We start from the raw sequence: 57,671 nt of genomic DNA on the forward strand, positions 1-57,671 counted from the left end.
GGGGAAGAATCCGACGAACTTGAAGGTCTCGGCGGTCTCGAGGATGACTCCGATGACGAGTTAGGGGCTTTTGGGGAAGAATCCGACGAACTCGAAGGTCTCGGCGGTCTCGAGGATGACTCCGATGACGAGTTAGGGGCTTTTGGGGAAGAATCCGACGAACTCGAAGGTCTCGGCGGTCTCGAGGATGATGATGAAGATATCGCCGAACTGGAAGATTCTGGCTTTGGTGTGTTTGAAGAGGAATCCGATGGCTTAGAAGGTTTGGCTGATTTGGATGTCGAAAGTGACGATGATGATGGTGGTTTGGGAGATCTAGGCGCTTTAGATAGTGACGATGATGATGACGATTTAGGGGGATTAGACGGCTTAGAGGGTTTAGTCACGGATGATGACGATGACCTCGGAGGACTCGAAGGTTTAGACGGCGACGCCGATGACTTCGAAACCAATGCATTCGACTTCTCCCTCGATGACGACGACGATGACGACGATCCCGAAATTTCTGGCTTATTAGAAGAGCTTCAATAACCCTTCAAGGTAGGGTTGGGTCGGCGTCAGAGATAAAACCTGAGAATTTATTACATATTTAGGAGAAAAATCGATGACTGTTGCTCAACCTGAAGCATTAAACTTTGAGTGTGAAACCGGTAACTATCACACCTTTTGCCCGATTAGCTGCGTTGCGTGGTTGTACCAAAAGATTGAAGATAGCTTCTTTTTGGTGATCGGCACGAAAACCTGCGGCTACTTCTTACAAAATGCCATGGGGGTGATGATTTTTGCCGAACCGCGTTACGCGATGGCGGAGTTGGAAGAGGGGGATATTTCCGCCAAACTCAACGATTACGAAGAGTTGAAGCGGTTGTGCTTGCAAATCAAGCGAGATCGCAACCCCAGCGTCATCGTGTGGATCGGGACTTGCACCACTGAAATTATCAAGATGGATTTGGAAGGTCTCGCGCCGAAACTCGAAGGGGAAATTGGCATTCCGATCGTCGTGGCCCGCGCTAATGGATTAGACTATGCCTTTACCCAAGGGGAGGATACCGTGATGGCAGCCATGGCGGCCCGGTGTCCGAAAAAGGCGATCGATGAAGAGAAGGAAGAGCGCAATGCCATCCGGAAACTGCTCAACTTCGGTCGTCAAAAAGAAGAGGTCGCAGCGGTAGATTCGGAGTACGTCGAACATCCGCCGCTGGTACTATTCGGATCGCTCCCCGATCCGGTGGTCACCCAACTCACCCTGGAATTGAAGAAGCAGGGAATTAAGGTGTCCGGTTGGCTTCCATCCAAGCGATACACCGAACTACCGGTACTCGAAGAGGGATACTACGTTTGCGGCGTGAATCCCTTCCTCAGTCGCACGGCCACCACCCTCATGCGTCGTCGCAAGTGCAAGCTGATTGGCGCGCCGTTTCCCATTGGACCCGATGGTACTCGCGCCTGGATCGAGAAAATTTGCTCTGTCTTCGGCATCGAACCCAAAGGCTTGGCAGAACGGGAACGGCAAATCTGGGAAAGCGTGGAAGATTACGTGAAGCTGATTCGCGGCAAAACGGTATTCTTCATGGGGGATAACTTGCTTGAAATTTCCCAGGCGCGCTTTTTAATTCGCTGCGGCGCGATCGTCCCGGAAATCGGCATTCCCTATATGGACAAGCGCTACCAGGGTGCGGAACTAAAGTTACTTGAAAAAACCTGTCAGGAAATGGGTGCGCCGATGCCGACGATTATCGAGAAACCCGACAACTACAACCAACTTCAGCGCATTCACGAAATGCAGCCGGATTTGGTGATTACCGGCATGGCCCACGCCAATCCCCTGGAAGCGCGGGGAATTAATACCAAGTGGTCGGTGGAGTTCACCTTCGCTCAGATTCACGGTTTTACCAATACCCGCGATTTGCTAGAGTTAGCCACTCGTCCTCTGCGCCGCAATAGCAACTTGAAGGATTTGGGTTGGGATAAGTTGGTCAAGGAAGCCGCGCAGGTGTAATGGAGGTGGGGTGATGGGGTGACATGGAGATTGGGAGAATCGATCGAGATCGACTGACGATTCTACACCCGATCGCCCTACACCCGGTTACCCTTGACTCTTTTACAACGAACTCGAATCGAGACTCTGCGCTTCTTCTGGGGTTTGAGGCAAATGCAAGCCGCACTCTTGCTTCAAACCCCCAAATCGCGTATCGCGATCGCTCATATCTTCTAACGTCATCGGTCGACTGGAGTGCCAATCTCCAACGGTCATGTACCCGAGATCGTAGAGGGGATGGTAGGGCAAGTCGTGGGCTTGCAGGTATTGATAGATATCCTTTGCCGTCCAGGGTAGAATCGGGAAAATCTTATACCGATCGCCCTGCTGGCTGACGGTTTCGAGGGTGCTGCGGTATTGGGTTTGGTCGCTGCGCAAACCAGCCAACCATGCGGTTGCACCCAACTCTTGCAGGGCCCGTTCCATGGGTTCGACTTTGCGCAGGCGATCGTAACGATCGAGGGCTTCGACGTTACCCTGTTCCCAGAGTTTACCGTAGAGGGCTTCCATCCGGGCGGGACTGATGGGTGATTGGTAAACCTGTAAGTTGAGTCCGAGTCGATCGCGCATCGCTTCGGCAAATTGATAGGTTTCTGGAGGTAGATAGCCAGTATCGACCCAAATAACGGGGATATCGGGTACGATGCGAGTCACCAAGTGCAGCATCACGGCCGACTGAATTCCGAAGCTGCTACTCATCACCAGACCGTTGCCAAAGGTTTGGGCCGCCCACTTAACGATATCTGTGGCGTTGGCTTGGGCGAGGTTTGAGTTGACGGTATCGAGATCGAGGGTGGGTGCGGCGAGATCGCCTTTCCTCGGAGAAATATCGGACCGGACGTTGGTTGGGGGGTTCGCAAACGGCATAATTCCTTTGATGGAGTGGGAGTCGATCGAATTGAATGTCGTCATGGTGATTTCTCCTGAATTTCCCAGCGCCAAGCAGCAGTTCACTTGCTTATCGATGGGGGTAGATCGCCTGGGGAACGGAAAAAAACGTCCAACTGAGTAATAAGATCGAAATCAAAATTTGAGCGATCGAGGGTGCGATCGAAAAGCCCCAGATCGAGCTAATAATACTGGCAATTTGCGTGGCAAGGGAATAGATTTCATCTAAAGATTTCAGACGCTCGCTCATTTTCCACAAGCTCAGGGCTAAGAGGATTAACACCAGCCAAAGCATATTACAGAACCTCCAAACATCGGAGTTGAGTGCGATCGAAATTGTTAAGCGCGAACGAGACTCCCTTAGCGAGACTCATCCATCCGATTAAAACTGAGCCGGAGTTGTTCGAGATAGGCTGCAAATACGTCCTGACGAAACTGGTAGTAGCAGTGCTGACCTTCTCGGCGAGATACGACCAGACCCGCATTGGTTAGTTCTTTGAGGTGGTGGGAAATCGTCGGTTGCGCCACGGGAACTTGTTCGCCGATCTGGCTGCAACAGGATTCGGTGTGGGCGGCGACGATTTGAAGAATCTCGAATCGCCGTCGATCGGAGAGGGCTTTGGCAATGCGCTCGAATTGGGTCGAATCTATGTTGAGAGCATCCATTTGTTTTTTTCGGAGGGGAATACACATTGGTATATTTGTATATTTACAATAGTCAATATGCATGTCAAGGTTATTCAGTTTCGGGTATCCGAACGAGGGTCGCTCCCCCAGATCAAATACGCCTGTAGCTTAAAATAGTTAGGTTTAGAGCGGTTATTGATTTGGGGAGACAGGAGTGAGTATGCGATCGCGAACGCTCAGGGAAGGGTCTTTAGGGCTATTTATTCTCACGGGAATGGGCCTGTTCACTTTGCTGTTTCTTTGGTTGCAAGGAGTGAACTTAGGTCGTCGCAGCTATGAGTTTATCGTTCGGTTTAGCGACGTTCTAGGGGTTCAAACGGGTTCCGTCGTCCGGTATCGGGGCGTGGTTGTCGGTAAAGTGACGCAGATTTCCCCCACTCCGGAAGGGGTAGACGTGACCGTTGAAATTACCTCCCCTGATTTTGCCATTCCTCGAGATGTGACGATCGAAGCCAATCAAGCCGGTTTAATTAGCGAAGCCACAGTTGATATTACACCCGCGTCTGCGTTGGCTGACCAGAGTGCATTGAACCTGGCTACTGGGGCGAATCCCATGTCATCCGATTGCAACTCCAACGAGATGATCTGCCAGAACGATCGCCTGCCTGGAGAAATGGGGGTGAGCTTCGCCCAACTGGCTCGATCTTCGATCGCATTTACCAAAGCCTTCAGCAATCCCGAATTCGTCGCCCAACTCGCTACCCTGACGGAAAATTCAGCCACGGCGGCTGCTGGAGTTGCCGACCTCACCGAAGACCTATCTGTTTTGAGCAGCGCCCTCGAACAAGAACTGGGAATTTTATCCGATTACGCAATTGCCACCACCGATACCTTTGGCGCGACCGCCAACCAGTTGAGCGTCACTGCCAATGAAATCTCCCGTTTGGCGGTTTCCGTGAATAGTTTGGTCGATGATAATCGCACCCGCCTGATTGGTACTTTGGATAATCTCGGTCAACTCAGCCAGGAACTGCGGCTGGTGGCGGGTAACCTCACACCTTTATTCGATCGCGCCGGTCAAACGTTCGATCTCGCTGGCGAAACCCTCAATATCGCCGGAGAAACGTTCGATCGCGCTGGTGAAACCTTAACGCGAGTTGAGGGAGAACTGAGTAATTTTGATAGTGCCACCATCGCCGGCAATCTTGAAGAAATTACCAATAATGCGATCGTTCTCTCGGAAAATGCCGCCCAAGCCTCGGCAAATTTGCGCGAAGCGAGCGAAATGGTCAACGATCCGACCAATATGGTGTTGATCGAAGAAACCCTCGATTCCGCACGCACAACCTTTCAAAACGTGCAAAAAATTACCTCCGATCTCGACGATCTCACTGGAGATCCGGCTTTTCGGGAAAATATCCGGCGATTGGTCAACGGTTTGAGCGGGTTGGTGTCTTCCACAGAGCAACTTCAGCAGCAGGTTCGTACGGCTGAGACCCTGGCACCTTTAGAGACATCCATGGCCCAACTCGAATCCGTAACGCCTCCCGCGAATTCTAACGCGACCCCCAAGGGGACTCCAACAACTCAGCCGGATGCCAACCTGAAGAAAAAACCACTCGTCGAGGGAGAGTTTGATATGGTCGGCGAAAAATCATCGAGAGTCAAAAAGCATCACCCATCGGAAACCGTTCCAGAAGATTGATCCCTTGTCAGTCTCGATGGCTCGCGGAAATCTTCGAGGGATGTTCAGCCATTTAACGGATTGACATTTTTGGCTTGTTGTGAGTCGAAGAAAACGAGGGAAAATTCTATTTCTCGATCGCGATAATCTCACTCATTTCCATCAAACGAGAAGATCGGCAAAATGGCTGATGACACTCAAGGCATTCAATATAACAATAGGGAGTGTCAAGGGATCTGTTAACGCGGAGCAACTTACTCTTAAAGTGAAGGTACGGTTCTAGCACGTAACAGCTAGGATCGGGGTCGCAGACTTTCCTAATTTTTTCGCTTTGAGGTGAGGTGCTCCTTTTTATTGCGCATTTATCGCCAGCAAGAATATTGCGTCCAATTGAACGATTGGCCCTCTCCAATCTAACCCGAGAGTGCGGATATGGCACGACAAAGACCCCTCAGAACATCTGTCGTCCAATCCCGTGCAGAATGTTGCGTGCAAATTGAGAAAGTGTCACCACTCCACTTCGGTCAACCTTTGATGCTTCTAATTTGGAAGTACATCGAGTTCGAGCGAAACATTTGGAGGTATTTAAGATGCTGTTGTGGTCTTTCCTGTGCTTGATTATCGGTTCTACAGCAGTTTGTGCCAGTTTCGAGCTAGCAGAAGAAATTGAATCGATCGGTGCGGCGATCGTGGCTGTCATCTGTCTGTGTTTAAGCTTACTCTTTGCTCCCCTGCCCGTACAACTCCTCGTGGCGATCGCACTGCTCGTAAGACTTTAGCAACAATCAAGCCTAGATATAGCCCAAACTCTCCTAATACCTTTTGAGACTTAGCCATACCCTATTTGCACCATCGTTCTTTTTGTCTCTATTTCTGGCTAAATTACGATCGATTTATTTTTTTGTATCGAAATATACTAAACAAATACTAATCCGATAAAAAGGGTATAACGCTTGATAAGTAAAGCTTTTCGCTACTCAAAATTCATCATTTTTTGGGCTTTACTTAATCTTTATTGAAATTCAGTTATTCATTTCCATCCCTTTACCCAGAATCGACTCAAACTCTCTATTCTAAGTAATAGGAACGCTAAAAACAGTTCACCCCAGGCGAACTTTATTAAGTGTTAAAGTTATGAGTAAATTACTGTCAAATCTGCTACAACCCGTACGTCAGTGGCTCGATACCCGAGAAGTCCACGATCGCAAGATCGCATTATTCTTATTTAAAGCCATTCCCGCGCAATGCCCGTTCGAGCGCGACATTACCCTGTTTGGCCGTCATTTGCTACACGTTCCGCCCATGTGCAAGCTAAACCCGTTTTACGACCAACTCGTCGGACTCCGTTTTCGCGCCCTGTGCTACCTCGTCGATGACTGCGGCATGGTCGAACTTTGCTAGCGCCAAAATACTAAAATGGCTCTGGGTTGCCAGAGGATCTCGAACAGATAAACGGAGATCGGTTCTCGCTCCCCGATCGAGATTGACAACGGTCCGGCCACGAACCTTCTCAAGCAACCTTCAAGCTATCCTGCGGTCTTTTCCCTAACCTTAAGATGTGGGAACTCCCTTCATCGCCCAAACCTTCGAACAGTTTCAACACCTCAGAGCCACCTCGCCTCTCCTACCCTTTTCCCACAACCGATCTCCATCACCAACCCACGGTCACCCGAACGTGGTGCGAATTCTCCTCTCAGAGTTAAGATAAAGATATTCAAAACGTAAACTTTACTCTGCAAACATCAGTGGGCAACACCTTCGGAAATATATTTCGCATTACCACCTTCGGAGAATCTCATGGAGGTGGCGTTGGTGCGATCGTCGATGGCTGTCCTCCCCAACTAGAAATTTCCACGGAAGAAATTCAGTTTGAGTTGGATCGCCGTCGTCCGGGTCAGAGCAAAATTACGACCCCGCGAAAAGAAACCGACACCTGCGAAATCATCTCTGGGGTGTTTGAAGGTAAAACCTTGGGAACTCCGATCGCCATCCTCGTGCGCAACAAGGATACGCGACCCCAAGACTACAACGAAATGGCCCAGACCTATCGTCCCTCTCACGCCGATGCCACCTACGACGCAAAATACGGCATCCGCAACTGGCAGGGAGGGGGTCGCTCTTCGGCCCGAGAAACCATCGGACGGGTGGCAGCTGGAGCGATCGCTAAGAAAATTCTGCGGCAAGTTGCCGGGGTCGAAATTGTCGGTTACGTTAAGCGCATCCAAGACTTAGAAGGTGTCGTCGACCCCAATACCGTCACCCTCGAACAAGTTGAAAGCAATATCGTTCGCTGTCCCGATGCCGAATTTGCCCAAAAAGCCATCGAACGCATCGAGCAAATTCGCCGCCAGGGAGATTCTGTGGGTGGCGTGGTGGAATGCGTGGCGAGGAACGTTCCCAAAGGGTTGGGCGATCCGGTCTTTGATAAACTAGAAGCCGATCTGGCCAAAGGAGTCATGTCCCTGCCTGCAAGCAAGGGATTTGAAATCGGTTCTGGGTTTGCTGGAACCCTATTAACCGGTAGCGAGCACAACGACGAGTTTTATCTCGACGAATCCAAAGAAATCCGTACCCGGACCAATCGATCGGGCGGAATTCAGGGCGGCATCAGTAATGGCGAAAATATTATCATCCGAGTCGCATTCAAGCCGACGGCTACCATCCGAAAAGAACAGAACACCGTAACCCGCGATCGCCAAGAAACAGTTTTAGCAGCCAAGGGACGGCACGATCCCTGCGTGTTGCCCCGTGCAGTTCCCATGGTGGAGGCGATGATGGCTTTAGTGCTGTGCGATCGCTTATTGCACCATCGGGCACAGTGCCACCTCCTTACACCTGTTGAACCCAGAAATTAGTTGCTACGATCCAAGTATGGGAGTCTGGGTCGATCGGCACTCAATCTATCCGGATGTCACACCTCCTCCTTAGATAATTGATGTTGTAAGGCTGTCCCCGATACTTTTTATGGAAACAAGCACATCCTCTGATTTTGTTATCCAGTTCTGGGGTGTCAGAGGTAGTATTCCCACCCCCGGAAAGGATACCGTTCGTTATGGCGGTAACACCTCCTGTATTGAAATGCATATCGGAGGAAAACGTCTCATCTTTGATGGCGGGACTGGCTTGCAAGAATTGAGTAAAGACCTCATGCAGGATCTCCCACCGGAAACCCATATGTTTTTTACTCACTATCATTGGGATCACATTCAAGGGTTTCCCTTCTTTACGCCTGCTTTTGTCAAAGGTCATCGCTTGCATATCTACGGGACGCTGCCTCAAAATGGCGATTCCCTAGAGAAACATTTTATCGAGCGCGTTCTCCATCCCAATTCTCCCATTCCGTTGGCCGGGATGCAGGCCGATCTCAAATTTACCCACATCGTTTGCGGCGATACCTTTGAGATGGATGACATTACCTTCGAGACCGGTCATCTCAACCATCCTAATAATGCCATGGGGTATCGAGTCAACTGGAACGGGCATTCCGTATTTTATTGTACCGATACCGAGCACTACCCCGATCGCCTAGATGATAACGTTATCAAACTGGCTCAGGGCGCAGATATGCTCATTTACGATGCCATGTACACCGACAAAGAGTACCACAATCCCAAAGCCCCGAAAATCGGTTGGGGTCACTCAACGTGGGAAGAAGGGGTGAAAATTGCCGAAGCCGCTGGCGTGAAAACTCTGGTGATTTTCCACCACGAACCTAGTCACTCCGACGATTTTCTCGACGAACTCGATGACGAAATCAAAGCAGTATTTCCAAATTCGGTTTTGGCTCGTGAAGGCATGATATTACCGGTCTATTGACGGTAATATTAACAATGGCGATCGAGTCTCGAGAATTATAGCAAGTTCGGTTCAACAGTTACAATTCCAGTTTGAGTGAGCTTCAGGTGTGTCGCTTGCTCTCGGGGAAAACGATCGTGGGTTTATAGCAGTAAGCCCACGCGCTATCAGCATTCAGCCATCAGTCCAAACCTTGCTATTTATAGCTTGTAGATTTTGTAGATGTCCTAACACATTTGCGTAGCGCTATATTACACAATTGTCCGGCGTTATCCTAACCGCAAGGCGCGGTTGCTATAAATTTCTTATCCCTTCTTTTCTAGCAGATATCGATTAAGCCTCCGAAATCCCCTCTTGGAGTCGTTCGAGGGAAAGTCTCGCCGCAGCAGCCACTTGAGCGTCGGAGTCTTTCATTAAGTACTGAAGTGCGGAAATAGTTTTCGGACCGGGAAGATATCCCAAAGCTTCAGCCAGACGCTGCCGCACTAGCCAATCGTCGGATTGGACAAAGTTGAGTAATCGATCGAGGGCTGCGGTGGCTTTTATTTCTCCGAGTGCGGAAATTGCAGCTTGCTGCAACACGACTTCCTCACTTTCGAGGGCTTCGATCAAGACGTCGTAGGCTTGGGGATTTTTTAAGTTGCCTAAAGAGACCGCAGCACTGAAACGCACCAACCATTGAGTATCTTCGTAAAATGCCCGCACCAGGGGTTCAAAAGCGCGTCCGTCTTGTAAATAGCCCAGGGCCCCGGCTGCATCGGCGCGAATGCCGTAATCGGGGTCGGTTTCGAGCAGGCGCACCAAAATCGGATAGCACTCTTCCGTGGGTTTGATGCCCAATGCAAAGATGGCCATCGAGCGAATCGGAAGGTTCTCGTCGTCGAGGACTTTTTTGATCAGCGGTACCGCATCGGCGGGGGGAACTTGTCTTAAAGAAGCCAACGCCAACATTCGATCGCGCACGTTCGGACTTTCTAACTGAGTGGAAATTTGGTTTAAGTTTTCGGAATTCATAAAACAGAGGTTTATGGCAAAGTTAATTTACAAAACTTTATGAGTTGTTCTCTTGATTATACTCAGTGGTGGATCGATCGCTCCCATCCAACTCCGTGCAGGCTCTTCGCTCGAGTTGTTACCCTAGAAGCTAGAACCATTAACGCCACGTGCAACTTAACGATCCAAAACCTGACAAAGCGGGGAAAAGGGGGAATTTTTCGGCTCGGTCAATACGTGAGGAGACATAACGTTGCATGTTGCGTCATTCGCTATATTCAACCACCACATTTACAGATGTCATGAATAAAGAAAATACGAGCGATCTCGCCCGCAACTTGAAAACGCAGGTGACAATTTTGGCAAGTTTTGTTGCCATTATGTGGATTGTTGAAATTGCCGATTTTATTGTTTTTCGTGGCGGATTAGACCAATTTGGTATTTTACCGCGTCACCCGAGCAGCTTGTGGGGTATCTTTTTTATGCCCTTTCTTCACGGTAATTTCCCTCACTTAATGGCCAATACCGTTCCTTTCATCACCCTCGGATGGTTAGTGATGGTGCGCAGTATCCGGGATTTTTGGCTCGCCACGGCGATCGTTATTGTTGTGGGGGGGGCGGGGGTTTGGCTGTTCGGTTCCCCAGGCTATCACGTCGGTGCCAGCGGTTTGATTTTCGGCTACCTCGGTTTTCTCCTCCTGAGAGGGTTATTCGAGCGCAGCTTCACGGGCATTATGCTCTCGCTTGTGGTGGGTTCTGCTTACGGTAGTTTGATTTGGGGCGTTTTACCCGGTCGCCCCGGTGTTTCCTGGGAAGGACATCTCTTTGGCTTTTTGAGTGGCGTTCTGGCGGCTTATTGGTTGAGTCGAAAAACCAAGATTGGTGTGTAACTAAGGTCAGTTCGGGATAAGACTGTTACCGGTGAGGGGGTGTGGGGTGTGGGGTGTGGGGAAAAGCGCTATCCCCGATTCTGGTGAGTCAGAATTTGAGTGTTCCCTCGAGCGCCTCAATCTCAAGGAGCTCAAATCGCTCTTTCCCACCCACCTCCAGTTAGCTTGATACCGCCTTCGGCTTAATCCGCGCCTGACGTTAATTACTGGAGTTTAGACAAAACTTCGATGAAGAAGGCTACAACCCAGACGGGGTCAGCATTTTAGGTTTTCAATCCCCACGTTGGTTTGCAAACACTCAAATCTTGTCAGGATAAGGGTTTGAGGCTTCAAGCTGTTAACTTTGTCTAAACTCCAATTAATTAAGGTGAAAAGTTAAGATTCGCCCATGAGGGTAAAAGCCGCCCAATGTTCGGGACTGGGATATTTTTCCAAAGTCGATAGCATGGCTTGGCGCAAAGCTTGGGCTTTGTCGGGAGTCGTGGTAAGCTGGCGATAAAACTCCACCATTAAATCCGAAGTGGAATCATCGGGAACCGCCCACAGCGACACCACCAAACTGGGAACCCCAGCCGCCATAAACGATCGCGACAATCCCACCACACCATCTTCAGAAATGCGACCCTGTCCGGTGTGGCAGGCGCTCAGCACTACCAACTCGGCACTTAAATCCAGGTCGAAAATCTCCCCAGACGCGAGCAAGCCATCGCTGCCATCGGAGGGTGCAACCGCGATCGCTCCTGGCAATCCCAATCCTTGGAAATCCTCGAGCAATCCGTGGGTGGCCAGGTGAACGATGCGCGATCGAGACATTCCCTCAACGATCGCCTTTTCGGTAGCCCCGTCCCCCGTCAGTGCTTCAGTTCCCAACAACTGGGCAATGGCAATGGCTTCTGACTCTGCGCCGGGAAGGGGATCGAGTTGGTAGGGCGTATCCCCGGCACTAAAGGCAACTGACGGCATGGTGGGGTTGCCCACCACTAGGGCTTCCCCGAGATTGCGCCCGAGATTGCGCTGGGCGTTTCGCTGTTGTTGTTGGTGAGTGAGGGCGAGTACCTGAATCGAGGGAGCAGTCGAAATCGTCTGTTGCTCGATCAGATATTGTCCGGAAGCATCTTGCAGGGCGGGAAACGGGATTAAAAACATCGAGCGATGGGGAATGAACGTAACCCGCTCTTCGGGGTTTTGGGGGAGCAAATCGGCGATCGGTTCGATGGTGAGTTGGTAGAGTTGCTGCAAATCTGGATTGAGGGGGCGATCGGACGTATTTCGGGAGACTCCCTTGCGGCGCAGACAGGGAACCGAAAAACAGCGGGAATTCGTCACTAACTTTTGCAAAGAACCCCGCTCGGCAACGACCGATTCTAAACTGCTGCGGCGAAATGCCATATCTCCCGTGGGTTGCACCACCCAAATATATAGTTCTTTGTCCTGAAGCTGTCGCACCCCTTCGGCTTCCACCACTTCCTGAATCACGGAGTAGGAGACGAGAGTCGAATTTTGTTCTCGGGCGATGGCGCGAATCTCGTCGATATTGGGGGGTTGGATTTCCGACTCTGCCGATTCCTGTGCTTGTCCCCCTTGGCGGCGAGCGAGCAAATCTACGAATGCCCGAGAGCGTCCCCGTTCCGTAATTTCGAGGGCGGTTTCGAATCGATCGCGAGACACCAAATTTTCCTGTAAGGTGCTGTAGGTGGTTTCTTGGGTTTCAAAGATTGCCACCCGATCGAGATCGCGATCGCCCAAATTCTTCCGCAGAGATTCCCAGGTTTCGATCGCCGCGAGGAGGGTTTCCTCCGATTCCTCTAGTTTTCCGGCACGATCGAGGGCATCCCCCAAGTTATTCAGGGCGCGAGCTTCGCCGTGGCGATCGCTGTTTTGGCGGGCAATGGCGAGGCTTTGCTGGTGGTAGTCGATGGCGGTGTCGTATTCTTCGCGGGCATAGTAGGTGAGTCCCAAGTTTTCCAACGCTCGTCCTTCGAGGGTTCGATCGCCCAGTTCTCGGGCAATGTTTAAACTTTGTTGTTGCAGGGAAATCGCTGCGTCGTAATCTGTCAGTTTGTAACGGGTGAGTCCTAGTGCGTTGAGGGCATTCCCTTCCGCAGTTCGGTTGCCTGCTTGGATGGCTAGGACTAAACTCTGCTGTTGCAGTTCCCGTGCCGTTTCGTAGTCTTGGCGAGCGTAGTATACCTGTCCTAAATTGCGCAGAAGTTCCCCTTCTAACGCCACAGAGTCCATCGATCGAGCGATTTCCAAACCGCTTTCGTAGGCTTCGATGGCGCGATCGAAACTGCCGATCGCTCCGTAGGTGTCCCCCACCCCTTTCCAAGCTTTCGCCTGTTCGAGAAGATTGCCCTCCGATGTAGAAACCGCTAAACCCTGTTGGTGGTATGACAGGGCTTCGGCGTAGTTACCGATGGCGTAGTAGGAAGTGGCAAGGTTATACAGAGTGTACTGTTCGCGGGGGCGATCGCCGCTTTTTCGGGCAAATTCTAGGTTGGTTTGATAGCAGGCGATCGCTTCGGTGTAGTCTGTCGGGGCAGCCTCTAAAGCCGTTCCCGCTTCCGATCCGAGCAATCCCGTTGCCTCCAGACAGTTCCCAGCCTCTCGAGCCAGAGTGTGTAACGCTCGATCGTCATTTGGGGTAGAATTACGGATTTCGAGATTGGCAGAACTTACGAGATCGAGAGTATTTGCACCAGAATTGACGATCGATGTGTCGGCATTCGTACCAGGAGCGTTCGTTTCTGGCGTTGCAGGTGTGGAAGTTCGCGAGGTATCTGGGAGGAGGGCAACTTCTGTGGGAGTTGCGGTTACGGGTGCGTCGGTTGGAGTGGAGGCTATTGGTGTTTCGATGGGTGTTGCGACGGTTTCCGTTGGGATTGGGGAGATCGAGGTCGTTCCCGAATCCGGATTGGCTGCAACGGTTTCGGTGCGGGTTTCCGTCGGAATTGAGGTAATGGGGGTGGCGATGGGGGTTGAAACCGTTGGGGCAGTTCCCGAACCCGTCTCGATCGTACTGGTTGCCTCAGTGGAAATGGAGGTAGATTGCGAATTCGTTGCCAGTGAATTCAGAGGGGTTGTCGCGTTCCCCGAATCTGAGATGCTGGGGGTGGCATTATCTAGATTGCCTGCATTGTCTGCAGCGATGTCTGCATTCGCGATCGATGGAGGTGGTGCAACCGGTGGGGGCACGATATCGGGAAGCGTCACGGTAATGTCTGGAGGTGCAATCGTTCCTGCGGTCCCGGCAATGTTGGGTGCATCGATGGTTCCTGCGGTACTGGCAATGTTAGGTGCATCGATGGTTCCTGCGGTACTGGCAATGTTAGGTGCAATCGTTCCTGCGGTACTGGCAATGTTAGGTGCATCGATGGTTCCTGCGCTCCCGGCAATGTTAGGTGCATCGATGGTTCCTGCGGTACTGGCAATGTTAGGTGCATCGATGGTTCCTGCGCTCCCGGCAATGTTGGCTGCATTGAGGGTTCCTGCGGTACTGGCAATACTTGGGGCGGTTAGTGCGACCACCTGAGGCGGTGCAGAAGGCGCATTGGGGGAATTGCCATTCACGACAGGACCGCTACTGGTCTGGCGAGACGGGACTTTGAGGCTGACGCGATTGCCCGATCCGCTAATCACCCTTCCAATGCGAATAGTCCCTTCGTTCTGTCCCAATCTGGGACGGAACGAAGCGGCTGTCCGAGTTGTTCCCGTTTGACCTGCCGCTCGCGAATCAATCGTTCCACCTCGAGTATCGATCGTACTATCTCCTCCCGATGTCTTCAGCTTAATATTTCCTCCGCCAGAGGTGACATCGTGGGTGTCTATCCTGCGACTGCTCAGTAGATCGATATTACCGCCATTTGCCCTCGTTCCCGAGGAATCGATCGTGCCATTGCTCGAGATCGAGCTAGAGGATGTCAAGCTAATATTCCCGCCATCGGAGGTAATATCCTGGGTGGTCAGATTTCTTCGAGCGTGTAGGGTGACATCCCCCCCATTTTTCCTACCCGAGGAATCGATCGTGCCATTTGTCGTGTTAATCCCGCCATTGGACGACCGCAGCTCGATCGTGCCGCCACCAGAGGTAATATCTTGGGTGGTGAGTCCCCCTAGACTGTGTAGGGTGACATCTCCCCCATTCCCCCCAGTTCCCGAGGAATCGATCGTGCCATTTGTCGTATTAATCCCGCTATTAGACGACCGCAGCTCGATCGTGCCGCCACCAGAGGTAATATCTTGGGTGGTGAGTCTCCCTCGACTGTGTAGGGTAATATTATCGCCGCCACTGGTTAGAGTTCCGCTACTCGTAATACCCCCATGGGTACTGCGAAGGTCGATTTCCCCGCCCGAACCCGACGCATCGATACTCGCCGTTGTCAAGTCATTTCTGGCAAATAGCGTCACATCGCCGCTGTTGCCGTTCTCGCTGGAGGTGTCGATATTTCCCGCCGTTATACTCCCCGATTCGGCATGAAGTTGTACCGCACCCCCATCACCATCGATCGCCGATGCATTAACCCTTTCCGTGCCGATATTACCCGTTACGCTGTACAGTGTCACATCCCCCGCATTGCCATTGTTGCTAGAGGTGTTGAAACGATCGGCGATAATATTGCCTTGGGCGGCAAGTTCGATCGACCCGCTTCCGGTATCTGCCGTTGAATCGAGAGTTCCAGTGGTGGTAATGTCTCCAGCGGTACTGTTGAGGAGAATCTCTCCCCCATTCGACACAATACCTGCTGCTGCGACATTGCCCGATCCCTGTAGAGTCACATCCTCGCCACCACTGGTAAGGGTTCCGCGCCTCGTATCAATTCCCCCATGGGTACTGCGAAGGTCGATCGCGCCGCCAGAACCGGAAGCATTAATGCTTGCCGTTGTCAAGTTATTCCTGGCAAATAGCGTCACATCGCCGCTGTTTCCGTTCTCGCTGGAGGTGTCGAGATTTCCCGCCGTAATACTCCCGAATTCGGCATGGAACCGTACCGTACCCCCATCGCCATCGATCGCCGATGCATCAACGCTTTCCGTGACGATATTACCCCTTGCGCTGTACAGGGTGACATCCCCAGCATTGCCATTGTTGCTAGAGGTGTTGAAACGCTCGGCGGTAATATTGCCTTGGGCGGCAAGTTCGATCGACCCGGTTCCGGTATCACCCGTTGAATTGAGAGTTCCGGCGATCGTAATTTCTCCAGTGGTACTGTTGAGAAGAATCTCTCCCTCGTTAGACACAATACCTGCGGCTGCGATATTGCCCAATCCCCGAAGAGTCACATCTTTACCGCCACTGGTAAGGGTTCCGCGCCTCGTATCAATTCCCCCATGGGTACTGCGAAGGTCGATTTCCCCGCCGGAACCGGACGCATCGATACTCGCCGTCGTCACGCCATCTTCGCCAAACAGCGTGACATTGCCACTGTTGCGGCGATTACTCGATGTATCGATATTGCCACTGCTGGTACTGCCGGATGCTGCATGGAGTTGTACGGTTCCCCCATCGCCACTCACGGATGATGCATCAATTGCCCCCGTACTGATATTTCCCGTCTGGCTGAACACCGTAATATCCGCAGCGTTGCCATCGCGACTGGACGTATTGAAATTATTGGCGGTAATATCCCCATCTGCGGCGAGTTGAATCGTCCCGCTTGCTCTATCTGCGGTTGAATCGAGGGTTCGAGTGGTGGTAATTTCTCCAGTGGTACTGTTGAGGAGAATTTCACCGCCATTGGAGAAAATATCGGCAACAGTTACATTTCCAGACCCTTGCAACGTAACATCCTCGCCGCCACTGGTTAAAGTTCCGCTACTAGCAATACCCCCATTGGTACTGCGAAGATCGATTTCCCCGCCAGAACCCGATGCATCGATACTCGCCGTCGTCACGCCATCTTCGCCAAACAAGGTGACATCGCCACTGTTGCCGCGATTACTCGATGTATCGATATTGCCACTGTTGGTACTGCCGGATGCTGCATGGAGTTGCACGGTTCCGCCATCGCCACTTACGGATGATGCATCAATTTCCCCGGTACCAATATTTCCCGTTTGGCTGAACAAAGTAATATCCGCAGCATTGCCATTGGTATTGGAAGTATTGAAATTATTAGCCGTAATATCCCCATCTGCGGCGAGTTGAATCGTCCCACTTCCGGTATCTGCGGTTGAATCGAGGGTTCCAGTGGTCGAAATTGCCCCAGTGGTACTGTTGAGGAGAATTTCACCGCCATTAGAGAAAAGATCGGCAACGGTTACATTTCCAGAAGCTTGCAGGGAAACATCCTCGCCGCCACTGGTTAAAGTTCCGCTACTGGCAATACTGCCATTGGTACTGCGAAGGTCGATTTCCCCCCCTGAACCGGACGCATCGATACTCGCCGTCGTCACGCCATCTTCGCCAAACAAGGTAACATCGCCACTGTTGCCGCTATTACTCGATGTATCGATATCGCCGCTGCTAGTACTGCCGGATTCTGCATGGAGTTGTACGGTTCCGCTATCACCATCTGCCGCAGATGCATCGATTATTCCCGTACCAATATTTCCCGTCTGGCTAAACACCGTAATATCCGCAGCATTGCCATCGCGACTGGACGTGTTGAAATTATTGGCGGTAATATCCCCATCTGCGGCGAGTTGAATCGTCCCACTTCCGCTATCTGCCGTTGAATCGAGGGTTCCGGTAGTGGTAATTTCTCCAGTGGTACTGTTGAGGAGAATTTCACCGCCATTCGAGAAAAGATCGGCAACGGTTACATTTCCAGACCCTTGCAAGGAAACATCATCGCCGCCACTGGTGAGGGTTCCACTACTGGCAATACCGCCATGGGTACTGCGAAGATCTATTTCCCCGCCAGAACCCGATGCGTCGATACTCGCCGTCGTCACGCCATCTTCGCCAAACAAGGTAACATCGCCACTGTTGCGATTACTCGATGTATCGATATTGCCAGCACTGGTACTTCCCGATTCTGCATGGAGTTGTACGGTTCCGCCATCGCCACTTACGGATGATGCATCAATTTCCCCCGTCTCGATATTTCCCGTCTGGCTGAACACCGTAATATCCGCAGCGTTGCCATCGCGACTAGACGTATTGAAATCATTGGCAGTAATATCCCCATCTGCGGCGAGTTGAATCGTCCCGCTTGCTCTATCTGCGGTTGAATCGAGAGTTCCGGTGGTGGTAATTTCTCCAGTGGTACTGTTGAGGAGAATCTCTCCACTATTCGAGAAAATATCGGCAACGGTGACATTTCCAGAAGCTTGCAACGTAACATCTTCGCCGCCACTGGTGAGGGTTCCACTACTGGCAACACCGCCATTGGTACTGCGAAGGTCGATCGCACCACCAGAAATCCCCGATGTATCGATACTTGCGGTGGTTACATCTTCCAAACCTTGCAGGGTGACGTTGCCGCCGATGCTATTTTCACTGGAAGAATCGATATCTCCAGCCGCGATCGCCCCTTCTTGAGAAAAGAGGAGAACTTCTCCCCCCTCACCATCGACAGAAGAGGCATCAATTACCCCAGTACCGATATTTCCCGTTTGGCTAAAGACGGTAATATCCGCAGCATTGCCATTGTTGTTAGATGTATTGAAATTATTGGCAGTAATATCTCCATCTGCGGCGAGTTGAATCGTACCGCTTCCGGTATCTGCCGTCGAATCGAGGGTTCCCGTCGTCGAAATTTCCCCAGTGGTACTGTTGAGGAGAATCTCTCCACTATTCGAGAAAATATCCACTGCGGACACATCCGATGCCGCTTGAAGGGTGATGTTTTCTCCCCCACTCGTGAGGATGCCGCGACTGGCAACACCGCCATTGGTACTGCGAAGGTCAATTTCCCCGCCTGAAATCCCCGATGTATCGATACTTGCGGTGGTGACGTTTTCCAAACCTTGCAGGGTGACGTTACCGCCGATGCTATTTTCGCTAGACGTATCAATATCCCCAGCAGCGATCGCCCCTTCTCCTGCAAACAGTAAGACTTCTCCTCCCTCACCATCCACAGAAGACGCATCGATCGCATCTACATCAATATCCCCTGTCACGCTATACAGCGTCACATCCCCAGGATTGGCATCATCACTCGAAGCATCCAACCCACTGGCAGTAATATCCCCATTCGCTTGCAGGGCAATAAGTCCGCTATCTCCCGTCGCCGCCGTCGAATCCAGCAATCCGGTGGTAGAAATCGATCCAGCGATGCTATTGAGGAAAATCGTTCCCCCATTCGATTCGATCGATCCGGCAGTAATATTTCCAGGGGCTTCTAAAAAGGTTAGTCCCCCGATTCCCCCGGCATCGATGAGAATATTCCCAGCCTCAATTCCTGGGGATGCAGCAGCGGTAGAGGCGGCACTAAATACCGTTCCGGCTTCCGTTGTCGTTCCTCCCACGCCTAATGTAATCGGCGTTGGCGTTCTTCCCGCCCGCAAAATCAACACGGGTTCGTCGGCAATATTCGGATCGATGCCATTAATGGTAATGTTCCCCGTCGTAATTTCTCCGGTGGCTTCGATAACCAGCGATGGTCCCGTATAATCGCCGAAGGTGACATCCCCATTGGCGAAAATAATCGGATCGATGAGGCTGAAAAATTCCCCCGGTTCTCCATCCAGGGTGAGAATCGAGAAATTACCCCCCGTGGAATAGTGGGCATCTCCCGAGATGAGACCCCCACTTGCCAAACTCAGATCCCCTCCGCTGACGAAGGGGGTTTGGGGATGGTTCAAAGCTAGAATATCGATGCCGCGAGTCCCCCGCAGAGATAGATCGCCTCCGGCTTCCGTGAGAACCCGATTGGCGATGCTATCGCGAACTTGTAGGGTGTCCCCCGCTAGCAGGGTTAAATCGCCAGTGGTGGAGAGTTGAGTTTCGGTTAAGGTTAAATTGCGATCGGCTGCGAGGATAGCACTGCCCGATCGCAGGTTCGGTTCTGAGTTTTCGCCACCGACAACAACGACATCCCCATCTTCCACTCGCAACCCAGAACCCGTTAACGCCACCGTTCCGTCTGGATTCACCACGAGGGTATCGGCATCGGCGATCGATTCCCCTAGGGTTAACAATTCCGGTAGCGATCGCGGATTTAAAAGAGAAAACGAAGAGGTTGCCGGCGAAACTTCCAGGCTAAGGATATTACCTTCGGCACTCAACCGCAGCAGGTTTTCCCCCGGTACTGCCGCCACCGAAATCTCACCCCCCTCGGCTTGTAGGGTTCCCGTACTCACCACCGTACCGCCGAACAAGTTCAAATTCGCCCCATCTGCCACGGTTAAATTGCCGCGATTGACAATGCCTGCGGGGGCGAGGGTGGCAAAATCAAAAGCGTTGGGGGTTCCCACCAGGGCAGTATAGTCGTTGCTGCCAAAGGTATGAAACCAGCCGCCATCCAAACCAATTCCCGTGGCGGTAGTGGCGGTAAAGGACGCCGGGACGTTCAGTTGGGCGTTGTCGCCAAAAACAATTCCTGCCGGGTTCATTAAAAACAGGTTGGCGTTGCTTCCAGTGACTTCAATTAAGCCATCGATAAGGGATGCATTGCCCCCCGTAATCCGTCCCAAAATATTCTGGATTTCCGGAGAAGACTGGAAGTTCGCCGTTTGTCCCGCATCCAAGCCAAATTCCTGGAAGCTGTGAAAGAGGTTCGTCCCATCCCCGGAAGTCTGTCCCCCGTGAATATTGAATCGATCGCCCTCTGGGGTGACGAGGGTTCCGGTGCCATCGTTATCGGGGATAATGGGTTGAGCCAGGGCGATCGCCGGAGCAAAAATTACCGTGCAGGTTGAAACAACCCACACCAGGGTGAAGGGTTTGGGATGGGACATTCGGCAAAAATCGATAAAAAAGGACAGACAAGAATTATCAGTTCGGATTGAGAAGGCACCCTATAGCTCACACAAAAACACAATCCGATTCAACACTAAGAAGAGTAGTAGAAAAATGAAATATTATTGTCAGCTTGTTGGATTCGATGGGTTTATTTTGAAGTTATCCAACTCTAGCTATTTTCTAGCTTAGCAAACGCAAATCGAGGCAAACGTGAGTTCGATCGCTTTGATTAAAGATGCATTTCATCGTGAATTCACAGAGAAGATTTTTTCTGATTCTGCAAAAACACCGATCGATATGGTATATTTATCGATTTTTTTTCGATCGCTCTCTTCTAAAACGCTCGAGCCAATACATTCTTTTTTTTTTTCGATCGAACAAAAATTGTAAGCATTCAGGTATTAGCCGTCAGTCGTCAGCTTAAAACTCTAAAGCCGCTTACCAATTAAACTTTTTCCACGCTAAAACTTCTGAAATTTTGGCGGTCTCCAAGAGTCTATAGCGTTTCTCGAATGGATGAGGTCCGGAAGATCTCCCGCGCATCCACGGCAGTCGTTCTACTGGGGGAAACCCCTCTGGCGATGCTGCCTCCCCTTATGAAGGGGGACTTGAGATTTAAAATCAGTGAGGGCTGATTTGAGAACCGCTAAGCATTTGTGGCGATACTCCTCCGGAGTCATTTTGCGACATGAAATGTGAAGAAAAATGAGATGCTCCCGACGGAAAGAGTTTATCGTCTTTGGTCTATGAATCTGTTGGAATTTTAGCTCTTCGAGCTGGTTTAAAGCTGACTGCTGATAGCTAAGGAATGAGAATTTAATAATCCCCTAATTTCCGAGGTGGATTCGAGAGTTGAGAGTTGAAAGACTACTCCCAAAAAATCTGGCTTAATTTAATTCTCATTCCTAAGAGCTGAATGCTTACGGATGAAGAGAGATCGTGGTTTTACGAGGATTCTCTGCTGTTGTGCTGAGGATGGTGATGTCTAGACAATGGGTAATGCGATCGTGAAGATTGTTCCTATGCCTTGCTCTGAACTGCATTCGATCGAGCCACCATGCTTCTCCGTGATGATTTGATGCGCGATCGCCATCCCCAAACCGGTTCCTTTGCCAACTTCTTTGGTGGTAAACCCCTGCTCAAAAATTCGTTCGATCGTTTCGGGTTTCATTCCACAGGCATTGTCTTGGATCTGAATTTGCACCTGTTTATCAACCACTGAAGTGGTAATCGTAATTATATTAGGATCGGCTTTAATCTCCTCGAAGGTTTTGCCTAGATTGGCTTCCTCAAAGGCATCAAGGGCATTGGCAAAGATGTTCATAAACACCTGATTTAACTGACCTGGAAAACATTGCACTTCCGGTAGCTCACCATAGTTCTTGACAACTTCAACTGCTGGTCGCTGTTCATTGCCCTTGGTTCGATGCTTAAGGATTAGTCTTGTACTATCAATGCCCTCATGGATATTAAATTCTGTCTTACGATCTCGATCCTGACGAGAGAAGATACGCAAAGCATCACTGATATTGCGAATGCGATCCACTCCTGAATTCATCGAGTCGATCAGATTGAGCAAGTCTTGCCGCACAAATTCCAAGTCAATCGCTTTAATTTCATCTTCAATATCTGCATCTGGATTGGGCATTTTTTCTTGATACAAATCAATCAGTCCGAGCAGATCCTTTACATGGTATTGGGCGGGTGGAATATTCCCTTTTAGGAACCCCACTGGGTTATTGATCTCATGGGCAACGCCTGCCACTAATTGACCCAGGCTCGACATTTTTTCGGACTGGACTAATTGAATTTGGGTTTGCTTGAGTTCCTCAAAGGCTATTGTTTTGGCAAGCACCTCTTTCTCTAACTCATCAGCATCTGTAACCCGTCCAATCAGAGGACGCAAAACGAAAACCAAACCAACTGTGGCGATCGTGCTGACCCCAAAGACTGCCAGACCGACAAAAATCAAATCTCGGTTCACCGCACCATACAGTTCCTGGCGCTCCATCTGCACTGCAATGACCCAGTCCGTATTCGGCAAGGTCCCAAAGGCAATGACCTGACCGTTGTAATGTTCAATTCCCGTTGTATCTTGGGCGATCGTATCTTTGAGTACCCGAACCAAGGGTTCTGGCAGCACCTGCGAACCGTTTCGCAAGGGAAAGAACAACGCTAAGGTGTCCCCCTTCTCTTGGGCCAAGAGCATCTCGCCCGTCTCCCCCAGGCCGCTGGATTCCCCAACGAGCCTCTCCATGTCGAGCATCCTAAACACAGCAATATCCCGGCCAATCCGCTCTTGCCGATCGGAAAAAATGGGGCTACTCACCAAGAGATGGGGGTGACGATCGATCGCGATCGGGCCAACTGTGATGGACTCGTCCGTTTCCCCTTGGAGAATGTCCCCCAGGCCCAGGGTCGAGTCAACGCCGACATGAACCAGAAGTTGGTTGGTGCGATCGAAGCGACTGACCCCCACCAATGACTTGCTTTTATCGATCGCATCCTCTAGATCGAACAAACTCAGTTCCTGCAACTGGGTCAAGCTTGCCTCGCCCCGAACGTAGTCAGAAAGTATCCGTCGGGCAAAGGTACGGCTCGTGACCTGTTCGGCAACCTGAATCTTGCCTTGCCGCACCTGTTGGACCGCTAACGTTCGGTTACTCAGTTTAGCCTGGAGGTCTTTCTCCTGAGCTGTTTTCAGCTTGTTGTAGAGGGGAATAACACTGACCAATGCCACCACTAAACTGACGCAAAAAACTCCGGCCGTAGAATAACGCCTCAGGTTGTGTTGTAAACGGTTTGAAGAGTTTGAGGAACTGTTCACGAAGCTTGTTTGATTCAGGTTATTTCCAATCTAACCCGCATTTCTCACAAAAAGTGCGATCGCGAACAGCGAAAGCCTGACAGGGAAAGAATTTGAGTCCAGTGAATCCCATACCTGAATCCTTACGCTAAGTAGGTAGGCGTGGAAATCTAAAGGTAGATGAAGGAATGTAAAAGGGTTAACCGGAATTGAATCGGAAGCGCTCAACCTGACACCCGCTCTTCTGCAACCTGCATGGGTGGCAAGTTAAAGCTGAAAGCCAGTATTCAAGGGAGTGACTAAGACTTCCAGTTGAGCTGCCATCACCTCCGATTCCACCATCGGACGTTGGGTTTTTCTGGCGTGGTCTCTATTCGTTTTTCGGTTTCGGCTCACGATCGCATTCCCCAACTTAATGACTTATCCTGTCTGAGTTTTACACGATCGCATCCACCCTAAAAGTACCCCCTTGACATCCCATCGAACTCCTTAACTTGTCACCCATGCCCATCTTTTAAGTGGGGGAGTGTCAAATCTTCGTTTACAATTCATTTACAATTTAGGTGGTTTCGAGCTTGCCGATTTTTGAGGAGAAAGTTTTTGCAGAACGCGAGCGGATCGAACAAAACAACCAGCTATTCAAGAACTGTGTCAGACGATATCCCAGAAGCCTTACGAGATCGCGTAGAACCCCTCACCTCACCGGCTGCCGCCGGGCAAAAATGGCTGATTTTGGGCTTGATGGGATTGGTGAGTTTGGGCATTGTCACCTTAGCCGGGAGTTTGTTCTGGGTATTACAGTCCCAATCCAACTCCACTGCGACATCTTCCGAATCTGAAGAAGTGGCGACGTCTTCAAGTGCTAATTCAACGGCCCCAGAAACTTCGACTCAACCCAGCCGGGACGACCTGCTGGGACATTTGCCCTACAACATTGCCTCGGAAAGCGAGCTCAAACCGATCGTCGCCGATGGTAGCCTTCGGTTGCGCCAAGCTGCGGCCGATCGCTATTTAGAGATGGAAGCCGCCGCGCGGAATGCAGGCATTATTTTGGCTCCCATTTCCGCTTTTCGGACTCTAGAAGACCAGGAATATTTATTTTTTGACATCAAAGCCGAACGCCGGCAGGGTGCCTCAGAACGGGCAGAAGTCAGCGCTCCTCCCGGCTACAGCGAACATCATACCGGCTACGCCATCGATATTGGGGATGGGAACGTTCCGGCGACTCATCTGATGCAAGACTTCGAGAGAACGGAAGCCTTTCGCTGGCTGGAGGAAAACGCCCCCTACTACAGCTTTGAGCTTTCCTTTCCTCCCAATAATCCCCAAGGGGTGGCTTACGAGCCTTGGCACTGGCGTTACGTGGGCGATCGCGATAGTCTAGAAACGTTTTACAAAGCTCGCGAAATCTCCCCCGTCGAGCCACAGTCGGAGGTCCCCTCGAATTGAGACGAATGCATTTACCGATCGCGGTGTTGGTGGCAATGGGAACCATCGGATTCTCCCTTGTCGGATGCTCCCCCCGTGAAGAATCCACTGAAGAATCGATCGAAGACTCATCGGTTTCTCAGGCTACTGCCAGCCTTCCCCCCGCCGATTCGACGCAGCCGTGGGTGGAGGAGGCAGATACAACGCCAGATAGTCCGCTGACCGTACTGCCAGAGAATCCCGACCCCACAATTCAAGGCTTAGTGGAGGATTACCTCGCTCAACTCGATGCCCAGGGTTTCGGTACCGCCGAGCAAGGAATTTGGATGCAAACGGAGGATATGTTACTCGCCAACCATCAGGGAACGATCCGTTTTCCGGCGGCTTCGGTGACCAAGGTGGCAACGGCACTGGCGGCCCTGAAAACCTTCGGTCCCGATCGCGAATTCGTCACGGAATTAGGCACGACGGGTTCGATCGAAAATGGAGTCCTCAATGGGGATTTGGTGGTCACCGGAGATAGCGATCCCCTATTGATTTGGGAAGAAGCGATCGCCGTCGGGAACCTTCTCAACGAAATGGGTATCGATCGCATCACCGGAGATCTGATCGTTCGAGAGGGATTCTACATGAATTTCGAGGTGGATTCCCAGTACTCCGGGGAACTGTTCAAAGAAGGCCTCAACGGCAATACTTGGTCTTCGGCGGCGGAGACTCAATATCAAACCCTGCCGCCGGGAACGCCTCGTCCGCAAGTGGAAATCGAGGGGAACGTTCGGGTGGCGTCGCCGCCAGCCAATATCAAACCCCTGCTTCGTCACTATTCCCTTCCCCTGGCGGAACAGCTCAAGCTGATGAATCGCTACAGCAATAATATGGTGGCGCAAACCATTGCCGATGCGGTGGGGGGTGCGGATGTGGTGGAACAAATCGCCGTCGAAGCGACGGGAGTTCCCCCGCAAGAGATTCAACTGATTAACGGCTCGGGGTTGGAAGAAGACAATCAAATGTCTCCCCGTGCGGCGGTGGCGTTGTTTCTGGCCTTGCAGGAATACCTCGAACCGCTGAATTTAAATGCGGCCGATGTGGTGGCAGTGGTTGGGAAAGATGAGGGGATTCTGGAGGTGCGATCGCTTCCGGCACTCTCGGTGGTGAAATCGGGAAGTTTGAATCGCGTGAGTACCATTGCCGGCGGGATTCCCACCCAGGATAAGGGTACGATTTGGATCGCGATTATGAATCTTGGGGTAAACATGCAAGGATTCCGCGATGCCCAGGATGTGGTGTTAAATCAATTGGTTAACCAGTGGGGGGCGGTATCGGCATCGCCGACTCAATTATCCCCGAATCCACAGCGGGTTGGGAAGGTCTCTCGTCGGGAAAAGGTTGAGTAGCGTAGAAGAAAATCATCAAACTGAATGTCTCAGGCAGTCAGGTATCGGGGTTGACGATTGCTTCATCAACCCCAATTTGAGCTATTTAGGGTTTCGGCTAATCGAGAATATTCTGACACTTTTATACTCATACTTCAATTAAAAGTTGACATTGTCAGATTATTTGACTAAATTGAATAATGAAAGCAAACTCCATGCTTTGGAGGTTATGAGCATGGCTGACGGAGATATAATTCACAATAAACTTTCATGGCGCTATCAGAGAGCATACAAAGAACTCTGTGAATGGGATCTAGATCGTAATGAGTGCGCCTGGGTGGTTATGGGTGCCGTGATGCGAGATCTCAAGAAAAAAGGTAATGCTCCGGTTCGACTTGCTAAGCGTATGGGAGAGAGGTTAGAACAAGTTCTTGGTGATGGTAGTGAGAATAGCTCTAGAAACTGGGGTGCTTTGAATGTAGAGTTACATCGGCTTGCTAGACAAGTCCAATGTTCGCATTATGACAAAGAGATTGTTCTTCGTGCTGGTAAAGGTATTCTTCACGATCTACGTTATGACCGCAGAGTAAATGCGAGCAATCTTTCAGAAATTTGTGTAAAACGATACATGCAGGAAGTTTACAAATCAAACTTTGAAGACAGAATTCCCCTAACCCCAAATCATTATGCAGACGTTGACCATGTAACGCTTACAAAGCGAGTTGAGATAATTCATCCAGATCTTGTCGTGGCAATCGGCAAATGGGCACAAAAGGCAAATGCAAATGAAGATGTAACGAATCTACGACGACCTAAACGCCAAATAGTCAAAGAGATAGATGCTGCCTTTATGGGTGAGGATCTACGGTGATGAACGACAAACCTTCGATTTCACAGGAACCCTATGAAAGTGATTATATTCTGTATTTTGACTCTGTACTCAATCGTCATGGGTCAGTCAACTTTATCGATCGGATTCAGGGAACAGAGCAAACAATTGGTATTAATATCGATGACCAGGTATTTGAATATCGAGTTCAAGCGGAGTTTCCACCAATCATTGCCGATCTGATCGACCTCGCCGTTGCGATCTATGCTTCCGATCGCCTTTCACCTCACAATCTCAGACAACAGCAGCGTCGCCTTCATGTAGTACTTCCAGTACGCAATCCAGAATTAATGAGTGCTGAACCGTTTCAGGCAAAGCTGGAAGATCTGCTGGAATGGACAACTGGCAGTCAATGGATTTTCGATTTTCAAAGAAGGAGCGCACCAGAACGCCTTGTCGAACATCCATCTCTTCCAATCGCACCTCAAGGATGTGAAGTGGCTCTATGGAGTGGTGGTCTTGATGCTCTTGCGGGTCTGTACACTCGTCTTCGGATGTATTCAGACACTTCGTTCGTGCTGTTCGGAACTGGTAGCAACAACGTTGTTTATGCCGACCAAAGACGAGTTGCAAACAAAGTTCAATCTATTTTTCCTAATCGTTGCCATCTTTTCCGCGTTCCCATCCGCTTTCAAAATAGCAGTATGCAACGTAAAAATAAGCTTTGCCGTTCCCGAGGTGTTGTATTTACACTCCTGGGTGTTGCTTGTACCCACCTCATGGGTCAGCAAATTCTTAATGTATATGAGAACGGCATTGGGGCAATCAATCTTCCATACCGCGCATCTGCTGTGGGCTTAGACCACTCTCGTTCTGCTCATCCGTTGACTTTACTGATGGTTAGCGATGTTGTCTCAGAGCTTTTAGGGAAAAAATTCCGAGTGCAAAACCCTTTCCTTTTCTGGACTAAAGCCAAAATGTGTAGGGCGATCGCTGAGGATGGAAGAAGCGACCTACCACAATGCTCTAAATCGTGTGATAGTCCACATCGTCAGTCCGAGCAGCCAATTCAATGCGGATACTGTTCTTCTTGTCTTTTGAGAAAACAGGCACTCATTGCTTCCAAGGTAGAAGATAGAACTCGCTATGTCGTACCTCATGGGAGAAAATCAGCGACTGATAGAAGTTTGCATCTACGGCATATGCTCGCACAGGTTGATACCTTACGTAATCTGCTCGGTGTCTCAAACTCACCCAACATTCAATGGGAAGCTTTAACACGAACATTTCCGGAGCTAGACGACATCGTGGATCGAAGTGCAGAAGCGGATAATGTCGTGCCTGTTGATATGCAGCATCATCTGATTGAACTCTATCAGACTTACGTTACCGAATGGGATACTGTCAAAGCTAGGATTAGTGCTGAGTTTTGGAGTGAGGATAGCAAACAACAGATAGAGGCAAGACTTTCAGGCTGTTGGTGAGCAAAAGTTGGGGGACAATGCTATGACAAATAACGTCCTTGACACTATTGATATGCGGAGATTGGGGGAACTCCTTCAACAAGCGCGTAGTAAATGTGGCATGACTCAGGCAGATGCTGCGAAAGTGATTGATGCAGCACGAACCACTATGGTGGCGATCGAGAAAGGAGAACGTCGTCTGAAGGCCGCTGAACTCATCAAACTTGCTCGTGCTTACGGACGAGCTGTTAGCGACTTCGTTCATCCCCGTCCTGTTGTTCAACCTTTTGAAGTTCAGTTTCGAGCTGCCTATCGACGAAATTCATCAGACGAGTTGCAGATCGAACCAGTGATTGTCTGCTTAGAGGAATTGTGCCGAAACTATCTGGAACTTGAGGAAATCATGGATGCGCCGCTCCCACAAAACTATCCTCGCGAGTACGAAGTCAGTGGAATGCCCATCGATCGAGCAGCAGAAAGTATTGCTGTTGAAGAACGCCAACGACTGGGGCTTGGAGACAGTCCCATTCCGCTTCTTCGGGATATTTTAGAGCAGAGTGTCGGACTGCGTATCTTCTACTTAAAAATGCCTTCCAAATATTCTGAAATCTACAGTTATAACGAAGAAATTGGTGGGTGTATGGCAATTAATGCGAACCATCCTGAAGAGCGACGTCGTTGGTCACTCGCACACGGATATCTTCATTTTCTTGCTCACCGACGAAAGCCTGTCATTGATTTCGATGGGCAGTATAAAAGAATGCCAGAAAGCGAACGACTTGCGGAAGCTTTTCCCAAATACTTTCTGATGCCAACAAGTAGCTTATTAAAGCGGTTCAACGATATGTGCCGTGCAAATGGGAAATTTACGCCCACAAATCTATTTACTCTAGCTCATTACTACAGCGTATCCGTACAAGCACTAGTGTATCGGTTAGAAGAAATGGAGCTTCTACCATCTCGAACCTGGGAGCGGTTAAAAGATCGGGGTCTAAAAGTGAGAAAAGTACAACAGGAAATGGGTTTAGAAGAAATACCAAAACGAGTCGATCTCGCTCCAATTCACTATCAACACCTTGCCATTGAAGCCTTAGATCGGGGACTAATTACGGAGGGTCGCTTTGCTGATTTTCTCAAGGTCGAGCGTCTAGAAGCTCGTCGTATCGCTCAAAACTTACGAGAGTATTCAAGTGGAACGATAGAGGAAACTGCAAATTTCGATCTGCGACAAGTGCAGGCATAACAAGAGGCTAGATCGAGTTATGCAAATTTCTCACTCTCACCTTATCTTGGATGCTTGCTGCATATTCAACTTTTGTGCTTCTGGTCATTTTTTAGATATTTTGAAAACGATTTCGGCTCAGGTGGCAGTTAGCAAAGTTGTGCTGGAGCGCGAGTTGAAAACGCTTCCAAGTATCGAGGATGAAGAGAGTGGATATGTCCAGTTTGATTCGGCTATAGCAGGAAAATCACTCATAATCGTGGATTTTGACTCTGAAGAAGAAGAAATATCATTTGTGAACTATGTTTTTGAACTAGGGGATGATGGAGAGTCGGCAACTTGTGCAATTGCGATGAATCGCGGATGGGCGATCGCTACCGACGATAAAAAGGCAATCTCATGTTTTCAAGAGCAAGCACCACACCTCCAAATTTTATCGACTCCAGAGATCATTAGGTCTTGGTCAGAGGAAACAGGTCTGGATTCGTCAACCCTACGTGATGTACTTCATGCTATTCGAGTAAAAGGACATTACGTGCCACCAAAACACCATCCTTTGCAAAGTTGGTGGGAAACTGCGATGAAATGAGCAATTCGATTGTTGTGTTTAAATGTTTGCGACTACCCTTTTTGAGGGATTTCCTCCAATTCGCACAAGAATATCGAAATGCAGCAAAATTTACAATGAGTAAAGCTATCGTTGGATAATTCGGAGTAAGTTTACACGAGTGGGTGTCATGACACAGAACGTTCCATCCGGTGCAAAATCGACTTCGACGACTCCAATTCCATCCCAAGATCTGAGTATTCGAGCCTACCAACCCCGCTTCGATCGCCAACAGCCAATTATCGCAGTGGTTGCGGAAAATTCCTTCACCGAACTGACGGATTACGTCGTGCCCTACGGGGTACTTGCCGAGTCGGGAGTGGCGCGAGTTTTGGCGATCGCCACCGAACCCGAACCCATCCGGATGTTTCCCACCCTGCGCGTCGAACCCCAAGCCACAATTTCACAATTCGACGATCGGTTTCCTGAGGGGGCAGACTACGTTATCGTTCCAGCGGTTTTGCGGCAAAAAGACCCGGTGTTACTGGGGTGGCTAGAGGAACAGGCGGGCAAAGGTGCGATCGTTGCCGGAATTTGCGATGGCGTTTGGGTCCTGGCAAATGCCGGATTGCTCGACGGACGTAAAGGGGTGGGACATTGGTTTTCTCTGAGCAACTTAGCCCGGAAGTTTCCCAAAACCGAATGGCTGCGAAATACTCGCTACGTCGCTGATGGGAATGTCATCACCACCACCGGAGTCAGTGCCTCGGTTCCCGTGTCTATTGCTTTGGTAGAGGCGATCGCCGGTCGAGACCGGGCGGCTTCCCCGGCGCGGCGTTTGGGAGTAGAGAATTGGGGGGCGCAACACGACAGCAAACCCTTCAAGCTGGGGATCGAACAGGTCTTGACTGCGATCGGGAACTGGTTATCGTTTTGGTCTTCTGAAGAAATCGGACTTCCCATTCACCCGGGAACCGATGAGGTGGCGCTGTCGTTGATGGCCGATTCTTACTCGCGGACGTGGCGTTCCAAAGCGTTTGCCCTCTCGGATTCGGCGGAGGGGGTGACGAGCAAGCGCGGTTTAAGGATTTTACCCGATCGCATTTCCGATGAAGACAAAAAGGTCGATCGTACTATCGAACTTGACGATCGAATTTTGCCTGTTGCGTGGCTGGATACGACCTTACAGGATATCGAGGGGTGTTACGGTTCTCGGACTGCGGCATTTGTGGCACTGCAACTGGAGTATCCCCGAGATCGGTCTGAAACTCGAGATCGATTTTCAAGTTGAGACTTATTTGGACGCTAACTTTTTAATCAAACCCATTGTTGCAGCTACACTAGCTAAGCAATACCCCACCACTTGAGTAAAAGTATCCCCTTGCGTTGAGGTCACGGTTTCGACGGGCTGACCCAATTCTAAATTGATGGTTCGTTCGATACTGGTTTTGGGAATAATCGTGCCCAAAAAGCCTAAAGCCACGCTAACGGAGAAAATATAGAGAAAGAAGCGATCTGCGATGTTCTTAGATTCGTTGAGTCTAGTTTTAGACTTCGGTTCTGTTTTTTTGGAGTGTTTGGGTAAGTTCGAGTTTAGGCGAGCGTCTTCAACATCCTGAAAGTCTGGAAAATAGCGATCGACCTCTTCGGGGGGTGCGTTATTTTTATCCATGTTTTATTTTTTTAAATAAATTTTCCGACTGAAACAAACGACTTTGATTTATCCATCGGAACTCGAAAGTTTTAAATTTAAAATAGATAATCCTAAAATTAGTAAAAATAAAACCAAGCCGATGGCACAAGCATAGCTCATTTCCAAATAACTAAACGCCTGTTCGTAAAGATAGTAAACAATGGTTTGAGAACTATCGCGCGGTCCCCCTTGAGTCATCACGAAAACCTCTTCAAACACTTTCGTTGCCGAGAGGGATGAAATCACAGCAACGAGCAAGATATAAGGTTTCATCAAGGGGACGGTAATATCCAAATGCCGCCGCCAGCCATCGGAACCATCCAAGGCTGCCGCTTCGTATAACTGCCCTGGAATGCCTTGCAACCCGGCTAAATAAATCACCATATAGTATCCCAACCCCTTCCAAATGGTGACCGCCATGACGCTAAAAATGGCTAATCTGGGACTAGTTAACCAGGGGATGCCATTTTCAAATCCAAAAACTCCCACAATTCGATCGAGCAATCCATTTTCCGAGAACAACCATTTCCAAGCAATTCCCGCCACAACCATCGAAATCACAACGGGGGTGTAATAAGCCGTTCTAAACCAAATAATTCCCCTCAGTTTGCGATCGACTAAAATCGCTAACCCCAACGGCAGAACCACTAAAATGGGGACGACGCCGACTAAATACAATAGAGTTTGCCGTAAGGTTTGCCAAAAGAGCGGATCGACCCACAATCGCTGAAAATTAGCAAACCCCACCCAAGTTGGTGCTTGAGTGAGGTCGTATTCGTAGCGAGTGAAGCTGAGATAAAATCCCCGCAACGCCGGATAAATGACGGTGAGAACTAAGAAAAATAATGCTGGAAATAGAAATAAATAAGGAGTCAGTTTTCGTCGTAAAATATCGCGATTTTCCAGCATTAGATTTGACTTATTCTTGTAGGGATGGCAAAGATAGATCGAAAGCCGCCGTTTTCTTGACTTGTCGGGCAATGATAATCGATTCGGTCACCCATTTCAAGATATAGTACAGTCCCACGATAACGGCAAAAGTAATAGAGAGTATCATCAGCGGACGTTTATCCAGGAGTTCGTTCGCCATTCTTTGCAAAACTGTATCTAATTTTGTGATTAAATCCCAGCTATTAAACCGCCAAAATCGACCTAAATAAATCCCGATCGCGCACAAAGCGTGAATCGTTAACTCCGTTGCCAAAACAAACCGTCCCCAACCCTGGCGCGTCATGTATTGTCCTAAATTCATCAACGACAAAACATAGGCTTGAAACCCAATCCCGACAAAGAGTAGATATTGAGGAATGAGTACCAACGAAATCAGCCAAACTGAGTAACCGCGACGAATATCTTCAATCAAATGAATCACATCAGTCAAGACGTAAGGCGCGTTGGGTAAGAAGGCAATAAACACGATAACGCCCAGCCACCAAAATATGGAACGAGATTTATTTTTACCGAGTATCCACATCTCAATTCCCATCAGCCCGAGGGTCAAAATCACAGCGATCGCTAAATATATCGGGCGAATATTTTGGAAGAATTGAAAAATTTCTTCCACCAGATAAGACGGGTATTTTAAATACGTCCCGACAAACATCGCTGCGGTGAAACCGACGATTCCCCAGCGAATGGCGCGCGATCGAGGTCGACCGAACAACCACAGACTTATCGCCAGGGGAAGTAAGGCGAGAAATAGGTTCCAAGTCATCCAAACTCGGTTAGTAAGCAGGGTATTCCAAATGACCGTCATTGAGTGCATGAGTCTAGGGATAGAGAAGGTAGGCAAGTAATAGATTTGGTAAGAGAAAACTACACGATCGCCCCCACTAATTCCGGATGGGAATTTCTATTGTAAAGCAGGTTCCCAGACTCGGTTCGGAAACACAAGTTAACGCACCTTGGTGAAGATCTGTAATAATTTGGTAGCTAATGGATAAGCCCAGTCCCGTGCCTTGACCGACGGGTTTGGTGGTAAAAAACGGATTGAAAATTTTGGCCTCGATCTCCGGTGAAATTCCCGATCCGTTGTCGGCAATAGAAATCGCAATTCGATCGCCCTCTAGAACCTGCGTGCGGATGCAGATCGCCGGGTTGGGGCCGCAGGGAAATCGCTCGTCATCGTTGGGTTTGTCAGTCCAATCCGGGCGCTGTTCGTCTAAGGCTTCGATGGCGTTCGAAATCAGGTGGGCAAACACTTGATTGAGTTGGCTGGGATAACATTCGACTTTGGGTAATTCCCCCCACTCCCGGACGATCTCAATTTCGGGCAAACTCGAATGACGGTTCAGGCGGTGTTGCAACATCAGGAGAGTACTTTCGAGTCCTTCACTAATCTTGGCTGGTTTTGAGTCCGATTCATCCAAGCGAGAGAAATTGCGCACAGAAAGAATAATGTTGCGAATGCGATCGGTTCCGTTTTCCATAGAAGCAAGCATACTGTCGATATCCCCTCGAAGAAATTCGAGATCGATCTCCTCAATCCAATCCTCAATGCGATCGTTTGTCTGGGGATACTCTTCTTGATAGAGATCGACTAAATCGAGCAAATCTTGGGTATAGTTTCGAACGTGGGAAAGATTGCCGTGAATGAAGCCGACGGGATTGTTAATTTCATGGGCCATGCCCGCTGCAAGTTCGCCTAAACCGGACATTTTTTCCGTATGCACCAGTTGGGCTTGGGTGAGTTTGAGTTTTTCGAGGGTTTGTTCGAGTTCCTGGGCTTTTTCCCGTTCTCGGGCTTCGCTTTGGCGCAGGGCTTCGTCGATTTGCATCCGTTCGACGATTTCGACTTGCAGTTTCTTGTTCGCCTGTTGAATTTCGCCAGCTCGTTCTTGAACGCGCTGTTCCAACTCCGATGCCACCGATCGCAATTCGGCTTCCACGCGCACCCGATCGCTAATATCCCGGGCCACCCAGATAACCGTATCTGCCGACATCGGTGAAAGACTCGCCCCAAACCACACCTCTTTGTCTTCGATCGTGAGGCTGTATTCAAAGGACTGAGGCATTTGAGTGGCAATCGCCTTTTGAACGGCCCCCAGAAATACCTCGGCTCGATCGGGTTCAAATACTTCCCCGAGAGTGCGCCCCGTGGGGTCCCAACGATAGACGGAATCGGGACTGATGGGAGCAGTTTTGAGGAAGCGTCCCCCATCGTCGAGGACGAAAATCGGATCGGTCATTGCCGCGAGTAACGATCGCAGTTCCGATTCCGATGCCCGCAGTTCCACTTCCGCCCCGGCGCGATCGCTAATATCTCGCCCCACGCACACGATACCGTTCACTTGTCCCAGAAGGTCGACAAGGGCTTTACCGCGCCATGCCACGGAGAGGGTTTGACCGCCACTGCCCAGAATTTGCGCCTCGCAATCGATCTCGGGGTGGGGGTAAAAGAGACTGCTTTCGATCGCGCAGAGGAAAGGATTGGCAGTTTCTTGCGCTGGTGGGCGTAGGAAATTGCCTATCGGTTTCCCCACCAGTTCTGCCTCGGAATATCCCAGCAGGCGTTGGGTAAAGGGGTTGACGTAGGTAATCTGGTTTTGGGCATCCAAGCGGACGATCGCGCAGTGGGCACTCTCGACTAACTCGCGGTAGAGTGCTTCTTTTTCCCGCAACCCCTGCGTTTCTCGCTCTAGAACTTGGTGCTGCCGTCGGGGATCGTCGAGTCTTTTAAAAAGCGAGAGACCCGCGAGTACTGCCAGCAGACTGCCGCCACCGCGCAGCCACCATAACATCGGCGACTCCGGTTTCCAACCGGTTTGGGGAACGGCCGCTAACTGCCAATAACCTTGGGGTAAGTCTACATTGACAATGCTCGGCTGTTGTTGAAAAATCGCCCCGTCGCCGACATACACCTCGTCATCGGGGGAAGCATCACTACCGCGCAAGCTGTATTTTAGGGATGACAGGGGATTGAGCGCGCCGACTTCTTGCAATACCGAGGTTAAATTCAGGGCGAGGCTAACACTGCCCCAATAAATCCCGCTTTCGGGAGGCGCACCGGGAGGGGTGATGAAGATCGGTGCCCGTTCGATGGCGATCGCGCGATCGTCTGCTAGGGTAATGGGAGGTTCGACGACCGAATTTCGAGACTCGACGATTTGTTCGATGGAAGTACGGCGATTGCGATCGAAGGTTTGCCAATCGAAGGGGCGATCGCCTGTCGAATAGGTATAGCCTTCCCCTGGTTTCGCTCCCGCGCGGGTCAAACTCACGCTTTCAATATCCGGTTGCTGCGCCACGAGCACCCGCACCAAACCTTCGAATTCGGCTGCGTCGATTTCCGGGTGGGTGGAGACGTAAGACACCAAACCGCGCGAAAGGGCTAAGTTGCGATCGAGCTTCGCTTCTAGAGCCGCTTCGACAACATAGAGTTTATTAACAACGCTCACCCGGTGAGCCGTTTGGAATCGGATCCGTTCCTGTCGTTCTAATATCCACACGGCACCCAGAACCAGGAGGGCGGCGACAGAGGCTGTCATGTGGGGGAAAAATCGCAACTTCATCGACATGAGAAAAAAATCGAAACTCGATGGCGAAATTCAAGCCAAGTAGGGAACTGATGAGAAGTTCGTGAATTTCTTTATATTTCTACTGTAAGAGGGCGATCGCTCAAATGCCCAGTTCTTGGAGGGGGTTTGAGTTATCTTCCGCAATTGCCGTTCGTACCGGTTGAGTTACAGATCGGGAAAATATACTGAATAAACGGTCGAGCCAGCAGATGTAGCGTAGAATACATAGCTAGCCCTTTAGGTTATCCGCTAAAACTGTTAGGCTTCACTAAACGAATCGAGTTTTTAATTAAGATCGGCTCGAGCAAATAAAAAATAGGCTTAGGACATTACCCAATTTCAATAGTTAAGACCCGCTATCCCACTATTTTTCAGCTCGATTACATCTGCACTCAAAATATTTAATTTCTAAAAACAAGGCAAAAGGAGTTCTTTTGTGAGTCTTTTAAAAACGATTTATCGCCGCTTTCATCCGCTTGTTCAACAGGCTTATTCCACGACTCATAAATGGATTGAGGAAAATATACAAGAGTCAAAAGGATATAAATCTGTATCTTACAAGAACTTAAGAAACAAACTTCAGCAAACTGACTGGAAACATATTGCCTTTCAATATTATTCTCTTTTTCCCGCACATTACTTTAAGGCGATACATGTTTTAGATACTATTGTAGGTGAAAAAAAAATTTTATCTTGGCTGAGACATCAACAAAAGATTTGTGTGCTAGATATTGGTTGTGGTGGAGGTGCAGCTTCTGCTGCCTTCTTAGATGTTGTGATCAAACTCAAAGAAGATGGCAAACTGATGAACGATCTAAAGATTCTTATTATCGGTGTCGATCCAGTTTGTAATGCTATTGCTCTATACAGCAAAACCATGGAGAATCTGAAATTATTGACCAATGATTTATTCGAGCTAGAATTCCAAGCTATATTACAAGGATTTCCCGATGCTGTTTTAAATATTGAAAAATATCTTAAAGATGAAATCATAAAACTACAATCACCTTGTTTAAATCAGATTTTTGTAATGCAATTAAATGTTATTTCTCCATTTAGCCAATCGTATAAAAATCGTCAATCAGATCTTAATCATTTAAGAGCATTAGGTATTAAAGTCGAGCTTTCCTCAGTAGAGGATAATGAAGGTTTTGGGACGGCAGAAGCTCAAGCTTATAAACACCTAATAGACAGTGTACCAATTGACATCATGCATATTTTGACAATTGGCACAAAAAATATGGAAAATCAAGTACAAGTAGGCACAAATAGTAATATTACTTTAAGGGAAAGAATTGAAGAAATGTTATTGACTTTCGAAAAAATAATTGGCAATAGACATTTAATTGAGCGAATAAACTCAGATAACCACTCTGTAAATGTCGAAAATCCTATTAGTAGTTACTGGAGAGACAAGGGAAAAGAGAGAACAAAGGAAAATCAGCCTATCAAATTTTATGCTGATTTTTGCACGGTGTATAGTGGCGATCGAGAAGAAGATAAGGATTGGAATGAGATTATTAGCCTTGAAAATCTAAGATTAGCTTGGGCAAGAGCACGAAATCACTTATTTCATGAAGCATTATATGACGAAACTGAAATTCGTCTTCTGGAGAGTAATCTTGAAGTCCGTCTGGAGATATTGCGAGAACAATTATATGCATATGCTAATGATATAGCACTAAGTAATGAGCTGATTTCATATAAATTCCCAAAGAATTTAGTAACGACTCGTCCAAGAGGACTCACTCGCATTGAAGAAGAAATCTTATCAGTAGCAATTATTCAAAAGTTAGGGAATAAGGCTTCTCAGTTGAGAGGAAACAGTTATGCATATAGAATTTCTGGAGCTAGTCTAGATACGGAGTACCTATATCAATATTGGTTTTCTGCTTACTGTAATTACATGCGAACAGCACGAAATAGTGCCAAAAAATATCCTAATGGTGCAATTTTAAAGGTTGATATTCAATCATTTTATACAAAAATACTTCAAGAACAGCTTTGCAATGAGCTTTCCCGAGAATTAACTTTTAGTGAACGAGTGCGTTGGCTGATTCGCTTATTACTTTCTAAAGAAATTCCTGAACATGATGTAGGTCAAGGTCTGACTCAAGGAAGTATTGGTTCTGGTTTTTATGCCAATCTTTATTTAACTTCTATAGATACCAAGTTTGGTAGTGGAAATGAATGGGAAGTGGAACTTCATCGGTATGTTGATGACATGATTTTCGTCATTCCAAATTCCGAAGATTTAAACATAATTGAAGATGTATTGAGGGGTGAACTCAAGAGTCTAGGCTTAAATTTTAATGAGTCAAAGACAGAGAAAATTTATAATGTTGCTACTTTTCTAGAACAATCTGATGAGGATGAGTATTTAGAGGAGCTAAGTCAAAAGTTTGACAGTATTGTTAATCTGCTTTGGATATTGAATTCAGATCATAGAGCAATTTTTGAGGATTCTTATCATCAGGATAATCTATGGTGGCACAATATTGAATGCTATAAAAAGTGTTTAAAATCCATAAAAATTTATATTAATGAAACAGAGTTAAGTCGCAAAATATATAAATATCTGTTTAATGTTAATGCAAAAAAAAGAGAGCGAGAGATATCAAAACAAAAAGAAATTTTTGGGATAGAAGGAGAGTTAAAGTCAACAAAACCATTAAGAGAGGAGTCTTTGAGTTCACTTCATCAGTGGACCTCAACTTTCTCTACTGCTAATAAGACTTGGATAAACCATAAAAATGATTTACGTAGAGAACTAGCTGAATTGCTTCAAAGTAGCTGGCAAAAACTACGTAATTCAGAGACTATTAATCATCATGATATTCGCAAATTGCAAAGATATATTCGTTTTTCACTTTATAGACTATCAGTTTTAGGATTTGAAGATATCGTGGGTTCGCTGATGGATATTTTACGCGAATCCTTTTGGATTATTCGCGATCCCATTAATATTATAGAAAGTCTAGCTCGGCATGGCTATCTTACTGAAGTAAGGAGTTTACTGACACACTACCAAAATTTAGAAGAGCCTGTTGAGTACATGAAGGCGATTTCGATTAGAGCAATGCGTTTTCTACCTAGTCTGAATGCTCAAGAATGGGAAATCATTGTCGAGTTGGCTACAGTTGTAAATGGGTCTGTCAGTCTAGTCGAAAGATTGATGGCAACTGAGACGTGGCTATATCTTGGACATAAGTATAACGATTTTAAGCAAAGTCATCATCTTGAAGCTGTCAAAGCCGCTCTTCGGTTTGAACAACCTCAAACAAGTCGATTACAGAAAAATTATCTACTTATTTTAGGACAGTTTGAACCTCATGCAGTACAAGAGTTTTCAGTCAATCCCAACGATCCCATGCTGGTTACAGCTAAGGAGGTTGCACTGCAAGGTAATTCATCTGAAATTTTCGATGTCCCCGAGCTGAAAATTCTTCGAGAAAATTACTATACCGGTCAAGGTCCTAGGGATAGCGAAGAGGGCTCACCTTAATAAAGATGCAAAAAATGTGAAGATATCTGGGATTCGATCGTTATCTTTTAAACTGAAATTTTAATCGCTCTCAATTCATGTATATCTATCAGTTTTAAAAGCTGTATCGTAGCAAACTACGAGAAAAGAAAAGTGCGATCGATTGGTTTTTGATTTTCAAAATTAACTGTCAAATATTGAGGTTAAAACTCACTCATCGGAGGAAAATAAATTGTGCCATATCTTCGAGTTCGGAATGTCGAACATTACTATCAGTGGCTGCCGTCGTCAGAAGCATCTGCCCATCGACCCGTTATGGTCTTTCTTCACGGTTGGGGCGGTTCCGATCGCTACTGGCACAGTACGGCCGAGTCCCTTTCAAATCAGTTTGCCTGCTTGCTTTACGACCTGCGAGGATTCGGGCGATCGCGCCTTCCCCAGGAGGCAGAATGCGAGGCTAAATTCGATTCCCCATGCAGCTACGAACTCGAAACCTACGCTGACGATTTAGCCGCTCTTTTAGATAATTTGGGAATTGAAAAAGTATATCTCAACGCCCATTCTATGGGGGCATCGATCGCTACCTTATTTCTCAATCGCTATCCCCAACGTGTCGAACGTGCCATCCTCACCTGTAGCGGTATTTTTGAATACGACGAACGCGCTTTCAAAGCCTTTCACAAATTTGGCGGTCAGGTGGTCAAATTTCGCCCTCGATGGCTGTCGTGGATTCCGGGTATCGATCGAATGTTTATGGCTCGGTTTCTCCATCGTCCCCTCCCGCATCAGCTGAGGCGAGAGTTTTTGGAAGACTTCATCATGGCCGACTACGAAGCTGCTCTGGGAACGATTTACAGCTCTGTCAGTCAGAAAATGGCATTGGGGATGCCCGAGGAATTCGCCCGCATTCAAGTTCCGACGCTATTGGTATCCGGGGAGTTCGATCGCATCATTCCCGCTCAAATGGGTCGTAAAGCTGCGAGTTTGAGCCAAAACGTTAAATATGCCCTAATTCGCAATACCGGTCATTTTCCTATGCTAGAGGATGCCTCGGGCTATCTGGAAGTGGTGCGATCGTTTTTAGATGTTGAAATTCCCCGGAAAACTGGGATTGATTACGACCAAGCTCCATCGACCAATCGAGGGAAAAATCAAGACGGTGACACTCAGCATAACCCCATCGGGTAAGTTCTTCGCCTCGGTGCTCACTGAGATCGAAGAGGAGTCGCCGACTCCTAACACTGATGGTAAAGTGGCCGGAATCGACTTGGGGTTGAAAGAGTTTGCCATTGTCAATGATGGTCTCAAAACCTCTAGGTTTGCCAACCCTAAGCATTTCAAGAAGCACGAGCGGAACCTTGCTCGCAAGCAAGCAAAACTGGCTCGTAAACAAAAAGGGAGTAATTCGCGCGCCCGAGCACGTAAACTCGTAGCACGAGTACACGAGCGTTTGTCTAATGCTCGCCAAGACTTTTTACACAAGCTTTCTCGAAAGCTCGTTGACGACAACCAAGTCATCGTGGTGGAAAACCTGAACGTAAAAGGTATGGTCTCCAACCATAAACTAGCGTCTGCTATTTCCGATGTTGGTTGGGGAACCTTCGTGAATTTCCTCGCGTACAAACTCGAACGCGAAGGGAAAGTATTGGTCGAAATAGACCGATGGTTCCCCAGTTCAAAAACCTGCTCGAACTGTCATTATCAGATCGGCGAACTGCCCTTAGATGTTCGCTATTGGGATTGTCCGAGTTGCGGTACCCATCACGACCGCGACGAAAACGCGGCAATCAATATCAGAGCAGAAGGAATTAGACAGCTAAGGGTCTTGGGAACCAGGACTTCTGCTGATGGAGGAGGCAGCGCGGTCTTGGGGGTTTCCCCCATGAGCGACTGCCGTAGGGGTGTAAGACCACTTCGCGGACGCAAGTCCGTGTTGGGGCGGAACGTAGTGGAGGGAACCCCCCGTGAAATCAGAAGCCAGCGTTCTATCGCCGGGAGTGGCGATGAACGTCTGGTAGTTCACTTAACCACGTCCTTTCGGCTTGCCGGATTCGACGCAGGCTTGCAGCTGCGATCGCAACTTGTCGTGCTCTAAATCCTGACCGATCAGCACCAATTGGGTTTTGGGTTCCCCTTTCCACTCTTCATCATCGATAGAGAATCGCTTGCCACTCAGGTGGAAGATGTGACGCTGAGGACTTTCCGAAAACCAGAGAATACCTTTAGCCCGGAAAATATTCTCGGGAAGCTGGTTATCGAGGAAATCCTGAAATCGACGAATATTGAAGGGTGTGTCGCTCTCGAAGGAAACCGAGGTAAACCCGTCCTGTTCTAAGTGGTCGGAGTGGTGGTGGTGATGGTGGTCGTGGTCGTGGTCGTGGTGGCTATGGCCGTGGTCATGGCCGTGGTCGTGGTCGTGGTGGCTATGGCCGTGGTCATGGCCGTGGTCGTGGTCGTGGTCATGGTGGCTATGGTCATGACTATGGCCGTGGTCATGGTCGTGGTCATGGTGGCTATGGTCATGGTGGCTATGGTCATGACTATGGTCGTGGTCATGGTCGTGGCCGTGGTGGTGATGGTCGTGACCGCCTTCGGACTCTTTCTCCTCAAAATAGCGATCGGACTCGAACAACCCCACACTGAGAACCAACGGCAGGGAAACTTGAGAGCGAGTCGTCCGCAGAATCCGCGCGCCTTCCTTAATCTCGCGAATCCTCCCCTCCAAAACATCTACATCTGCTTCATTCACCAAATCCACCTTATTGAGCAGAATGATATCGCCGTAGGCAATTTGGCTGTAGGCTGCTTGGGAATTGAACAAATCGAGGCTGAAGTTCTCGCAATCGACCGTCGTCACGATCGAATCGAGGCGGGTCATATCCCGCAGTTCCGTCCCCAAAAACGTCAGTGCCACTGGTAGCGGATCGGCCAGACCCGTGGTCTCTACCACCAAATAGTCGACTTTCTCCGGGTGCTCCAACACGTTATAAACGGCATTGAGCAAATCATCGTTGATGGTACAGCAAATACAACCGTTGCTCAACTCCACCATGTTGTCTTCACTCGCGATGATTAGCTCGTTATCGATGCCAATTTCGCCGAACTCGTTGACCAAAACGGCTGTTTTTACCCCTTCCTGATTCGAGAGAATGTGGTTGAGGAGCGTGGTTTTTCCACTGCCGAGAAAACCGGTAATGATAGTGACGGGAAGACCGTGCTTCGGCACGTCCATTGTCGAGGGAACTGTTTTAGAATCTACGGTTTGCATAGCGTCTTGATTAAACTCGATCGATGGCAGATTTTTATGATATCCCGTTCGATAGGGGGATGGGGAGCTGGGGGAGCTGAGGGAGCAGGGGGAGTAGAGGGAGCAGGGGAAGCGGGGGAGCCAAACCCTTGAAATTTCGTTCACCCTCAACGAACGATTCTCCTGCATGAGACGCGCGCGCGAACGCATCCATTGTGAAAAGCATTCTTTTGTTAGATGGGAGGATTGGTGGAAAATAAGATGCTTCAGATGCGGTGAGGGGGAAGGCATGGGAGAGAAGGAATATCACATTGATGACTTTCTCAACACCCAACATCTCACACCCCATTCTGAATTCAAAATTGGGGGTGACGTTCTACAGGGTTGATGTTCTCAAATGTGTTTATGATTAGATAGCCAAATTGCTAAAACCCACTCTTAAAGCGAACTGCCATCGAATAAAAGAGCATGTGGGAGTCAAGCGACTGGGTTGAGCTTCCCACTCAACCCCTCCGTGAGGGTGACGCAAGTCGCCGAACCGGAAAAAAAAATCCCCAACGACCCAAAACGGGCGGGGGAATTCGTGTTGAGCTTAGTGGTTATTAAGAATACTACGACGATCGCACCAACGCTCGCCTCACCAGAATGGATGAGCTGATTCTCCTCTGGTTGGAGGAGTGGCTGGCGATTCTGTCGTAGGAAGCAAAAAAAGGGCGTTCGTGCGGCGATCGAAATTTGAGTCCATAGAGGGGACACTCAGCACAGATGCGGAGCTATGGGAGCAAGATGCTCCCACTGTAGGATTCGTTCGTTCGCGGGATTTAGACCCGGCGACTACTTCAAAAACCGCCCAGCTAACTTCATCACATCGCCCATATCAACATCGCCATCCCCATCGGAATCGAGGAAGCTGTTGAGGATGGGATTGGCTCCGGCGGCGGCATTTTGCCCCTCACCGGTTTTCAAGAAATTCAGCACCAGGGGCACCAAAGACGGCAGCATGGCTTGAATCGTCGCCGCGTTGACTCCCGTGCTTTGGGATGCGGCTTGCACGACTTGTTCTTCCTGCTGGGAAGAAAACAGCGCCGATACCGCTTGCGGGTTGAATCCCGTACCAGCAAACTGATTCACCAGAGCTTGAACGCCATCCATACCGCTAGCCGACTTTTTCTCTTGCAGCGCCCCTCTAACTTGGGAACCCACCACCGACATCAGCGCTTGAGTGGTGGAGTTGTCGAGGTTTTGCGAGCTGCCGGTTTGTTGGAGGCTGCCGAGGAGGCTGCCAATCTGACCGGCACTTGCTTGCAGGTTGGGGTCGCCGATTGCGCCAGCAATTTTATCGAAAAGTCCCATAATGTATTTTGCGTATATTTTGTTATTGACGATCGCGATCGATTGTACTCTCTCCATTTTCAATTTGGCGATCGATAATAAATTAATAATCTTTCGTACCTGACGTTAAATATGGAGGAAACGGGGGAAACGGGAGCAAGATGCTCCCACTTTCGATTCTTCCCCTGCCCCCTTCGCCCCCTCTGCCTCCCAAAGCCCCCAAAGCCTCCCAAAGCCCCCAAAGCCCAAATAACCATGCCTCTCCCCCGCCTGCTCGCTCTCATTCTCGGTATCGGCATCATCCTCGGCTTAACCATTTGGCTGGTGAGTTCCCTGGGAGGACTCTACTCCCAAATTGCCTGGTCTACATCGCCGCTACTGGCGAATCTCTTATTAGTCCTAGTTCTAGGGGTTTTGGCGGCGCTGTTGGGGACGTATTTGTACTATCTGAAGCTCTACTGGACGCCGAAATCCACCGCCGGCAGCCGCAAGCGTCCGATGCCGAAAGTGCCCGAAGCCAAAGCTGATGCAGCGACAGAAAATTTGCGGGCCGTGCGCAAACAGGTGGCGCAAATTCAAGATGATGTGGCGCGGCAATCATTGCTCGATCGATCGCGCGAAATCGAATCGACCCTCTCTCGGGGGGATTTGCAAGTCGTCGTGTTCGGCACCGGTTCGGCGGGGAAAACCTCGCTAATTCGAGCCTTAATCGGTCGGATGGTGGGGGAAATAGCCGCTCCCATGGGAACGACGACGACGGGAGAAACTTATCCCTTGGATTTGCCGGGACTCGATCGCAAAATTCTCGTCACCGATACGCCGGGAATCCTGGAAGCGGGGGAAGCGGGAGCCAGCCGGGGGGAAGTGGCGCGGCAGTTGGCGACGGAGGCGAATTTGTTGGTGTTCGTGGTGGATAACGATTTGCTCGCCTCGGAATACGCCCCCCTGACGGCGTTGGTGCAACTGGGGAAACGCTCGATCGTCGTATTGAATAAAACGGATTTGCTGCTCGATGCCGATCGAGATGCAATTTTAGCTCGGTTGCGATCGCGCTTGGGAGAAGTCGTGCCCCCCAGCGATATTGTTGCCATTGCCGCCAACCCCCCCAGCGTTCGTTTGGCAACCGGGGAACTCGTCACCCCCGATCCCGATATCATGCCCCTGATTCGCCGCCTGGTTGCGGTGTTGCGCGCTCAGGGAGAAGATTCGATCGCCGATAATATCCTATTGCAATCCCAACGGTTAGGCGATCGGGCGCGGGAGATTCTCGACGGACAGCGGCGGCGACAGGCGATGAAAATTGTCGATCGCTTTCAATGGATTGGCGCGGGGGCGATTGCCGTAACTCCCCTTCCCGGGGTGGATTTGCTGGCGACGGTGGCGGTGAACGCCCAGATGGTGGTAGAAATCGGCAATGTCTATGGCTGCGAACTCAATCTCGATCGAGGAAAGGAATTAGCCCTGTCTCTGGGGAAAACCCTGGCGAGTTTGGGAATCGTGAAAGGAGCGGTACAGTTGGTGGGAACGGCGCTGCAATTCCACGTCGGCACCCTGTTGGTGGGTAAAGTCATTCAGGGGGTGAGCGCCGCTTATCTGACGCGGATTGCCGGGAAGAGTTTCATCGAGTATTTCCGCCAAGAACAGGATTGGGGAGATGGGGGGATGACGGAGGTGGTACAGCGCCAATTTCAGCTCACGCGGCGGGATGAGTTTATGAAAGCGTTCGTCAAAGATGCGATCGCCCGCGTCGTGGAACCGTTGCAGCGCAATAGCGAACTCAACGCCGACGAGGAACTCGAATTAGAACTCGAACCCACCGAGTACGCCGAACCCGAACCCATCTCAGTAGAAGATGATTGGGAGAATCGGCGATCGAACAACGATTGGGAAGAGTAATGGGTAGGGTCGAGGAAGTCGATCTCCGCCAGGGGATACCACGTAAAGAATCACTGTCTAAGAACGATACTTTCAAAAGTAACTTAACATGGAATGAGTCATACAAAAATGTAACGTGTTTGGGTGTGCGATCTTTAAACTTCGGGGCGTTCCAAAACCAGTGCTATGGTGGTGGATGAAACCCCTCAAACGATCGGCAAATTTATCCCACGATCGATCCGGAATGCGATCTCCTGGAGCCGTTAATCTAAGAGGGATGCATAATGATTGATGTTTTCTCAAATGCAATTACAAACTCCTCACGAGTTAGACAACTTGAGCTCTTCTGTGAATTCTTCTCAAAGTCGCGATTGCGAGCCAAACCCTTGGCATCAATATAATGGTTGGAAAGTCTGGAACGTTCCGGACAGTCAATATTTTGTTTGCGTTCGCGAGGATGCGGGAAAGGTTTTAGAAGTGAATAAAACCCTCCCCATTTCTACGATCGTGCGTACCATCGAGCTGGCGTTAGACGATCGAGAAAAAACCCCGACGGAAACTTGGCATAAAATTCGCCAGATTCTAGCAGAAAGTAAAGCCGCATTTTGGGGGAATTTACTAGAAGTCGCCCGCCAACAAGAAGAACTACGGCATTGGTAATAGACCTTTCCCTACAAAGGTCAAGGGTAATGTTCAAAAAATTAATGATTTTGACATAGAAATTGATTTCATGTTTGGTGATTAGATATGTCGATCGTATATTTGGGTATCAAGAGATAAAGGTTCATTAAATAATTTATAATTTCTCAGTATAAATTATCTAAAATGTTAATTTATACCGGATTTATAATTAGCGAGGGTGGCGCAACTTTCTCTCAAAAGACCTAACCTCGTTATCTCTCAAAAATACGATCGAGTACAAACCAATACACCCTTGGTCTCATGTCGATTTTTTTACACGAGCAACTTTATCGAAGTCCCGCAGTCATGGCAAAATTGCGGCAGTTTCCCGTTACGATTTGTGGTGCGGGGGCACTGGGGGCAAACTTAACAGAGAATTTAGCTCGATCGGGTTTTGGTAATCTCAAGGTTATCGATCGCGATCGGATTGAAGAACGCAACCTCTCCACACAACCCTATTATCGTTCGGATATCGGTGCCTTTAAAGCGAAAATTTTGGCGAATAACTTGTATCGAGCGTTAGGGGTTAAAATTGCCATGGACGCGAAGGAATTAACCGCTGATAATGCCAAAAAACTACTTCCCAAGTCTGGCATCGTTATCGATACATTTGATAATAGTCTGTCACGTCAAGTGGTGACAGATTACTGCAAAAAAGAAACGCTATCTTGCCTGCACGTGGGTTTAGCCAGCGATTATGCCGAAATTATTTGGAACGATCGCTATCGCGTACCAACTCCCGCCCAGGATGATATTTGCGACTATCCCCTCGCCCGAAATCTAGCACTCATGGCAGTCTCAGTTGCCGCCGAAGTATTAATTAATTTTATTGCCACTCAAAACCAGCAAAGTTATACGGTCACCCTATCGGATTTTGCCGTGAAGGAATTCAATTAATTCCGTTTTGAAAGAAAGGAAACAATTAGGGGTCGACAATCGAACCCATAAACACGATCGTTTCAGTTTGATTCTCGCGAATGACACAGAAAAAAGGACGATCGACTTTCAGATTGAATGGTTCTTCTATCTCTCTGGCGGAAGTTGCCACGACTCCCACCGAAGTCGAAGCTGCTGCTTCAGTGCCTTCTTCATTGACTTCCACAAATGTTTTGTGTTTGACGCGATCGATGGCTAAATTCGGCGGCGGGACTTTCATCTGAGAAAATTCAGCGCGATCGCGATCGAAAGAGACTTCCATCCCCAACGCTTTTAAGGCATCATTTAAAGTGATTTCATACTCCAAATCGAATTTAGGGATTTGAATCGAACCTGGTTTTAACCTCAACTGGTTTATCCAATTGTTCCAGTTTTCTGAGTTGATGCTCTCAACTAACTGAGATAAACTCACATTTTCTTTTGGCAAGAAAATATAAAAACTAAACTGCCCGTTTCCGTAGGGCAAACTCACCGCTTGAAACGTTTCATTTTCTAAATACTGATACTCGCCGGTTTGCGACATCAAAGGATGAGGCGTTTGAGACCCATCGAGAGAGTTAAAGGGTTGTTCCGTTGTCGCCCCTGCGTCGAAAGGTTCGCTCCAATTCCCTTGAAAATAAATGGCATTAATCAGAAATAAAATTGTGTCGGGAGAAATGCGATCGACGATGCCATCAATTTTGCCATTCGTCTTTTGTTTCACCCAATTATTAATGGTGGCTGGCGCATTAGGTTGACTGAAATCGAGTTCGGTGACGTCTGCTTGGTAAAACTCTCGGGTCTGAGTTAAAAAATCAGGATTGAAATCTACCCCCAAATTCGACCACAGGGCATTAGCAATTGCAAGTTCTACATTCGGATCGATATTTTCTAATGTCGATTTGAGTAACTCGTAAGCATTATTCACGTCTTCAAGGCTCATATCCTGTAATTCCAGGGTTTGCGCCATCGCCGCTTGAGTTTCGCCGCTAGCACCGTTGTAAGTCATCGCGAGGGCAAAGGCAATACTAGCGGGAGAAATAAAAATATTCTCTTCCTCCTGTTCTCGATAAATTTGAGAAAATAGCTTAAAGGCAAACTCGGTATTTGCAGTCGTCAGTCTCGGATCGATCGAAGCATTGGTAATCGGTGAGGAGTTGAAAGAGGGAGTATCTTCAGAAATGTCATCGGTATTGTCAGTCCCAGAGACATCCGTCATCGCATTCTCCGAACACCCGATCGCCGTCAAACTCAAGATGGCAATTCCAGCAATCGAGAGCCGTTTTAAATACCTTTTCAGAGACGGGTAGAATTTCCCTGGAAGCCGATTCAACCCCACTCGATTCGTCACGATTCTTTTCTCCCCGATTACTCGATCCGTCCAACGGCGATCGAGTCGACAGTACCCAAAAGTCTTATCCAGATCGTCGTTGTTCTACACCCTACACCGGACACCTAGTCGAAACCGACAACCTTTATGTTTTGTCTAGGTACGGATGTTGTAACGGATGTTGTGAATGTATCCGGGAACTGGATGCGATCGACCCCTCAGACGCGATGGTTGCCAAATAAATATAACAATTCCGGCTAATTTTCAGCTCGAATGCCTACAATCGCACTTGCGCGCGATATTACAATTATTCTCGCCCAGCAACTTCAATGGCAGCGTCTCCCCCATCTTCCACGCCACAATCCGAGCGATTTCGGCAACTCCAGGCTCAGTTACGCGATCGCTGGCAAACGATCGATCGCTTTGACTGCAACAACCACGATATTTTGGTCATTCCGTCCCTCTCTCTCGATCCTCGGGAAATGCTGAAGGTGGAAGGCGCGCACCACTATGAAGAACGGCTGCTGTTTTCCCTGATTCGCTTGTGGAACCCCCAAACTCGCCTCATTTACGTTACCTCCCAACCCCTACCGCCCATCGTCATCGACTATTATCTACAATCCCTTCCCGGTGTTCCCTTCTCCCACGCGCGCGATCGCCTGTTGCTCTTTGCCACCTACGACGCCTCCCCCAAATCCCTGACTCAGAAAATCTTAGAACGTCCGCGCCTATTGGCTCGCATCCGCCAAGCATTGCGTCGGGATCGATCCTACATGATTTGCTACAACTCCACCCCATTAGAGCGAGATTTGTCCCTGCGGTTGGAGATTCCGCTACTCGCTGCCGATCCGGATTTGCTGTACTGGGGAACCAAAAGTGGCAGTCGGCAGGTTTTTGGCGAAGCTGGAATTCCCCATCCCGACGGAAGTTTGTCGGTGGCAACAGAAGACGAACTTGCCCAAGCAGCTGCCGGTTTATGGGAGCGGCAACCCAACTTGCGGCGTATCGTCATCAAACTCAACGAGGGGTTTTCCGGGGAAGGAAATGCAGTGTTGCAGTTACCATCGATTGATGACGTTCCCTCCAGAAACCGGGTGGCGGCAATTCGCGATCGCTTCGAGTCCATGCGGTTTCAAGCGGCTGACGAAACTTGGGCGAATTTTTCGAGCCGGATTCCCGAATTAGGGGCAATTGTCGAAGCGTTCGTAGAAGGAGAAGAAAAGCGATCTCCGAGCGTGCAAGGACGAGTCACACCCCTAGGGGAGGTGGAAATTCTCTCCACCCACGACCAAATTTTAGGGGGAGCGGACGGTCAAGTGTATTTGGGATGCCGTTTCCCGGCGGATACGGTCTATCGACAGCAACTGCAAGAATTGGGGCGACGGGTGGGGCAAAGCTTAGCCCAAAAAGGCGTACTCGAAAGGTTTGGCGTCGATTTTGTTGCCGTTCGCCAAGCCGATGATTCCTGGGACTTGCAGGCGATCGAAATTAATTTGCGCAAAGGGGGAACGACGCACCCGTTTATGACCCTGAAGCTGTTAACTAGCGGTCGCTACGATGTCGCAACGGGTTTATTCTATAGCCAACAAAAACAGCCGAAGTATTATATTGCCTCGGATAATTTGCAAAAAACGACCTATCGGGGTTTGTTGCCGGAAGATTTAATGGATATTATTGCCTGCCATCGCCTGCACTTCGATAGCAGCACGGAAACGGGAACGGTGTTTCACCTGATGGGTTGCCTCTCGGAATTTGGCAAACTCGGGTTAACCTGCGTGGGGAACTCTTTGCGACAAGCTCAAGAAATTTACGATCGCGTTGAGGAGATTTTGGACGGGGAAACGCGATCGGATCGTGCTTCAGAAGAAACAGATCCCGTCGATGGAGCAATTGCGACCCAACCAGCTAATATCCCGGTCAACCCAATGAAATGGTAGGGCCTGCGGACTGTCAGTTATTGCAGTTCGCGCCGGTATCATTCCCCATTCCCCACCCTCACCCAAAACCGTCTTCTCCAAAACTGACGTTAAAAAAAGAGAAGTTTTCCAAAAATGGAAATACAGAACAAACCGATTTATATATACTACGATCGGGGTGCGCTGTGCCGGTCGTAAGAGATCCCTTTCAAACAACCGCTAAAGAATTATTCCCAACCAAGTGCGCGATCGATGCACTAGATCGCGAGCGAGCCACTCATTCTAATTGGTTCGCTCGCCGATGCGATCGTTGAGGGTGACTGTCTAAGTTGACCCTTTCAACCGCAAATGCCTCGATCGAGGGGTTCGTTCCCATTACCCCGATTCAACTCTTTCTCTCAAAAGACAAATCATGAGCTTATTGCAAAAATGTAGCCTGTCGATTGGAATTTCATTACTAGCAATGACGACTCTCTGTTCGGAGCGAGTATCCGCCCAGCAGAGTGGAGTGATTCAACGGGAAATTCCGATTGTTGATGTCCCCCTCCCAGCTCTAGCGGCAGCAAGAACGGCATCTGGATCGGAAATTACTTATGCTAAGGCTGAAATTCGAGTAGACGGACCGCTTATTTACGAGTTAGGCGGGCAAAATCAACAGGGTTACGAATTTGAAATCGATGTCACTGCGATTGGCGAAGTGGTAGAAATTGAAGAAGAAGTCGATAGCAGTGCGGTTCCCTCGCCGGTGATGCGCTCGATCGAGCGCTGGATACCTGGTTTTCAATCGACCAGTTTCTGGCGCAGCACCCGACCGAATGCCGTCTTTTACGAAGTTGTCGGTTTGTCTGCCGATAGCCTCGATCTGCACCTCGAAATCTCTCCCGATGCCAGAAGCTTCATTATTAACGTACAAGATTGAACGGCCGTTGGAAGAAATACTTTAGAAGCTCATGAGCATTTTCAACGCGGGTGACAGGTATGGGTGGTTGGGAACTTTTACCGCCGTCACCCTAACTTTGGTAAATCCAGCGGCGATCGCCCAAACCCTGACGAGTGCGGGAGATTCTTTTCCCGAACCGCTCTATCGACGTTACTTTGAGGAATACGCCGCCGACAGCGGTGTTGAAATTGAGTATGCCGCCATCGGCAGTGGGGGCGGAATTCGACGGTTTATCGATGAATCTGTCGATTTTGCCGCCAGCAGCATTCCCCCCACCCCATTAGATGCAAGCCGGATGAAGCGGGGGTTGCAACTGGTTCCCACCGCCGGCGGTGCGGTGGCGGTGATTTATAACCTCCAAAGTAGTGCCGATCGTTTCATCCCCAGCCAGGTGAGAATCTCTCGCGAGGTACTCGGCAAGATTTTTAGCGGTGAAATTACCAATTGGAAACAGATTAGTTCCAATTTGCCCAATTTAGAGATTCGGATCGTCGTTCACTCTGGCAGTAGCGGCACGAATTTCATTTTTACCCGCCATCTGAATGCGATTACCAATGGGGCGATCGCAGCAACTCAAGAACCCAATTGGGGCTTTCCAGTCATCGGAAAGTCGTCCGATAGCGACGTGGCAGCGGCTGTGAAATTGACGGAAGGGGCGATTGGCTACGTCCAAGCGAGTTTTGCCCGCGAGCAAAATGTCAAGATGGCCAAAATTGAGAATCGCGCTGGTGAATGGGTCAAACCCTCCCTGGATGAAACGAATAAAGCTCTAGCCAATGTGGTTTTCAATCCAGATTTTACCGTTGAGAATCTCAGCGATCCTGAAGAAGGTTACCCGATTGTGGGTTTAACTTGGTTATTTGTCTATCGAAGATACCCCGATGTCGCGGCCGTCGAATCTGTCATCGATTTGGTGAGTTGGATTCTCACTCAAGGGCAAACCTTTAACGAGGAATTGGAATACACGCGAATTCCCGAAGCGGTTGCCCAACAGGCGATCGAAGCGGTGAGAGGCAATGTCGCGGTCGAACCCTTTTAACAAAAACTCAGCCAACCGAAACTCAGCCATTGTCCCGGGTTTCTAACATTCAATCTGTGGTGAAAGGAGATCTACGTGAAAAACGTTGTCAGAGGCTGCTGCCTATCTGTTGTGAGTTGTCTGGTAGCAGTTTCCCCAGTTATGGCAATAACATCATCAAAAAGTGATTTTGTCAAGAGTCGGGCGCTCGAAATCGATCGAGCAACCCGAGCGCCCAAAGTGGCGCTGGAGGATTCGATCGAAGATCGCATCCCCTCCGTCGATCGACTCTCAGATGTCCAACCCATCGACTGGGCTTACCAAGCATTAAAATCTCTAGTGGAACGCTATCGCTGTCTGCGGGGGGATAGCGACGGTCGTTTTCGCGGGAACGAAGCCCTGACCCGTTTTGAGTTTGCCGCCGCCCTCAACCTGTGTTTGGATCGCGTCACCGCTCGCATCGAAGCAGCCCAAGAAGGCCGGGTGACGGCGGAAGATATGGCACTCCTGCGGCGGTTGCAAGAAGAATTTGCCAGCGAGTTGACCGCCCTACAGGGTCGAATTACCTCCCTCGAAGATCGAACCGCCGAACTGGAGGTAACCCAATTCTCCACCACAACAGTGCTGCGGGGGAGTATCGATTTCCGACTCACTAGTGCCTTTGGCGATCGCCAAGCCGTTTCATCCGGTGAAAGCCCCACCGACGATATCGATTCCATTCTCACCTTCGGCCATCGGACTCGTCTGTCCTTCGATACCAGCTTTACCGGGCGAGATCGACTGCGCACCCAACTGATTGCAGGTAACCTCAATGGTTTCGCTACGAGCGTCACGGGAACGGATATGACGCGGATTGCCGGTTCAACCAATACTGGCAATAGCTTCCGCCTCAACACGCTCATTTACGAATTTCCCGTGGGCGATCGCACCCAAGTGTCGATCGCGGCCCGGGGAGATTTTACCAGCCGCATCATCCCCAGCCTCAACCCCGTTTCCTCCATCTCCAACTTTGGGGCGGAAAGCTCCCTATTCGCCCGCGGTTTTGGTGCTGGCTTCCAAGCCTCCCATCAAATCACCGATAAAGTGGCGTTGGGTTTTAGTTATTTAGCCCTCTCCCCGGAAAATCCAGAACAGGGACTGTTCGAGAGTCAATCGCAAACGGCCGCTCAACTCACCTTTACCCCCTCCGATCGCTTGGGGATCGGATTGCTGTACGCTCGCTACTACTCTGACGAACCCGGACAGACGGTGGATCTGACGGCCAACACCGGCAGCCAATTTGCTCGATTTCCCTTTGGCGGCAGTACGGCAACCTCCTCGAACAGTTTGGGGATTGCGTCTTCCTACCAAGTGAGCGATCGCTTTTTAATGGGGGGTTGGCTGGCTTATACCAATGCCATTGCCGAATCTTCCCCCCGACGCAACGGGTTTGATGCTCCCAAGGGTGCGGATGCCGATATCTGGAGTTGGGCGGTGACGGCGGCTTTGCTCGATTTTGGTAAAGCTGGAAATCAGTTAAATTTCGTGTTTGGCGTGCCTTCTCGATTAGCGGATAACGATATTCCCGGACGGAGCGATCGGGATGTTTCCTATCATATTGAATTATCCTATCGCCATCAGGCTTCCGACAATATCTTTGTTACCCCTGGGGTTCTCCTGATTACCGATCCAGAACACAACGATGAAAACGATGCGATCTGGATCGGCTTAGTGCGTACGACATTTCGCTTCTAATCGACGCCGGATAGTTCTCGATCGCGATCGTGCCACACTTGACCATCGAGAGCCATTTGCTCGATCGAACTTGCCAAACGCAAGGCTTTAAGGGCTTGCTCGCCACCTACGGAGGGTTGATTTCCCCCGCAAACGCAATGGACGAAATGCTCTAACTCGGCATGCAGGGGTTCGATATTGCTCGTGCGCACCTTCTCGATTAACCCATCCTGACGGTACAACACCTGACCGTAGGCGGTGCGGTAGTCCGCCGTGGTTTGGCGGTGAATCAGAATTTCGTTATTGAGAAAATCCGCTTCCGTGAGGGAATTTTTGCAGTGGGCGATAATCGAACGCCGCTTGCGATGGGTGACCTTACTCGAAATTAGGGTGGCGACGATGCCGTTGGCAAATCCCAGGGTGGCGGTGACGTAATCTAAATACCCCGAATCTGAGACGCTGCTACCGCTGGCAGTTAATTTGACCACGGGTTGGGGAACCAACTCCAGCAGCAAATCGATATCGTGAATCATTAAGTCCAACACCACCGAAACATCTGCCGCGCGGTTGGTATAGGGACTCATGCGAGAGGCTTCGATCGCCAACAAATCTTCGGTTTTGAGCACGTTGCTTAATTCTGCAAACGCCGGGTTGAAGCGCTCGATGTGCCCCACTTGCAGGATACAGCCAGATTCGGCCGCCTGGTTGACGAGGGACTCTGCTTCGGCGATGCTGGCTGCGATCGGCTTTTCGATGAGAACGTGAATGCCCGCCTGCAAACACGCCATCCCCACAGAATGATGCAATCGCGTGGGAACGGCAATACAAACTGCTTCTACGTGGGGTAGCAAATCGCGGTAATCTTCAAAAAAACGGGCCCGATACTTACTCGCAGTATCGAGGCCCCGTTCGACATTGATATCGGATACTCCAACCAGTTCTACACCTTTGAGCAAGCTGAGAACTCGCGTGTGATGCTGACCCATGTTACCCACCCCAATGACTCCTATAGGAATGGGTTTCGGCGCGTTTTTAGCCCTAGAACTATTAAATTGACCTACTGACATTGCGATTGTTACTCTCTCACACTGTTATTTCCACCACCACATCGGAGCAAGTCTTTCGGTTGTGATGGATTAGCGATCTGCAACCCCAATTAACTGGGAACGGCGATCGTCAAAAAGCAATTGACTTTCCGAGATGGGGGAAGACCCAAAACCGCTGTACTGACAGAAAGCTAGGTACTTTTACCACACAGATACTAGCACAGCCTTTTGATTTGTAAAGAATTTCAAAGCACAAGTGCGATCGGGGGGTTTGGAGGCTTGGGGAGACGTTGGGGGCAACGAGCGCTAAACTTTCTCCCAATGCTCCCTTATCCCCTTATCTCAACTACCGCGTCTGAACTAAAACGTTGCCCCGTTCCAACCCCACATCGAGCGCTCGGCATCGGCAAATTCAATGTAGATGCGATTTTCGGGAACTCCCAGGCGATCGTTAATCTGGGCACAAAAGTCTTGGCTCATGGCTTGGGTGCGATCGGGGGTCATTTTACCAATACTTTTGACTTCGACGTAGCAAACGGGGTCTAACGTTCCCGCAAAGGTCATCGCCACATTCGGCTCGAATGCGGTCATGACGTAGGATTCGGGTTTGCCTAAATGTTGGGCGAGTTTGGCGGAGAGGGTTTTGAGCATTGCCTCCACGGCAGAGGTGTCCGGTGCGGCGACGGAGGTTTGGACTTTAATGAGTGGCATTTTGTAGTTACCCTAGATTTACCCGATCGTTACCCGTTACAGGCGATCGGGGACTCATTATAGGAGAGAAGCATTCGCCAGGCAACGTCACCGTTCCTACGCAGAGATGGACTCAGTCGCGAGGAATTTTCAAATCATCGTCGCAATCTGTGCGATACAGAAGCTAACAAATAAAAGTGCCATCAGGAGTAATAATGAGGCGATCGCTTTTCGGGATCGAGAAGAAGGAGCGATCGCTTCTTGGACCCAGCGCAACATCACCGAACCGAGAACGTAACTGGCGCACAAGGCTAAATACGGCCAATAGTGAGGGTTGAGTATCCAAGCCACGGACATCATTAAGGCGAGGGCAAACATCATCAACTCCACCAACATCGGCGGATTGCGTTGACCGGAAAAAATGAGGGTGTGCCACCAAAATTGCCAGAATCCCATAGATGGTCGATTGTTGAGATGACGGGGGGACGATCGAAGTTCACAAGTAATAACGCCATGTGCAACTTAATTCTCCAAAATCCTCTCCCACGGGGGGAAGGGGAAAAGGGGGATAAGTCTACTCGCTCACCATGTCGCGAGTGCAAAAAGAGCGCACACCGCGTTAATAAGTTAAAAGTAATCAGTAATAAGTTTGACCTCTGCTTACGAATTGGGTCTCAATTTTTTCTTCACGAACTCAGAGGCGCGCCTTCGATTTGATTCGGGCTTCACCTATGTTACTTATTCCTGAGCGCCCCGTTGGGCTTTGGTGAGAACGCTCCCCGAGGAGGGAACTGTGGTTGGTAAGATGAACGATGTGACTCGATCGATACCGATTTATTATCTA

General features: G+C 49.4%; 41 protein-coding genes and 2 pseudogenes. 25 read left to right on the forward strand and 18 right to left on the reverse strand.

The genetic code is table 11. The features are described 5' to 3' along the window. Both AC2215_RS26225 and AC2215_RS26230 read left to right on the forward strand, forming a co-directional pair. A pseudogene (locus AC2215_RS26225) lies at nucleotides 1–531 on the forward strand (hypothetical protein); the annotation flags it as partial. Between the two features lie 73 nt (nucleotides 532–604). Then, nucleotides 605–1,999 (forward strand): ferredoxin:protochlorophyllide reductase (ATP-dependent) subunit N, encoded by a 1,395-nt coding sequence (locus AC2215_RS26230; RefSeq protein ID WP_486812985.1) that lies wholly within the window; start codon nucleotides 605–607, stop codon nucleotides 1,997–1,999. A 102-nt stretch (nucleotides 2,000–2,101) separates the two neighbouring features. Here AC2215_RS26230 and AC2215_RS26235 read toward each other — a convergent pair whose 3' ends face one another. The 3 genes from AC2215_RS26235 to AC2215_RS26245 form a co-directional block, all read right to left on the reverse strand. After that, nucleotides 2,102–2,950: a phosphoadenylyl-sulfate reductase gene (locus AC2215_RS26235; RefSeq protein ID WP_486812986.1), complete on the reverse strand. Its 849-nt coding sequence runs from the start codon at nucleotides 2,948–2,950 to the stop codon at nucleotides 2,102–2,104. 46 nt (nucleotides 2,951–2,996) lie between these two features. Further along, entirely contained in the window at nucleotides 2,997–3,221 is a 225-nt protein-coding gene (locus AC2215_RS26240) for a hypothetical protein (protein ID WP_486812987.1), read from the reverse strand. 65 nt (nucleotides 3,222–3,286) lie between these two features. Further along, a complete protein-coding gene (locus AC2215_RS26245; protein ID WP_486812988.1) occupies nucleotides 3,287–3,592 on the reverse strand; it encodes an ArsR/SmtB family transcription factor in 306 nt (101 codons plus the stop codon). Between the two features lie 235 nt (nucleotides 3,593–3,827). On the opposite strand from AC2215_RS26245, the gene AC2215_RS26250 reads away from it, so the two are divergent. The 5 genes from AC2215_RS26250 (at nucleotide 3,828) to AC2215_RS26270 (ending at nucleotide 9,053) form a co-directional block, all read left to right on the forward strand. Beyond that, on the forward strand, nucleotides 3,828–5,258 hold the full coding sequence (locus AC2215_RS26250) for an MlaD family protein (RefSeq protein ID WP_486812989.1): 1,431 nt from the start codon (nucleotides 3,828–3,830) through the stop codon (nucleotides 5,256–5,258). A gap of 569 nt (nucleotides 5,259–5,827) precedes the next feature. Then, nucleotides 5,828–6,016 (forward strand): hypothetical protein, encoded by a 189-nt coding sequence (locus AC2215_RS26255; protein ID WP_486812990.1) that lies wholly within the window; start codon nucleotides 5,828–5,830, stop codon nucleotides 6,014–6,016. Between the two features lie 355 nt (nucleotides 6,017–6,371). Beyond that, a complete protein-coding gene (locus AC2215_RS26260) occupies nucleotides 6,372–6,638 on the forward strand; it encodes a Mo-dependent nitrogenase C-terminal domain-containing protein (protein WP_486812991.1) in 267 nt (88 codons plus the stop codon). Between the two features lie 344 nt (nucleotides 6,639–6,982). After that, the gene (gene aroC / locus AC2215_RS26265) at nucleotides 6,983–8,092 is read left to right on the forward strand and encodes a chorismate synthase (RefSeq protein ID WP_486812992.1); all 1,110 of its coding nucleotides are present in this window, start codon (nucleotides 6,983–6,985) and stop codon (nucleotides 8,090–8,092) included. A 109-nt stretch (nucleotides 8,093–8,201) separates the two neighbouring features. Then, complete coding sequence (locus AC2215_RS26270; RefSeq protein WP_486812993.1) at nucleotides 8,202–9,053, forward strand: MBL fold metallo-hydrolase; 852 nt, start codon at nucleotides 8,202–8,204, stop codon at nucleotides 9,051–9,053. Between the two features lie 312 nt (nucleotides 9,054–9,365). Here AC2215_RS26270 and AC2215_RS26275 read toward each other — a convergent pair whose 3' ends face one another. Further along, on the reverse strand, nucleotides 9,366–10,046 hold the full coding sequence (locus AC2215_RS26275; RefSeq protein WP_486812994.1) for a HEAT repeat domain-containing protein: 681 nt from the start codon (nucleotides 10,044–10,046) through the stop codon (nucleotides 9,366–9,368). 281 nt (nucleotides 10,047–10,327) lie between these two features. Between AC2215_RS26275 and AC2215_RS26280 the strand changes: the two genes are divergently transcribed. Beyond that, nucleotides 10,328–10,915, forward strand: a complete 588-nt coding sequence (locus AC2215_RS26280) for a rhomboid family intramembrane serine protease (RefSeq protein ID WP_486812995.1) — start codon at nucleotides 10,328–10,330, stop codon at nucleotides 10,913–10,915. A 375-nt stretch (nucleotides 10,916–11,290) separates the two neighbouring features. Here AC2215_RS26280 and AC2215_RS26285 read toward each other — a convergent pair whose 3' ends face one another. From AC2215_RS26285 to AC2215_RS26295, 3 genes are all read right to left on the reverse strand, one after another. Further along, complete coding sequence (locus AC2215_RS26285) at nucleotides 11,291–20,758, reverse strand: CHAT domain-containing protein (protein ID WP_486812996.1); 9,468 nt, start codon at nucleotides 20,756–20,758, stop codon at nucleotides 11,291–11,293. Between the two features lie 989 nt (nucleotides 20,759–21,747). Further along, the gene (locus AC2215_RS26290) at nucleotides 21,748–23,589 is read right to left on the reverse strand and encodes a sensor histidine kinase (RefSeq protein ID WP_486812997.1); all 1,842 of its coding nucleotides are present in this window, start codon (nucleotides 23,587–23,589) and stop codon (nucleotides 21,748–21,750) included. Between the two features lie 246 nt (nucleotides 23,590–23,835). After that, nucleotides 23,836–23,964, reverse strand: coding sequence for a hypothetical protein (locus tag AC2215_RS26295; RefSeq protein ID WP_486812998.1), 129 nt, complete (start codon nucleotides 23,962–23,964; stop codon nucleotides 23,836–23,838). A gap of 204 nt (nucleotides 23,965–24,168) precedes the next feature. Between AC2215_RS26295 and AC2215_RS26300 the strand changes: the two genes are divergently transcribed. The 7 genes from AC2215_RS26300 to AC2215_RS26330 all read left to right on the forward strand — a co-directional run bounded on the left by AC2215_RS26300 (nucleotide 24,169) and on the right by AC2215_RS26330 (nucleotide 31,721). Next, complete coding sequence (locus AC2215_RS26300) at nucleotides 24,169–25,017, forward strand: M15 family metallopeptidase (RefSeq protein WP_486812999.1); 849 nt, start codon at nucleotides 24,169–24,171, stop codon at nucleotides 25,015–25,017. Nucleotides 25,018–25,022: 5 nt separating this feature from the next. Further along, nucleotides 25,023–26,390 carry a D-alanyl-D-alanine carboxypeptidase gene (locus tag AC2215_RS26305; protein ID WP_486813000.1) on the forward strand — a complete coding sequence of 456 codons (1,368 nt, stop codon included), beginning with the start codon at nucleotides 25,023–25,025 and terminating at the stop codon, nucleotides 26,388–26,390. A gap of 145 nt (nucleotides 26,391–26,535) precedes the next feature. Then, a complete protein-coding gene (locus AC2215_RS26310; protein WP_486813001.1) occupies nucleotides 26,536–27,240 on the forward strand; it encodes a hypothetical protein in 705 nt (234 codons plus the stop codon). Continuing rightward, nucleotides 27,240–28,682, forward strand: a complete 1,443-nt coding sequence (locus AC2215_RS26315; protein WP_486813002.1) for a 7-cyano-7-deazaguanine synthase — start codon at nucleotides 27,240–27,242, stop codon at nucleotides 28,680–28,682. Before AC2215_RS26310 ends, AC2215_RS26315 begins: the two co-directional genes overlap by 1 nt. Before the next feature lie 22 nt (nucleotides 28,683–28,704). After that, nucleotides 28,705–29,904 carry an ImmA/IrrE family metallo-endopeptidase gene (locus tag AC2215_RS26320; protein WP_486813003.1) on the forward strand — a complete coding sequence of 400 codons (1,200 nt, stop codon included), beginning with the start codon at nucleotides 28,705–28,707 and terminating at the stop codon, nucleotides 29,902–29,904. Between the two features lie 19 nt (nucleotides 29,905–29,923). Further along, nucleotides 29,924–30,472, forward strand: coding sequence for a hypothetical protein (locus AC2215_RS26325; protein WP_486813004.1), 549 nt, complete (start codon nucleotides 29,924–29,926; stop codon nucleotides 30,470–30,472). A gap of 148 nt (nucleotides 30,473–30,620) precedes the next feature. After that, entirely contained in the window at nucleotides 30,621–31,721 is a 1,101-nt protein-coding gene (locus AC2215_RS26330; RefSeq protein ID WP_486813005.1) for a DJ-1/PfpI family protein, read from the forward strand. Between the two features lie 3 nt (nucleotides 31,722–31,724). Here AC2215_RS26330 and AC2215_RS26335 read toward each other — a convergent pair whose 3' ends face one another. The 4 genes from AC2215_RS26335 to AC2215_RS26350 all read right to left on the reverse strand — a co-directional run bounded on the left by AC2215_RS26335 (nucleotide 31,725) and on the right by AC2215_RS26350 (nucleotide 36,634). Next, on the reverse strand, nucleotides 31,725–32,102 hold the full coding sequence (locus AC2215_RS26335; RefSeq protein ID WP_486813006.1) for a hypothetical protein: 378 nt from the start codon (nucleotides 32,100–32,102) through the stop codon (nucleotides 31,725–31,727). Between the two features lie 48 nt (nucleotides 32,103–32,150). Next, nucleotides 32,151–33,032, reverse strand: a complete 882-nt coding sequence (locus AC2215_RS26340; RefSeq protein ID WP_486813007.1) for a carbohydrate ABC transporter permease — start codon at nucleotides 33,030–33,032, stop codon at nucleotides 32,151–32,153. Nucleotides 33,033–33,042: 10 nt separating this feature from the next. Then, the gene (locus tag AC2215_RS26345) at nucleotides 33,043–33,837 is read right to left on the reverse strand and encodes a DUF1361 domain-containing protein (RefSeq protein WP_486813008.1); all 795 of its coding nucleotides are present in this window, start codon (nucleotides 33,835–33,837) and stop codon (nucleotides 33,043–33,045) included. A 118-nt stretch (nucleotides 33,838–33,955) separates the two neighbouring features. Continuing rightward, a complete protein-coding gene (locus tag AC2215_RS26350; RefSeq protein WP_486813009.1) occupies nucleotides 33,956–36,634 on the reverse strand; it encodes a PAS domain S-box protein in 2,679 nt (892 codons plus the stop codon). 442 nt (nucleotides 36,635–37,076) lie between these two features. Here AC2215_RS26350 and AC2215_RS26355 point away from each other — a divergent pair, with 442 nt between their 5' ends. The 3 genes and pseudogenes from AC2215_RS26355 to AC2215_RS26365 form a co-directional block, all read left to right on the forward strand. After that, the gene (locus tag AC2215_RS26355) at nucleotides 37,077–40,145 is read left to right on the forward strand and encodes a reverse transcriptase domain-containing protein (protein ID WP_486813010.1); all 3,069 of its coding nucleotides are present in this window, start codon (nucleotides 37,077–37,079) and stop codon (nucleotides 40,143–40,145) included. Nucleotides 40,146–40,358: 213 nt separating this feature from the next. After that, nucleotides 40,359–41,312 carry an alpha/beta fold hydrolase gene (locus AC2215_RS26360; protein ID WP_486813011.1) on the forward strand — a complete coding sequence of 318 codons (954 nt, stop codon included), beginning with the start codon at nucleotides 40,359–40,361 and terminating at the stop codon, nucleotides 41,310–41,312. Next, nucleotides 41,212–42,219: pseudogene (locus AC2215_RS26365) on the forward strand (RNA-guided endonuclease TnpB family protein); the annotation flags it as partial. The gene AC2215_RS26360 and the pseudogene AC2215_RS26365, both read left to right, overlap by 101 nt. On the opposite strand, the gene AC2215_RS26370 reads toward AC2215_RS26365, so the two are convergent. The 3 genes from AC2215_RS26370 to AC2215_RS26380 form a co-directional block, all read right to left on the reverse strand. Then, nucleotides 42,148–43,392 (reverse strand): CobW family GTP-binding protein, encoded by a 1,245-nt coding sequence (locus AC2215_RS26370; protein WP_486813012.1) that lies wholly within the window; start codon nucleotides 43,390–43,392, stop codon nucleotides 42,148–42,150. The pseudogene AC2215_RS26365 and the gene AC2215_RS26370 sit on opposite strands and share 72 nt — an antisense overlap. Before the next feature lie 456 nt (nucleotides 43,393–43,848). Continuing rightward, nucleotides 43,849–44,127, reverse strand: coding sequence for a hypothetical protein (locus tag AC2215_RS26375; RefSeq protein ID WP_486813013.1), 279 nt, complete (start codon nucleotides 44,125–44,127; stop codon nucleotides 43,849–43,851). A 78-nt stretch (nucleotides 44,128–44,205) separates the two neighbouring features. After that, nucleotides 44,206–44,781, reverse strand: coding sequence for a hypothetical protein (locus AC2215_RS26380; RefSeq protein ID WP_486813014.1), 576 nt, complete (start codon nucleotides 44,779–44,781; stop codon nucleotides 44,206–44,208). Nucleotides 44,782–44,958: 177 nt separating this feature from the next. On the opposite strand from AC2215_RS26380, the gene AC2215_RS26385 reads away from it, so the two are divergent. From AC2215_RS26385 to AC2215_RS26395, 3 genes are all read left to right on the forward strand, one after another. Beyond that, the gene (locus AC2215_RS26385; RefSeq protein ID WP_486813015.1) at nucleotides 44,959–46,599 is read left to right on the forward strand and encodes a YcjF family protein; all 1,641 of its coding nucleotides are present in this window, start codon (nucleotides 44,959–44,961) and stop codon (nucleotides 46,597–46,599) included. Between the two features lie 327 nt (nucleotides 46,600–46,926). After that, nucleotides 46,927–47,238: a hypothetical protein gene (locus tag AC2215_RS26390; protein WP_486813016.1), complete on the forward strand. Its 312-nt coding sequence runs from the start codon at nucleotides 46,927–46,929 to the stop codon at nucleotides 47,236–47,238. Between the two features lie 282 nt (nucleotides 47,239–47,520). After that, a complete protein-coding gene (locus AC2215_RS26395) occupies nucleotides 47,521–48,156 on the forward strand; it encodes a ThiF family adenylyltransferase (protein ID WP_486813017.1) in 636 nt (211 codons plus the stop codon). A gap of 25 nt (nucleotides 48,157–48,181) precedes the next feature. Here AC2215_RS26395 and AC2215_RS26400 read toward each other — a convergent pair whose 3' ends face one another. After that, nucleotides 48,182–49,525 carry a serpin family protein gene (locus tag AC2215_RS26400; RefSeq protein WP_486813018.1) on the reverse strand — a complete coding sequence of 448 codons (1,344 nt, stop codon included), beginning with the start codon at nucleotides 49,523–49,525 and terminating at the stop codon, nucleotides 48,182–48,184. Nucleotides 49,526–49,833: 308 nt separating this feature from the next. Here AC2215_RS26400 and AC2215_RS26405 point away from each other — a divergent pair, with 308 nt between their 5' ends. The 4 genes from AC2215_RS26405 (at nucleotide 49,834) to AC2215_RS26420 (ending at nucleotide 55,112) form a co-directional block, all read left to right on the forward strand. Further along, nucleotides 49,834–51,441 carry a peptide ligase PGM1-related protein gene (locus AC2215_RS26405; protein ID WP_486813019.1) on the forward strand — a complete coding sequence of 536 codons (1,608 nt, stop codon included), beginning with the start codon at nucleotides 49,834–49,836 and terminating at the stop codon, nucleotides 51,439–51,441. A gap of 442 nt (nucleotides 51,442–51,883) precedes the next feature. After that, nucleotides 51,884–52,339, forward strand: a complete 456-nt coding sequence (locus AC2215_RS26410; RefSeq protein WP_486813020.1) for a hypothetical protein — start codon at nucleotides 51,884–51,886, stop codon at nucleotides 52,337–52,339. Nucleotides 52,340–52,370: 31 nt separating this feature from the next. Continuing rightward, nucleotides 52,371–53,399: a phosphate ABC transporter substrate-binding protein PstS gene (pstS, locus tag AC2215_RS26415; RefSeq protein WP_486813021.1), complete on the forward strand. Its 1,029-nt coding sequence runs from the start codon at nucleotides 52,371–52,373 to the stop codon at nucleotides 53,397–53,399. A gap of 141 nt (nucleotides 53,400–53,540) precedes the next feature. Further along, nucleotides 53,541–55,112: an iron uptake porin gene (locus AC2215_RS26420; RefSeq protein ID WP_486813022.1), complete on the forward strand. Its 1,572-nt coding sequence runs from the start codon at nucleotides 53,541–53,543 to the stop codon at nucleotides 55,110–55,112. Here the strand turns inward: AC2215_RS26420 and AC2215_RS26425 are convergent. From AC2215_RS26425 to AC2215_RS26435, 3 genes are all read right to left on the reverse strand, one after another. Beyond that, on the reverse strand, nucleotides 55,109–56,158 hold the full coding sequence (locus AC2215_RS26425; protein ID WP_486813023.1) for a Gfo/Idh/MocA family oxidoreductase: 1,050 nt from the start codon (nucleotides 56,156–56,158) through the stop codon (nucleotides 55,109–55,111). The genes AC2215_RS26420 and AC2215_RS26425 overlap by 4 nt on opposite strands. 339 nt (nucleotides 56,159–56,497) lie before the next feature. Continuing rightward, complete coding sequence (locus AC2215_RS26430; RefSeq protein WP_486813024.1) at nucleotides 56,498–56,848, reverse strand: phenylpyruvate tautomerase MIF-related protein; 351 nt, start codon at nucleotides 56,846–56,848, stop codon at nucleotides 56,498–56,500. A 129-nt stretch (nucleotides 56,849–56,977) separates the two neighbouring features. Beyond that, the gene (locus AC2215_RS26435; RefSeq protein ID WP_486813025.1) at nucleotides 56,978–57,283 is read right to left on the reverse strand and encodes a hypothetical protein; all 306 of its coding nucleotides are present in this window, start codon (nucleotides 57,281–57,283) and stop codon (nucleotides 56,978–56,980) included. Nucleotides 57,284–57,671 lie beyond the last annotated feature (388 nt).

The organism is Zarconia sp., assembly GCF_057467645.1.

What these genes read in the sequence shown, in the direction of transcription:
- AC2215_RS26230 (WP_486812985.1), top strand. Translation starts at nt 605, where the DNA reads ATGACTGTTGCTCAACCTGAAGCATTAAACTTTGAGTGTGAAACCGGT.
- AC2215_RS26235 (WP_486812986.1), bottom strand. Translation starts at nt 2,950, where the DNA reads ATGACGACATTCAATTCGATCGACTCCCACTCCATCAAAGGAATTATG.
- AC2215_RS26240 (WP_486812987.1), bottom strand. Translation starts at nt 3,221, where the DNA reads ATGCTTTGGCTGGTGTTAATCCTCTTAGCCCTGAGCTTGTGGAAAATG.
- AC2215_RS26245 (WP_486812988.1), bottom strand. Translation starts at nt 3,592, where the DNA reads ATGGATGCTCTCAACATAGATTCGACCCAATTCGAGCGCATTGCCAAA.
- AC2215_RS26250 (WP_486812989.1), top strand. Translation starts at nt 3,828, where the DNA reads ATGGGCCTGTTCACTTTGCTGTTTCTTTGGTTGCAAGGAGTGAACTTA.
- AC2215_RS26255 (WP_486812990.1), top strand. Translation starts at nt 5,828, where the DNA reads ATGCTGTTGTGGTCTTTCCTGTGCTTGATTATCGGTTCTACAGCAGTT.
- AC2215_RS26260 (WP_486812991.1), top strand. Translation starts at nt 6,372, where the DNA reads ATGAGTAAATTACTGTCAAATCTGCTACAACCCGTACGTCAGTGGCTC.
- AC2215_RS26270 (WP_486812993.1), top strand. Translation starts at nt 8,202, where the DNA reads ATGGAAACAAGCACATCCTCTGATTTTGTTATCCAGTTCTGGGGTGTC.
- AC2215_RS26275 (WP_486812994.1), bottom strand. Translation starts at nt 10,046, where the DNA reads ATGAATTCCGAAAACTTAAACCAAATTTCCACTCAGTTAGAAAGTCCG.
- AC2215_RS26280 (WP_486812995.1), top strand. Translation starts at nt 10,328, where the DNA reads ATGAATAAAGAAAATACGAGCGATCTCGCCCGCAACTTGAAAACGCAG.
- AC2215_RS26285 (WP_486812996.1), bottom strand. Translation starts at nt 20,758, where the DNA reads ATGTCCCATCCCAAACCCTTCACCCTGGTGTGGGTTGTTTCAACCTGC.
- AC2215_RS26305 (WP_486813000.1), top strand. Translation starts at nt 25,023, where the DNA reads ATGCATTTACCGATCGCGGTGTTGGTGGCAATGGGAACCATCGGATTC.
- AC2215_RS26315 (WP_486813002.1), top strand. Translation starts at nt 27,240, where the DNA reads ATGAACGACAAACCTTCGATTTCACAGGAACCCTATGAAAGTGATTAT.
- AC2215_RS26320 (WP_486813003.1), top strand. Translation starts at nt 28,705, where the DNA reads ATGACAAATAACGTCCTTGACACTATTGATATGCGGAGATTGGGGGAA.
- AC2215_RS26325 (WP_486813004.1), top strand. Translation starts at nt 29,924, where the DNA reads ATGCAAATTTCTCACTCTCACCTTATCTTGGATGCTTGCTGCATATTC.
- AC2215_RS26330 (WP_486813005.1), top strand. Translation starts at nt 30,621, where the DNA reads ATGACACAGAACGTTCCATCCGGTGCAAAATCGACTTCGACGACTCCA.
- AC2215_RS26335 (WP_486813006.1), bottom strand. Translation starts at nt 32,102, where the DNA reads ATGGATAAAAATAACGCACCCCCCGAAGAGGTCGATCGCTATTTTCCA.
- AC2215_RS26340 (WP_486813007.1), bottom strand. Translation starts at nt 33,032, where the DNA reads ATGCTGGAAAATCGCGATATTTTACGACGAAAACTGACTCCTTATTTA.
- AC2215_RS26345 (WP_486813008.1), bottom strand. Translation starts at nt 33,837, where the DNA reads ATGACTTGGAACCTATTTCTCGCCTTACTTCCCCTGGCGATAAGTCTG.
- AC2215_RS26350 (WP_486813009.1), bottom strand. Translation starts at nt 36,634, where the DNA reads ATGAAGTTGCGATTTTTCCCCCACATGACAGCCTCTGTCGCCGCCCTC.
- AC2215_RS26370 (WP_486813012.1), bottom strand. Translation starts at nt 43,392, where the DNA reads ATGCAAACCGTAGATTCTAAAACAGTTCCCTCGACAATGGACGTGCCG.
- AC2215_RS26380 (WP_486813014.1), bottom strand. Translation starts at nt 44,781, where the DNA reads ATGGAGAGAGTACAATCGATCGCGATCGTCAATAACAAAATATACGCA.
- AC2215_RS26385 (WP_486813015.1), top strand. Translation starts at nt 44,959, where the DNA reads ATGCCTCTCCCCCGCCTGCTCGCTCTCATTCTCGGTATCGGCATCATC.
- AC2215_RS26395 (WP_486813017.1), top strand. Translation starts at nt 47,521, where the DNA reads ATGTCGATTTTTTTACACGAGCAACTTTATCGAAGTCCCGCAGTCATG.
- AC2215_RS26405 (WP_486813019.1), top strand. Translation starts at nt 49,834, where the DNA reads ATGGCAGCGTCTCCCCCATCTTCCACGCCACAATCCGAGCGATTTCGG.
- AC2215_RS26410 (WP_486813020.1), top strand. Translation starts at nt 51,884, where the DNA reads ATGACGACTCTCTGTTCGGAGCGAGTATCCGCCCAGCAGAGTGGAGTG.
- pstS (WP_486813021.1), top strand. Translation starts at nt 52,371, where the DNA reads ATGAGCATTTTCAACGCGGGTGACAGGTATGGGTGGTTGGGAACTTTT.
- AC2215_RS26420 (WP_486813022.1), top strand. Translation starts at nt 53,541, where the DNA reads ATGGCAATAACATCATCAAAAAGTGATTTTGTCAAGAGTCGGGCGCTC.
- AC2215_RS26425 (WP_486813023.1), bottom strand. Translation starts at nt 56,158, where the DNA reads ATGTCAGTAGGTCAATTTAATAGTTCTAGGGCTAAAAACGCGCCGAAA.
- AC2215_RS26430 (WP_486813024.1), bottom strand. Translation starts at nt 56,848, where the DNA reads ATGCCACTCATTAAAGTCCAAACCTCCGTCGCCGCACCGGACACCTCT.
- AC2215_RS26435 (WP_486813025.1), bottom strand. Translation starts at nt 57,283, where the DNA reads ATGGGATTCTGGCAATTTTGGTGGCACACCCTCATTTTTTCCGGTCAA.